Here is a 57,671-nt window from a genome sequence, read left to right as displayed (position 1 = left end):
TTAATTTCTTTTCTTGCATAAATAACGGCCGTTTCGCAATCGGGGCAGAGAACGGACGAAGCAACGCATTATCAGCATTTTCTCCAAAAATTTCCCGTTGTCGTTTTAATTCAGAAACGCTCTGCTTCGCTCGCAACATGGTCAGTAATTGATCGTTATACTCCCATGTCAAATGGTGATAAATTTTTTCTTTATATTCGCTTGACTGAGAAATTGGCTGCATTTTTTCAAGCGCTTTGATGATTTGGTCATTTTGCTGCTGTTTGATTTCATCCATTTGCCGCAATGTTTTCGCTTCTATCATTTCTATATTCCATTTAGAAGGATGATTTGTAATTTCTTCTAAACTAGTAAACACACCATCTCCGTGTAACTTTGAGCTATCCCGATGCCGAATTAAAGCAGGGCCGATCCAATCTAAGTAACAATTTGCCGAAGCGCGAACCGCATCAGGCAGCAGCCATTCAGTGTGCGTCAAGTAGTTTTTCCAATTTTCAATTTCCTTTGCTGCGTCTTTTACCGTACCAATTAAATATAACTTTTCTTTTGCCCGTGTTAACGCTACGTAAAGAACACGCATTTCTTCAGCAAGTAAATCAAAACGCAGCTTTCGTTTCATCGCCAACTGTGGAAGTGTCGGATAGCTAATCCGCAACTTTGCATCAACAAATCGCGTCGCAAAGCCTAGTTCTTTATCCAGCAAATAACTTCGATTAATATCCTTCATATTGAACCTTCGCGCCAGACCAGCAACAAATACAACAGGAAACTCAAGACCTTTACTGCTATGAATGGTCATCAGACGAACAACGTCCTCTTGCTCACCTAAAGCGCGTGCTGCACCTAAATCATCACCGCGGTTTTGCATTCGCTCGACAAAGCGTAAAAACCGGAATAAACCGCGGAAAGATGTCGCTTCATATTGTCGTGCCCGGTCGTATAATGCACGCAAATTGGCTTGCCGCTGCTTTCCACCCGGCATCCCGCCAACAAAATCATAAAAGTGTGTTTCACTGTATAGCTGCCAAATTAAATCTGCTAAAGAACTTTGTCGCGCTTTTGTCCGCCACTGTTGCAGCTGGTGATAAAACTTGCGCAATCGATGCTGCAGCTTTTGTTCTTGTGTATCTGTTGGCACCTCATTTAGAAAGGAAATGAGCGCTTCATAATATGTTCCTTTTCTATTGTGAATGCGAATCATCGCCAACTCATTTTCATCTAAGCCAACAATCGGTGAACGCAGCACAGCAGCGAGCGGAATATCTTGATATGGATTATCAATAATCTTTAAAAGCGACAACATAATCGATACTTCTGTTGCCTCAAAATATCCCGATGACAAATCTGCATAAACCGGTATGCCCTGCTGACGAAACTCCTCAATAATTTGCGGTGCCCATGGCATCGAACGCAATAAAATCACAATATCACGGTACATCACCCGGCGGTTGCGTTTCAACTTGCGGTCATAAACCTCAAACGGTTCAGAGATTAATTGTTTAATTTTCTGCGCCATTAACCGTGCCTCAAGCTGCACCGTTTCTAATTCATTGAAATCGAAAGTGGAATCATCCATTTCTTCTTGAGTTTCTTTCTCTGTATCAGCACGATTAATCATTAAAAATTCGACTGCAGTATTTTCGTTTTCTGGATAATCCTTAGCACCAAATTTTAATTCGGCGTCTTCGTCATAAACGATTTCTCCGACTGTTTCCCCCATGATTTGTTTAAAAATAAAGTTTGTTCCGTCAAGCACTTCCGTACGGCTACGGAAATTGCGCGATAAATCGATTTTTAATCCTGTTTTCCTGCCATCAGGCGTAAACCGTTTATATTTGCTTAAAAATAAAAATGGTTCAGCAAGTCGGAAACGGTAGATGGACTGTTTTACATCCCCTACCATGAACAAGTTTCCTGTCTGTTCATGCTCTTTTGTAACAAGCTGTAAAATCGATTCTTGTACCATATTCACATCTTGATACTCGTCAACAAGCACCTCGACAAATTGGGCGCGGTAATCAAGAGCAGCATCGGAAGGAATCAGCTTTTCCAACGTCGAATCAGGATGGCGCAAAATTTGTAAGCAATAATGCTCTAAATCTGAAAAATCGACTAATCCCTTTTCAAGCTTGGCTTGACGGAAACGTTCCGCAAACTCTTTTACCAGATGAACAATGACCTCAACAACCGGCTTCATTTCTTTCATGTGACGCAGCCAAGTTTGTGGCCGGAACGAAAATAATTCGTCTCGGATCCCCTCTAGCTTTTTCTTCGCTGCCTCCCGCAAAGAACTCGCTTTATCAAGTAATTCTTTTTTATATTCATCACCGCGGCACGTCTTTGCTCTTGAAAAAGAAAATGCATGCATTTGTTCATACAGCTCTTGCCATGAACGCTTTTTTGCCTCTATTAATCTTTCGACAATCTCTAAATCGTCGCGAAAGTTTTCAGCGCGTGGCAAAGGACCGCCAGGAAGATAGGCAATTTCTAATGCTTTTGTTAACAAATCTTTTACCGCATCGAGCTCCATGTCCAAATAACTGCTAAGATAAGTGATATAAGGCAATTGTTCAATCGTTGTATCTTCGCTGATGTCATACATGTTTACTAACTGATCAAGCCAAACCGCCGGATAAGGATGAGAGCGAGAAAACTCATAAAGTTCAAGGATTAACTGTTGTAAATCTTCATCGGTCCGATCCGTTGTGTAACGTTCAACAACATTTAAAAATGCTTCATTTCCCTCTTTTCCGTACTGTTCCTCAAACAATTCCTCCATTACTTCTTCTTTCAACAAAGCCGTCTCTGTTTCATCAGCAATGCGAAATACAGGATCGATATCAATTAAATAATAGTACTTTCGTATAACATCTAGACAAAAAGAGTGAATCGTTGAAATGGATGCGCGATTTAATAAGCTTAATTGCCGCCGCAAATGAAGTGAACTTGGATGCTTTTCAAGTGCCTTTTCAATCGCTTCACCGATACGCGTTTTCATCTCTGCTGCGGAAGCATTCGTAAATGTGACAACAAGCAAGCGATCTACATCTACAGGATCGTCTTTGGCAACGATTTTTTCAATAATGCGCTCGACTAATACGGCTGTTTTTCCCGAACCGGCAGCAGCAGCGACTAGAATATCCTGTCCATCGGCAACAATCGCCTTCCATTGTTCGTCAGTCCAATGGCTTCCTGTTGGTTTTGAACGAATCAAACTACTCACTCTCGTTACCTCCTTCCGCGATTTTTGCAATAATGTCGCTTTTGGATTGCGGAATTAGCAAGCGATACCCGTTCTCTTCAAGAACATCATCAAATTGACATACCGGCTTAAATTCACAAAATTGACATGGTGTTTTGTCGCTCAGTTTATAAGGAGATATATCAACAACACCGTTCACAATGTCAATGCCAATTGTCTTGAATAAATGTCGGACATGTAAGCGCAAACGGTGAAAATCCTCTTCACTGACAATCGATGATTTCGCATGAAACCCGCCTTTTTTTGTAATTTGTGCAGGAACGATTAACGACCACTTTCCTTCTTCTATCGTCTTGTCCATCAACCGCACCGCCTCTTCATCTTCTAATAAGAGACCGCGCATTTTAAATTGCTCAAAAAGTTTTTTCTCGACTTCGCTTTCATCTAACAACAGTTTGTCACTTTTAATAATGGGATTATGAATATGAAAATATAAAATTCCCGCCGGAGAGGCAGCGCTGCCAATCAATTGTTCAGCATACGTAATGACAATGTCTAGATATGTTAACATTTGTAAGGCAATTCCGTAATAAACTTCCGTTAAATTTAACGCTTTTGTACTTGATTTATAATCAATGACTCGCAAAAGCATCCCTTTGGAGCTTTCTGCTTTATCCACTCTATCAATTCTTCCGACTAGTTCCATTACTGTACCATCACCTAGTTGGAACTTAACGGGCGGTAGTTCTCCATTAGGACCGAATTCTAGCTCAAGGCCAACCGGGGCAAAGCCGCTCGCTTTCGCATGTTCGCTTAGAATGATGGTCGTGCGTGAAATAATATTTTGCAACTTCCTCTTCATGTAATGATAACGGTTGGAGCTTAATAAAATTTCTTGTTGAATTTTTGGCGCAAGCTGCTCAACTGCTTCAAAAGACAGCTGTTCACACTGCTGTTTCGATAACTTGGTCCATTCAAGTTTCGTATCATTGATTCGGTCAGAAATGTACTTTAAAGCGGAGTGAAACAACTGGCCGATATCAGGCGCTTCTAAACGGAACATTTTTCTTTCTTTGAGACGCAATCCATGCGCAGCAAAATGGGAAAACGGACAAGCTTTAAACTGCTCCATCCGCGATACGCTCGCTTGTATTTTCTTTCCATAAAGTTGTTTGCTTATATCTTTTTTTAATGGTTTCGCCACGTTTTGATAGAACAAACTTGATAAAATTTTTCTACCTATCTTTTTCCATTCTGCATCTTCCGCATAATAATTGTATACATCCCACCATAAATCATTTATTGGATAATTTCGCTTCCATGCTTGCAGCTGCGTAACAAGATAAGCGATTGTTGCCTTTGGATTCGTCACGAATGATAACTGCTCCTCTTCATCCGCTTCAATCGGTTCGCTGCCCCACTGTTTTTGCTGAACAGATGGGAATAAATCCGTTAAACGCTTGAGCAAAATCGAAGGAGCTAACGCTTTTCCTTCCTCATTCGCCAAAGGATACGTAATATATAACCGCTCGCTCGGGCTTGTTAACGCTAAATAAATGGCAAACGGTTCATTTAACAATTGTTCCCGACTTCCCGGTGCCACTTTTAAATGGAATTGTTGCAAAACTTCCCGTTCATTCGCTGTTAAAATTCCATCTTCTACCGGCTTAGCCGGGATCACCCCTTCATTCACCCCAACAACAAAGGCACACTTTATGCCGAATAAACGGGAACGGTCAAAATGAGCAATTAATACTTGGTCAATCGCTGGCGGAACATGGGAAAACTCAAGGCTTTCTAATCCGGTTTCGATAATTTTTATAAACTGTTTAAACGGTAAATATTCATCTCCTAAAATTTCTACATACTGATCTAACAAATCAATAATCGCATTCCATACTTGGTCATGCTGTCTTGCTTCTGTAAGCCTGCCTTTCGCTTCCGCCTCGCTGCGCAGTTGTTCTAATTTCTTTGGAATCTCTAACTCTTCTAAATATAAATAGATTGCCTCGCACATTGCTCGTCCATTTTCAGCTTTTTGCAGGCGTTTTTGCAGCTTAAAAAGCGGCTTCACAATCATTTCACGCCAGCTGTTCAGCTTCTCTTCATATTCTTTCTCTTCATTTGTTTGCGCAACCGAAATTCCATCTAACGCTTGGTAACGACGATACGTCCAACGCTCATTACTTGTCCATTTTATCCCTTGAATTCCATAAGCAAGGACATAATTTTCAAGCTGATCCATCTCCTCACGCAACCTCATGACATCCGCGTCAACCGGGAAAAGCAAATCGGTTTTAACGACACGAAATACCGCTTCGTAGCGCCAATTGGAAACAATGACTTCAAGGCTTGAACGAAGCAATTCTACAAGCGGGTGATGAAGCATTGGCTGTTTCTGATCCATAAAATAGGCGATACGGTAATCAGCAAAAACCGTTGCAAATAAATCACGATAATCATTTGTATTACGGACTAAAATAGCAATATCGCGATATCGGTATCCTTCATCGCGTACAAGGTGAATAATTTCTCGAGCAATCCCTTCCACTTCGGCACGGCGATTAGCTGCCTGGTAAATGCGGACCGCCTTTGTTTTTTCAACAAACGGAACAACAGGTCTGGAATCATAATGTTTTTCTAAGTGAATCAATGCTTTTTCTTTATGTCGGACATTATGTTCTAAGACCTCGATTCCTTCTATTGGCACATTATTGAGCAATGCCATTTCACGAATATCATGATATGTCTGTCCTGTTATTCTAAATAAATGCAGCTCGTCTGGAAGTGTTTCATTGTAAGGAGCATCGACTGTTAACGCTACCGTTATTTTCCTACAATGAAGCATTAACTGTTCAAGCACCATATATTCTTGCGGTGTAAAACTATGAAACCCATCAATGTAAATCTCCGCTTCAGCAAGATAACGTGAATGAGGGATTTTTTCGGCAAGCAAGCGCAGATAGTCTTCCGATTCAATATATTTGCTGATTAATTGCTTTTCTAGCTCGCTATAAATCAGCTGTAAATCGCTTAGTTTATCTGCCAACACTTTCGCTTTTGCATTCGTGTCGCGCAATTCTGCTTGTTTTTCGAGAAGCTGTTCCGGTGTTAAGCAATATCGTTTACATTCAACAATCATTTCTTCCAACTGTTCGAGAAACCCGATTTTATCAGCTGCTCGTCCAAATAATTTTAATTCATGCTTGCGATGTTCAATAATTTTGCGCAAAAGCATTCGCACACCAGCATCGCTGAGATGATAGCGGCTCATACCGCCTGTTTCTTGAAGAACCCGCCAAGCTAAACGGGTAAAACTAAATACTTGAGCGCGAATCATTCCGCCGATCCCCGGTGTATTAATGAGTGCATACTCTGATTGAAACGTCATTTGCTCAGGAACAAGATAGATAATTGGCTCGCCATTTGGTTTTTCTTCCAACTGTTTGCGAATCTCATTTAAACATGTTGTCGTCTTTCCGCTCCCTGACCTTCCTAAAATAAATCGAAGCGACATCGATATCACCTACATTCAAAACTTATGTACTATAAAAACATATCAAAAGCATCACTATTTCCAAAGTACAAATATTTCCCTTTATTATAGCACGTATGTTCGTAATTAAAAAGAAAAGCCTATTTACCCTTTATTGACAAAAAAGAACTGACCTTCAGGTAAAGTGTCAGTCCTCATCACACAATATGAATAAATAATACTGTTAGGGATTCAGTTAAAACTTTATGCCAAATTCATTCATCGGCCAGTAGCGTAAATTGACTTTACCGACTACTTGATCTATTTTGACAAATCCAAAGTGACGGCTATCCCAGCTGCTCAAACGATTATCGCCAAGGACAAAAATATGACCTTCGGGCACAGTTTTTTGTCCTGTTAACTCTTCTAAAGTAAAATCTCCTGTTAACTTTCCATCAATGAGTTTACTTTTATAAAGTTTTAAATATGGCTCTTTTACTGGCTTGTCGTTTATATACAAAACGTCATTTTTATATTCGATTGTATCCCCTGGCAGCCCGATTACCCGCTTTATATAGTCTTCGTTTTTATTCGCATGAAAAATAATGATATCAAAACGTTTTAGTTCTTCAATTTGATTGCTTAACTTATTCACAATCAACATATTGCCATCCTGAAACGTCGGCATCATCGACTCGCCTTCTACCACATAATTTGTCGCAAAGAAGAAACGAATCAAAAAGACGACAAGCAGTCCTATAAAGATGGATTTTCCCCATTCTAATCCTTCATTCTTTATTTTCTCATTCATATGACCGCCTCCGTCCAAATGTTTTTCCTTAGCTTCGCTCCTCTTGTTCAGCAAAAGAAAATCTCGCTTCAACCAGTTTGCCGACATACCATAAAAGAAATACAACGATGACAACAAAAACGGTACGGAGCGGCTGTTTTACAAGAGAAACGATATCATATCCGATAAAGCTAATCGTAAAAATCATCACCATTTTTCCGAAAATAACAGCTAATGCAAACTGCTGTATACTCACGCGTGATAAGCCTGCTACAACATTGACAGCTGCTGACGGGGTAAACGGAAAGCAATAGAATAAAAATAGCGGTCCAAAACCGTGACGTTCCACCCAGTTCATTAATTGCCGAACCTTCGGATGACGGCTTAAAAAGGCAAAAAACCGTTTCTGTCCCACCTTACGGGCAAGATAAAAAACAAGCAAGGAACCGATACATGCACCTGCCCAAGAAATGATAAATCCTTTCCATAATCCAAAAGCAGCTGCATTCGCCATAACAAATATAAACAGAGGCAAAATAGGTAAAAATGATTCAAGTAGCGGCAAAACAATCCCCGGTACAATCCCGAAGGAGCGATAATCTTCAAGTAATGTAAGCACATTTTTTAACGTAAACCACTCTTTTAATGTTTCAAAGTCCATCGATAATCCCCATTCATTATTAACGCTATTACTGACACACACACACTTATTATTTTACATGTTTAACCGGGGAATAGAAAATATACAATCTTTAATTGTTAACAATTTTCAACAGTTGCATTTAGCTTTACCTATCAGTGACGCTGCAGTTTCATGTTACTGCAATGTCCATCCTTTTGTTCGATCCATTCGATATAGATATTGCAGTTTTCTTTCCCGCGCTTCCATCCGTTCCGATAATTTAGTCCGAAGCTGCGCAGTACGATACAGCTGATTAACAAATGAATGGTACGAAACTTCAAGGCAAATACTTTTTTCATTATTAAAATAAACGCGTGTTTTTTCTCCTTGCATAGGCTCATACTTGAAAACATGAATGTGAGATAGCCAAACGCAGCGAGGATCATTCGGAGAAGTAGTTGGAAAAAAGTAGATTTCATTTAATGGTTCAATCGCAATTGGCGCTTTATGAGTCACTCCAATAATTTCTCGCGTTCCGTCTTTCCTCCCTTTGAGACTGGAACCATAATAATGGCAACTCTGTTTGATGATTTCAAGCGGCTTCATTTTAACAATATATTCCCCATCTTCCTCAATTACTTTGGAATAACGAAACCCGCTATGATGATACGGAATCACAGCAATCGTATAACGGCTGACGATAAATTCATCTAGAAGAAGAAATTCACTTAACTTCATTTCATCCTCTCCCTCTCTATAAATTTATCCGCCTTCATCATACCATTGTTTTACATAATTTTCTATATTTTTAAAAAATATAAAGATAACCCAAAAGTGTCTGACCTCACGCGAAATCCATCATATATAGTGTTCCCATCTAACGTTATGTACTATATTGTGGTTGTGGGGTCTGACACTTTACTTTAGGGTCAGCCTCATGAATTCATAAATGTTTGATTCAACTCTTCCTCAGCTAAATACTCATTCGCCTGCTCAATCGCAGTATGCTCAGCAATAGAGTCTCCAGCATAAGCTTCTTCTGACAAAAACGCCTGACGAAATTGAAAATCTGTACTTAATCTTACACCTGGATTTAATACGGAATCCATTGGTATTTCTTGTTTATCTTTTTCTATCATCGCCTAACACCTCCGTTTATTAGCATGTTCCTGTATGTTTAAAACATTCACATAACAAAAAAAATGTAACAAAAAGTTAGGAAAATACGGTGAGGAAAAGAATAATTATCAAAGGAAGGAGAGACGAAAAGGGGTTTGAAATTAAAGGAATTTAAAAACATTCATTATTCATCAATGGTAAATATGTTGACGAATATGATATGACTAAATGGATATAAAAATGGAGAAACCAAAAGGTTATACCACTAGAAAACACATATAAAATCAATCCGCAGCAATGAGAGGTATTCAATGAATTTTTTCGCTACCAAATAGGAAAGTATAAATGAAAAATAACAAAGAGAAGGGCCGCCTAACTCAGCGTGCCCTTTTTCAAATGAAATATATTTTCTATCTTATACATCCCCCAAATGCCCTTTGTTTATTGTGATGTTGTAAATTGTTCTTCTTCTGTTGAACCTTTTAACGCTGTTGTGGAAGCTTGACCGCCGGAAATAACTTGAGCTACTTCATCGAAGTAACCTGTACCGACTTCGCGTTGATGTCTTGTTGCTGTGTATCCATATTTTTCAGCAGCAAATTCAGCTTGTTGTAACTCAGAATATGCAGCCATGCCGCGCTCTTTATAGCCGCGAGCAAGTTCAAACATACTGTAGTTCAACGTATGGAATCCAGCTAATGTAACAAATTGGAACTTATAACCCATTTTGCTAAGCTCAACTTGGAAGTTGGCAATCGTTTTATCGTCTAATTTTTTCTTCCAGTTAAATGAAGGAGAACAGTTATAAGCAAGCAATTTTCCTGGGAATTTCTCGTGGATCGCTTCGGCAAAACGACGAGCTTCCTCTAAGTTTGGTTCGCTTGTTTCGCACCAAATTAAATCAGCATAAGGTGCGTATGCCAATCCACGCGCGATTGCTTGGTCAAGTCCCGCCCTCGTGCGGTAGAACCCTTCCGGAGTGCGCTCTCCCGTAATAAATTCACGGTCGCGCGGATCAATGTCACTCGTAATTAAATCAGCAGCGTTCGCGTCGGTGCGAGCAATCAATACCGTTGGCACACCCATAACATCTGCAGCCAGACGTGCTGCGATTAAATTGCGGACAGCCGTTTGTGTCGGCAACAACACTTTTCCGCCCAAGTGACCGCATTTTTTCTCAGAGGAGAGTTGATCTTCAAAGTGCACACCTGCTGCCCCTGCTTCAATCATTGCTTTCATTAACTCAAATACGTTCAATTGTCCGCCAAATCCTGCTTCCGCGTCAGCAACAATCGGCGCAAAATAGTCAATATCACCGCTTCCTTCCATATGCTGAATTTGGTCAGCACGCTGTAATGCCTGATTAATCCGTTTCACAACATGCGGCACGCTGTTAGCCGGATATAAGCTTTGGTCAGGATACATTTGACCGGCAAGGTTCGCGTCAGCAGCTACTTGCCATCCGCTTAAGTAAATCGCCTTCAAACCTGCTTTCACTTGTTGAACAGCTTGGTTGCCCGTTAACGCACCTAATGCATTGATATAATCTTCCGTATTTAATAACTTCCAAAGTTTCTCTGCACCACGTCGTGCTAACGTATACTCGATATCAATCGAACCGCGTAATTTAATAACCTCTTCCGCCGTATAAGGACGAGTAATCCCTTTCCAACGTTCATCCATTTGCCAACTTTCTTCTAACTTTTTAATTCTTTCATCATTACGTGTCATATTTTCTTCCCCCTATGTTTTGATAAAAATCCTTCATGCTATTCGTGCATCCAAATATTGTGTTATCCCATCCCCTACCATTTTAGTTTTGTTATAACACAATAACCATTATTTACGTTATTATTATATAACAGTATAACAAGAAAATGGAACAACTTTTTTTAAAAAAATCAAAAAAATAAGTAGAAGGTCACATTTCTTCTACTTACGATGCTGTTCATACATATTCAAAAATACAATTCGTTCCAAAATCGTTGGATGTCCATAGCGAAAAATTTTCACTAAATATGGTGGATTCACTTGACTTAATCCTGCCCTCGTTAACTCTTGAAATGATGAAATAGCCGCTTCTGTATTTTTCGTTAACTCAATTGCATATCGATCAGCCGCATGCTCTTCGTATCTTGAAACAGCATTAACAAGTGGGCTAACAGAAAAGCTTAATAGTGAAATAAGCAGGAAAAATAGCGGTAAAGAATTCAACTCTTTTATATCTTTTATATGTAGACACACTCCCCAACGTTTAATCATCCATTTCATCAGCTTATTTGTAACATATAGTCCTATCAATGTAAGCAATACATACCCCGCTACTCCCCAATAAATATGCTTCATTACGTAATGCCCCATCTCATGGGCCATAATAAATAAAATTTCATCTTCTTGTAATCGTTCCAGCGTTGTATCCCATAGTACAATGCGCGAATTCGGCCCAATTCCTGTCACATAAGCATTTAACGCATTCGTCTTTTCCGACATATTCACCTCAAAAACATGTTCCGCTGGAATGTTTGCCTGCTCTGCCAACGCCAAAATTTTTGCCTCCAATTCTTTATCACGCAGCGGATAAAAATCATTGTAAAGCGGGTCGATTACAACCGGCTGGATAAAGGTTAAAAAGATGATAAAGGGTATCGATAATAGCCACGCATAAAACCACCAACGTTTTTCAAACTTGCGGATGAGCCAATATAATACAGACACGATCATCATCATTAATACATAATTTACCCAAAAGTGGATTATCTCGTCTTTCAACCAATGAGAAACCGTCTGCGTGTTAATGCCGTATTCTTTTGACAAGAGATAGGAAATAAAATGAAGCGGAAGTGTAAACACTGTAACAAGCAATGATAACCAAAACAAATAAACCGCTGTTTGTAAAGCCGACCATTTTGTTGTTTCTTTTGCCCACCCCTGAAATTTTCTTGATAATCCTAGCGCTAAGATAGCTATATAGATAAGCCAGTCATAAGGAATGGCTAAAAAAAATAACAAATTTTTCATCTGCGAATACTGCTCGCTTAGCATTAATTCCCTTGGTGTGAGAAAGGTTGCTGGGTCAGCGCTTGTACCTTTAAACTCCTTTGGGATAGAAGTATCGGCAAAATAAAATAAATACCAGATCATAAACAATACATATATCAAATAAATTCCGATTGACCAGCTAATAGTTTTTCTCACGAAGCAAGTCCCCCTTTCGCTACTATTTAGTTTAGTAACTTTTTGGCAAATTAGAACAGAAAGTAAAATTCAAATAATATTCAGTATTTTGCACGTTTCTATCTATTTTTTTTCATGTATGATGATAAAAAAGGAGGTGGCTTTTGTTGAAAAAGTTATATATTACGTTCGTCAGCTTATTCGTTATTTGTATCGCGATAGGTATTTTTTACTTTACCGTCTACCGGCAAGGAAAAATGGAGTTCCCGAAAAAGGTAGTGATGGAAACCGCTTGGGGAGAACCATATCATTTTGAAAATATGAAGCCAAAAGTGCGCTTGCTAGAATTTATTTATACAAATTGCCCTGATATTTGTCCAAATACAACGTTTCAAATGCAAAAATTGCGCGAAAAACTTGAACAGCAAAATGTATTCGGAAACAAAGTCGAATTTATCACCATCACTGTAGACCCAAGGCGCGACACTCGTGAAAAACTCCAAGCATATGCGAAAACATTTGGAATAAAGGAGAACGACAAAGGCTGGCTTTTATTGCGAGGAAATGAAGAGGATACAAAAAAAGTTGCCGATTCTTTTAACTTTCAATACCGCGATCCAGGAAATGGGATGATTATTCATAGTACAATCACGTATTTGCTGGATAAAAACAATCGCGTAGTTGACACGTTTGGCATGGGTGAAAAGGGATTTAAACAAGATGATGTTTATGAAACCATTATGAAAGAAATTGAGTAAGGGGCTGGCCCAAGTAGTGTCTGACCTCATGCGAAATCCATCATATATAGTGTTCGCATTCTAACGTTTACACACATATATATGGTGGTTGTGGGACCCGACACTTTTTTGTGGTCAGCCTCTTTTACATAAAAAAGGAATATACACTTAAGGCAGTAATCGCAGTTAAGATGACGATAATGACATTGGCGCCAAGCCACGCGGCGATAAGCGCGCTCAAAAAACCGACGAAGCCAAACCAAATATCCTTATTAATAAGGAGAATTCCCGGAATAATCAATGCCCCTAGCGTTGCATACGGTACGTTTTTCAATACTCCTTGCAAAAATGGCGGCATTTTCCCCCCATTAAAAACAACAAACGGAAGCATACGCGGTATATATGTGACAATCCCCATGCCGACAATCATTAAAACCATCATTTTATCCACAGTCAGCTTCCCCACTTTCTTTATAGAACAATTCGACAATCACAGCCGCCAGCAACGTAGCGCCGACGATCGCCCATCCTTTCGAAAAATGAAAAACGAACAAAAACAACGAGTTTGCGATAGCAGCAAGCCCGGCGAGCCAGATTGTTTTTCTTTGTTTTTTCAAAGCCGGCACTAGCAATCCGACAAACATCGCGTAAAGTGCGACCGACATACTTTCCTGCAAACTTTGCGGCAAACTCGCTCCGACAAGATGACCGATACCCGAACTAATCACCCAGCTTCCGTAAGAAATGGCATTGAGCCCAAACATATAAGAAGTTGTAACTGTCCCTTCTTTTGTCGCAGCAACAGCAAACGTTTCATCCGTAATGCCAAACGCGTAAAGTGCCTTTTTCCATAGCGCATCCTGCTCTACCTTTTCATTTAGTGATGCGGACATTAAAAAATGGCGAATGTTTAAAATAAATGTGGTTAAAACAATTTCAAAAACTCCTGTACCGAGAGAAAGCAAGTTTAAGGAAATATACTGAGCTGCCCCCGCATAAACAATTAAACTCATTAATACCGTCTCAAATAAACTTAACCCCGTCGTTTTCGCCAGCAACCCAAATGTAAGCGCAATCGGCATGTAACCAATGGCAATACTTACACCCGCTTGCACACCTTGCCGAAATTGCGATGATTTGCTTACAGCAAGCATTGTTTCCATTTCTACTCCCCCTCGTTCTTTAAAATCACTTATTTTTATTTTCTTAAAAATTCATAAAATTTTCAAACAGAAAAAAATCCACATGCAACTGTATGTGGATTTTTTCCGAGCTTTTCTTATTTCTTAAATATAGTGTAAAAATAATCAGAAACTTACACTAATACAACCCTGTCGCTTGTAAATTGGCTGCCTCGAATGCGTTGGAATTCTTGTAATAGCTTTTCTACCGTTAATTTTTCTTTCTCTTTTCCGCTCGCTTCAAAAATAATTTGTCCCCCGTCCATCATAATCAGACGGTTGCCTAATTTTAAGGCTTGCTCCATATTATGCGTTACCATTAGTGTCGTCAATTTTGCTTTTTCAACGATGTTTTTTGTCAGTTCGGTAATCAACTCGGCACGCGCAGGGTCTAATGCAGCGGTATGTTCATCTAACAACAGCAAATCAGGATTCGTAAATGTTGCCATTAAAAGCGATAATGCCTGTCGTTCACCTCCTGACAGCAGACCAACTTTCGCATTTAGACGGTGTTCTAATCCAAGTTGCAATGTCTCTAACGTTTCTTTAAAAAATTCACGCCGCTTTTTCGTCACACCAAACTGCAACGTCCGTTTTCTCGTTCTTCCATAGGCAAGCGCCAAATTTTCTTCGATCGTCATATTCGGCGCCGTGCCGACAAGAGGATCTTGAAATACCCGTCCAATATAGCGGGCACGCTGATGCTCGCACATTTCTGTTACATCTTTGCCATTAATCAAAACAGACCCTGTATCAGGAAACAATCTCCCTGAAATAATATTCATTAAAGTCGACTTACCAGCCCCATTGCTGCCAATGATCGTCACAAAATCTCCAGGAGCTAACGTCAAATCGATTGAGTGTAAGGCAACCTTTTCATCTACTGTTCCTTCGTTAAATACTTTTGTAATCTGTTTGAGCTGTAGCAACGTGTTCACCTCTCCTTTGGCTTTTTAACTTTTTACGTCGTTTTTCATTTTGTGAAGCTATAAATTGTGGGAGAATAAGTGCTGCAATGACAATGAACGCAGTGATAAGTTTTACATCACCTGTTTCAAGAAATTGCACTCTTAATGCTAAGGTGACCACGATGCGGTAAACAATTGCTCCACCAATGACAGCTAACGTTGCTCTTGCAATAGAATTTGCTCCAAATAACGCTTCACCAATAATCACCGAAGCTAAGCCAATAATAATCATCCCGATTCCCATACCGACATCGCTAAAGCCGCCATATTGTGCGACCAATGCGCCGGAAAAAGCAACAAGCGCGTTTGATAAGCCCAAACCGAAAATCGTCAATACATCCGTATTGGCTGAGAAACTGGTAATCATTCTCTTATTATCGCCTGTAGCACGTAATGCTAAGCCGATTTCCGTTTTTAAGAATTGGTCAATCAAGATTTTTATAATAATAACTAGGAGCGCCATTAACACAACAATCGCCCATGTTTTGGGCACAAAGTCTACCAATTTCATAGATATCAGTGCATTTTCTATCATTTCATCAATGCCGATTTTTTGCCACCAATCCGTTAAGATGGTGATCACGCTCTCTTCTTGCAACAACGGCACATTCGATTTTCCCATAATTCGCAGATTAATAGAATAAAGCGCAATCATCATTAAAATGCCTGATAAAAGCGGATTAATTTTACCTTTCGTATGCAATAATCCAGTGATACACCCTGCGACAAAACCAGCAAGCAAAGCAACAAAAGAAGCGATAAACGGATTTGTACCGTTAATAATTAAAACAGCCGCAACCGCTGCTCCTGTAACAAAACTGCCATCAACTGTTAAATCAGGAAAATCTAAAATTCGAAAAGATAAATAAACGCCTAGAGCCATAATCGCGTAAATGAATCCTGCTTCAACCGAAGCAAAAATCGCTGTAAACATATTTCTCCCATCCTTTTGAAAAGTAATGGAGCTGCGCCATAAGTGTCTGATCTCGCCACCATATATCATGTTATGTCTTATATATGGTGGTGTAGGGTCTGACACTTTGCTTTTTGGGCCAGCCCCGAATTGTTATCATATTATTCGATGTACTCCGCCATCGTCTCCCACTCTTGATTGATTTCTATGCCCATTTCCTCGGCGGCTTTCTTATTTATTTGCAACTTGAGTTTTTGTGGATATTGAACAGGTAAATCAGAAGGCTTTTTCTTTTCTTCTAAAATTTCCGATGCCATTTCCCCAGCTTCATAACCGATATCGTAATAGTCGAATCCGTATGCGGCAAACCCGCCCCGTTTTACAGAATCAAGTTCCCCAACAAACAGTGGGATATCTTCATCACTTGCTACTTTAATCACCGACTCCAAGGCAGAAACAACAGTATTATCCGTGATAATATATATACAATCCACCTTACCGACCATTGATTCTGCTGCTTGTTTTACTTCTGCCGATGTTGATACGGATACAGGAACAATTTCTAAATCTGTTCCTTTCATCGCTTTTTTTACAATATCGATTTGAGCAACAGAGTTTTGCTCTCCTGAGTTATAAATCATTCCAACACGGTTTCCTTCAATATATTTATCAATAAACTCAACCGTTTTTGGGATGGCTTCTGGATGTGTATCTGTCGTACCGGTTACATTTCCTCCAGGTTCTTCCATCGATTTAACGAGCTGAGCACCAACAGGATCTGTCACAGACGTAAATACGATTGGAATATCTTTTGTCGCATTTAACGCTCCTAAAGCACTCGGAGTAGAGTTTGCAAAAATTAAATCAACTTGATCTGAAACAAAATTATTGGCAATCGTCTGGTTATTGTTCATATCCCCCTGAGCAATTTGCACATCATATGTAACAGACAACCCTTTATCTTTCAACGCTTTCTTAAATCCTTCAAAAGCAGCATCCAATGAAGGATGTTCGACAATTTGTGTAACTCCGATTTTATAAGTTTTTTCTTTCTTATCTGAGCCGGTCTCTTCCTTTTTGCTTGTTTCACTTGCTCCACATCCGCCTAGCAAAAGCAAGCTAGCCGTTAACATAAAAGCAAGTTTCCTAACTTTCTTCTTCATCTCCTCTTCCCCCTTAACAACTTTATCACTTTTATACTTCTTCGCTTTTATGTGTTAAATTATACAGAGACGCTATTTTTGTTTCAAGTATATTCTGAATATTTCACGAAATAAAAAGTAGCACCATAACAAAAGGCCTGACTCCTCAACTGCCATATAGATGGGCAATATAATGCGATAGCTTGAGGAAATCAGACCATTATAAAACCGTTTCTTATGCTTTTGTTGAAGTTAATTGTTCTTTTAATGCACGCCGCAAAATTTTCCCTGTCGTATTTTTGGGCAATTCCTCTAAAAACACAATTGAACTTGGCACTTTATACTTCGCTAAATGTTCACGGCAATAAGCAATTAAATCTTCTTCTGTTAAGTGGGCATTTTTCGAAACAACAAAACATTTTACCGCTTCACCAAAATTCGGATCAGGAACGCCGACAACCGCAACCTCGACGACATCAGGATGATTGTAAAGTACTTCTTCCACTTCACGTGGATACACATTATAGCCGCCAACAATAATCATGTCTTTTTTCCGGTCGACAATGTAAAAATATCCTTCCTCGTCCATTTTTGCCAAATCACCTGTATAAAGCCAGCCATCACGAATCGCAGCAGCTGTTTCCTCCGGCATTTTATAATATCCTTTCATGACATTTGGTCCGCGGACAATCAGCTCTCCCACTTCTCCAACCGGCACTTCTTCGCCAAATTCATTCACCACTTTATTCTCAACATTAATAATATTTGTCCCGATAGAACCTGGTTTACGCGGACGATCCAACGGGTTAAAGCATGTAACCGGGGAAGCCTCGGACAACCCATATCCCTCAGAAATGATAACCTTAAATTTTTTTTCAAAGTTTTTCAATAAAGCAACAGGCATGGAAGCCCCTCCAGAAATACAAAGCCGCAGTGTTTGCAAATCTTCTGGATTTCCTTCAGGGTATTGCAATAGGAAGTTGTACATCGTCGGTACGCCGGCAAATACTGTCGCTTTACATTCTTTGGCAACTTTAAAAATTTCTGCAGGGCTAAATTTGGGAACAATAATGACTGTTCCCCCGTTCATTAACGGAGCATTTAAAGCAACCGTTAAACAAAAGACATGGAACATCGGCAATGTCGCAATAACCCGGTCGTCATCACTAATTTTCAAATAATTGGCGCTGTCCTGTGCATTGCTGTAAAGGTTTTTATGCGTAAGCATCGCTCCTTTTGGTTTTCCCGTTGTTCCTGACGTATAAAGAATCACCGCTGTGTCATCATCCGCCAAATCCGGTCCTTGATATGTGACGGTTCCTTCAGCAATAACAGTTGCAAACGATTTCATTTTTCCCAGCAAAGCGATTCCTTGTTCTTTTCCTTGCGGTGTTTCACAAATAATCATGTGCTCGACTTGCGGCAGACGCTCTTCCATTTTCTCTAATAATGGAATAAGCAAATCAAGGGTAATGACTGTTTTCACATCTCCATTGTTTAAAATATAACTGATTTCATCTGCCGTATAAATTGGATTGATTGGTATTACCGTTGCTCCTGCGCGCAACGCCCCGTACAGTCCAATGACAAAATACGGGGAATTTCCTAATAATAATGCAACATGATCCCCTTTGTTCACTCCCATTTGGCTTAGACCGCTGGCAAATTTTGATATCGATGCATCTAACTCGGCATATGTACAAGACGTACCTTGAAAAATATATGCTTCTTTCGTTGGGTGTTTAGTTGCGATTTCCGTTAACCGTGATGATAAATTCACTTACACTCCCTCCCCTTGTGTAATGAATGAATAATCATTCATTTAAAAATTTAAAAAATTCTAACTATATTATATGTAAACAGCAAAAAATGGGCAAGAAAGAAATAAGAGACTGGCCCATAAGTGTCTGACCTCCTGCGCAACCCACAATATATAGTGTTATGTCCTATATATTATGGTTGTGGGGTCTGACACTTGCTTTTGGGTCAGCCTCTTCTAGTAAACTAAATCAATAAACTCTTCCTTTGTGATATTTCCAAAATACATTTGAACATTGATTCCCTTTAACGCTTCCTCAATTTCTTGCTTACTGTATCGTACACCAGTTAATAATTTTTCAATATCGCTCACATCACCGACTCCGAAAAAGTCTCCATATATCTTACAGTTCTCAATCATTCCTTTGTTGACTTCAAGACGGATATCGATTTGTCCTACCGGAAAACGATGAGTATGCTGTAAATTAAATTTTGGCGATTTCCCGTAATTCCAATCCCAGTTTTTATAACGCTCTTCAGAAATACGGTAAATCTCTTTCCAATCCGCTTCAGTCAGTTTATATGTCGGAATCTCTCCGTCCGTATTAAAAATATAACGAAGCAATATTTGCTTAAATTCATGAATCGTCATCGGTTCTGTTAAAAATTCGCTGATGTTCGCGACACGGCTGCGAATGGATTTAATTCCTTTCGATTCTATTTTGTCCTTTTTTACATTTAACGCAGAAACGACCGCATCAATCTCCGAATTAAAAAGAAGCGTGCCGTGGCTAAACATTCTTCCTTTAGTGGAAAATTGCGCATTGCCGGAAATTTTCCGGCCTTCTACTAAAATGTCGTTCCGTCCGCTCAACTCAGCGTTGACGCCAAGCTTACGCAACGCCTGAATCACAGGCTCTGTGAATTTTTTGAAGTTATGAAAACTTTCACCGTCATCTTTCGTAATAAAGCTAAAATTTAAGTTGCCTAAATCGTGATAGACCGCACCGCCTCCTGATAAGCGGCGCACAACATGAATACCGTTTTCTTCAACGTATTTCGTGTTTATTTCTTCAATCGTATTTTGGTTTTTCCCGATAATAATGGACGGTTCGTTAATATAAAACAATAAATACGTTTCATTTATATCGAGGTTTTTCAGCGCGTACTCTTCAATCGCCAAATTCACGCGCGGGTCAGTAATTCCTTCGTTATCAATAAAAAGCATAATATTCCCCCTCTATTTCTCCCATACAAGCCCCGATTTTGCTAAATGGACTGGTCCATTGAAAATCGCTTTTGCTTCTTTCACTAGATTGTCTAACTCTCCAAAATGAGGCAGATGTGTAAGTAGAAGTTCACCGACATTGGCATCGCGGGCAATGGTTGCTGCCTCTTCACTTGTCATATGCCCAGCCGGTGTTGCGTTTTGTCCTGCATAAAAATTGCTCTCACAAATGAGCAAGTCGGCATTTTGCGCAAATGGTACAAACTCCGGCAAATAGCTGGAATCAGCTGTATAAACAACAGTAGCATCTCCTGCAGTGATTCGCATCGCATAGCAAATGGCCGGATGTTGCGTTTTCATAAATTGAATCGCAAATGGCCCAATTTGCAATGTTTCTTCTGGGTTGTAAGCAATGTTTTTTGTAATATCTTTATGGGCAAGACGAGCAAAAGCGTCCCGATCCAATGAATGCCCGTAAATCGGCAATTCTTCTAACGAAGCACCAAGATTTTTTTTAATTAAGCGTGCATATTGTAATGGACCAATATCAGCAACATGGTCATGATGATAATGCGAAATAATGACTGCATCAAGCTCTTCAACTGATATGTAATTTTGTAATTGGGACAGCACACCGCTGCCGCAATCAACTAACAAATGAAATCCATCGTGCTGAAACAAATAACCTGATGTTGCCTCACACGCAGCAGGAAATCCTCCCCAAAAACCGACAACCGTTACTTTCATATCTATCCCTTCCCTCTTAAAAATTTTCCTCTTCAGCTTTTCACTATAAACGATTTCGTAAACATTTGCATTATTTTATAAACTTGTTACAAAACAGAGATTGACACAACCAAATCTGTTATAATACAATATAGCTAACAAATTATTTGGAGGCGATAAAAATGCTAGTTAAAAGTTCAGAATTTTTCAAAAACCTTCCACCGAAAAAATGCACAGAATGTGGAAAAGAGATAGAAGAACAACACGAATGCTATGGAAATACATGTCATAATTGCTTAAAAGTGACATACTAAAACAAAAAGCAGCCTTTAACGGCTGCTCTCTTATTTTAGTTTATACACACGTGCTTCATACGGTTTTAATAAAATCGTTTTAATCTCTTCATTTTCATCCACAGGATAATTGCTAATCAACAATTGTTTTTCAGCAAACGTAATGTGATTCGGTAAAGCAAAAGTTGGTGTTTCCGCACTAAAGTTTGTAATGACAAGCAATTGTTCATTCTCTAACTTTCTAATGTATGCGTAAATTTGCTCATCATCTTCCAAAATGAGCTCATACGAACCATAAATGATAATGTCATGCTCTTTACGTAAACGAATTAATTTTTTATAGTAGTGAAAAATCGAATGTTCATCTTTAAGAGCCTGCTCAACGTTAATTTCACGATAGTTTGGATTGACTTCAATCCATGGCGTTCCAGTCGTAAATCCCGCATGTTCTGTTGCATCCCATTGCATCGGCGTACGCGCATTATCACGTCCACGATAATGAATCGCTTTTAATATCTTTTCTGGATCATAGCCTTTTTCAACCACTAAATCTTTCCATAAATTATGAATTTCTACATCACGATATTGTTCAATTGTTGGAAAGGCGACATTCGTCATGCCAATTTCTTGTCCTTGATAAATATATGGCGTACCTTGCATCATATGAAGCCATGTTGCTAACATTTTCGCGCTTTCAAGGCGATAACGTTGATCATCGCCAAATCGCGAAACAGAACGAGGCTGGTCGTGATTTTCAAGGTAAAGAGAGTTCCATCCTTTTCCATGTAATTCCGTTTGCCATTTGCTCATAATTTTTTTCAAGTCTGTTAATTTCCACGGTTGAATATCCCATTTTCCGAGAGGGCTTTCAGGCTTCGTATCCACATCCATATGCTCAAAGTGAAACAACATACTCATAACACCATCTTGCTCATTGGTAAAACGAATGGCATCATCCGTATTGACAAACGGTGTTTCACCAACGGTCAAAATATCGTACTTACTTAATACCTTCTCTTTCATTTCCCGCAAGTAATCCATTAATTTCGGACCATTAACAAAATATTGGCCTCCCCATTGATAACGATCATTCGGATTTGTCACTGGTGCATCTGGCAGTCCCTCTACTTTTGATAACAAGTTGATGACATCCATTCGGAACCCATCAATTCCACGGTCGAGCCACCAAGTCATCATCTCAAAAACTTCTTTACGGACGTTCGGATTTTCCCAGTTTAAATCCGGCTGCTTTTTAGAGAAAAGATGTAAATAATATTCCCCTGTCGTTTCATCGTACTGCCAAGCAGAACCACTAAAAAATGATTGCCAGTTGTTCGGTTCTTTTCCATCCTTTCCAGGACGCCAAATATAATAATCGCGATACGGATTATCTTTTGATTTCCTTGATTCAATAAACCACGGATGCTCATCAGATGTATGATTCACGACTAAATCCATCACTAACTTCATACCTCGTTCATGCATTTCCGTTAATAACTCATCCCAATCTGCAAGCGTCCCGAATTCATCCATAATCGCTTGATAATCACTAATATCATACCCATTATCATCATTCGGTGATTTGTATACAGGTGATAACCATACGACATCGACACCAAGTTCTTTTAGATAATCTAATTTTTCAATAATGCCACGTAAATCACCAATTCCATCACCGTTTGAATCTTTAAAGCTGCGCGGATAAATTTGATATACAACCGCTTCTTTCCACCATTTTTTATTTTTTGAAATCGATTTCATAATCTATTCACCCTTTTATTTATTCTTTCACTGAACCGGATGTTAACCCTGAAACAATCCGACGTTGGAATAATAACACCATGATAACAAGCGGAATGGTCACAATGACAGTCGCGGCGGAAATTTCGCCCCATGGAATTGTATATTGTCCTTGAAACATGGCAATTCCGACTGGAACCGTTTTATATTTTTCTGCTGTATTAATCGTTAGCGAGAATAAAAACTCATTCCATGCCGCAATAAAGACGAGAATCGATGTCGTGAACACTCCTGGTACCGCAAGCGGTAAAATGATTTTAAAATACGTCTGCATCGGTGTTGCTCCGTCGATTTTTGCTGCCTCTTCTAAATCAAATGGAATTTTTCTGAAAAACGTGACCAATAGCCAAATCGATAACGGCAAAGCAAACGTTGTATAAGGAATAATCAAACCTAGATAACTATTCGTTAATCCAAATTTTTTCACAAACATATAAATCGGTGAAATCGTTGCAATTTGTGGAAACATCGATACTGCTAAAACAATCCCAAGAATCAGTGCCTTTCCTTTAAATTCAAGACGCGCAATCGCATATGCGGCAAATGCAGCAACGAATACCGTATAAATAGTCGTAATCGTCGCTACAACCGTGCTGTTCCATAAATAGCGTAAAAACGGGTAGTTCACAAACACGGAAACATATGACTTCAAGGTTGGATGGCTTGTGAACCAATTAAAAGCTTCTTCTCCGAACAATTCGCTTAACGGCTTTACCGAACTGAGTAAAATCCATAAAAACGGAAACATGACGAAAAATACGAAGAAAACTAAAAACACGTAAAATAGCGGGCCTGCTTTTTTCTGCATAATCTCACCCCTTCTTTATTTTTTCGCACTATCGGAGAGTAAATCTGCTCCTAAAATCTTAATATAAATCGTAGAAATGATCGCAACGCAAATAAAGACGATAACCGCTAACGCCGAACCTTCTCCGAAATTTGTTTGTGAGAACATCACTTTATACGCTAAAATCGAAATCGTCTCTGTTGAGTTTGCTGGACCTCCACCAGTCAAAACGAAAATTAAGTCAAAGACACGGAACGCATCAAGCGTGCGGAATAAGAGCGCCACTAAAATGCTTGATTTTAATAAAGGTAACGTAATTTTCATAAATTGCTGCCATTTCGTTGCTCCGTCAATTGACGCTGCTTCATATAAAGAGCTTGGAATGGTTTGCAATCCAGCCAGTAATAATAACGCCATATAAGGGGTTGTTTTCCACACATCTGCAAAAATGACCGCAAACATGGCCCCTCCTTCAGTTGTTAGTAGGTCGCCCATTTTGTCGACTAAACCAATATCTGCAAAATATTTTGCAACAATGCCATTTTGCCCATCATATAAAAATTTCCACATAAGTGCTGAAACTGCAGTTGGAATCGCCCATGGGATAAGAATGGTCGCACGAACAAGCCCCCGACCAAAAAACGCTTTATTAATTAAAATTGCAATCGCCAATCCTAATACAAGCTCAACAGCAACAGAAATAACGGTAAATACCGTTGTATTCCATAATGCCTTCCAGAGGCGCTCATCAGCGAAATTATCTTTATAGTGTTTAAGTCCGATAAAGTTCGGCTCAATAATCGTTCCTTTTAGCCCTTTAGCAAGCCCTGTTACTTTATCTGCTTGCTTTAATTCGCCTGCTTCTTTCATTTCATCCAATGTTTTAGCGGCATTATCAATCGTTTCGTTTAATTTTTGGGCCACTTCTTGATCTATCTCAACCATTTTTATTTCGTCACTTGGAGATTCAAAATTATTTAGCGTCTCATCTACTTGCTCATAACGTCTTTCCACTTCTTTATCAGAGCGAATTTCTTCATCCATACTTTGCAACTGCTTTTGTACGTTCGCTAACGCTTCCTTCGTATCTTCATTTGCAGTAGCTATCTCTTGTTTTAAAGCGCTGCTTAAAAATGGGTAGTTTTGTAAGTACCCTTCTAAGTCAAGGCTATAGTTTAAATGAACTGACGATTTCGCCGGGTTGTTTAACCGATAGTCAAATAAACTATAATAAAATGATTGAATTACCGGCCAAATCGCGACAGCTAAAATCAATAACAGTGCCGGAGCAACAAGCGCATAGCCTAATAGACGTTCCGAACGCTTTTCATTTCCCAAAGAACTCCCTTTTTTCACACGCCTTCCCCCTAGCATAAAGGATATTAGCCTTCAGCGCTTGTATAACAGCAAGCTGAAGGCTAACGGAACTACTCTTATTTTTGCATTGTTGCCTTAATTTCTTTTTCCATATTGGCAACAGCTTGCTCAACGGTTAATTCTCCTGCAATGGCCTTAGAGACATTGATTTGAATAATTTCTGATACTTCTGGATAGTTTGGAACGACAGGGCGTGGTACCGCTGCGTTTAATGCGTTCACAAAGCCTTCTTCAGCAAAGAATGGGTTTGCCTTTAAAATTTCTTCATCCTTGAACAATTCTGGAAGAGTTGGTGCTAAACCACCGTAAATGGCCGAAATTTTTTGTCCCTCTGGTCCTGTCATAAATTTTACAAATTCCCATGCTTCTTTTTTATGTTTAGAATATTTATTAATCGCGGTCATCCAACCACCTAACGTTGCCGCAGAACCTTTATCGCCAGCTGGTAGTGGTGCTACGCCAACTTTACCGGCAATTTTTGATTGTTCTTGATCGTTTGCTAAGGCATATTGATATGGCCAGTTACGAATAAAAGGGGATTGCCCTTCGATAAATGCTGTATGAGACTCAGGCTCCGTAAACGTTGTAATATTGCTTGGAACAACATCAGACTTCGCAATTTCCACTAATTTTTTCAATCCTTTAATCGTTTCTGGGCTGTTAACAACGACATTATTATTTTCATCGACAATTTTTCCGCCGTAAGAAGCGATAAACTCAACAGCATTACATACTAAGCCTTCATACTGCTTTGCCTGCATTAAATAACCAAATTGTGTGCCTCCTTTTCCTTTAAATTCTTTTGCCTTCGCTAGTAACTCATCCCATGTCTTTGGAACTTGATCTTTCGGAACAATGTCAGTGCGGTAAAATAACATCCCTGCATCGATAAATTTTGGCATTGCCCATTGTTTACCATCAAAATTTCCTGCTGCTAATGCACCTTGGTTATATTTGCTTAAATCAACACCATCTTGTTCAATAAAACGGTCTAATGGCAACGTATAACCAGCTTGAGCAAATTCAGCCGGCCATACAACATCAAGATCCATAACATCAATTTCTGATGACTGGGCGTTTAACATCGTCACATATGCGTCATGTTGTTGACCGGTATCTGCAGGCATTTCGCGGAACTCCACGTCAATATTTGGATGCTTTTTTTCAAACTCTTCGATAATCTTCTCTGTCGCTTTAGTAGAATCTTGTCCGCGAGCATAAACGATTTTTACAACTTCTTCTGACTTTCCTCCTGTTTTCTGATTGTCCTTTTTATCCTCGCCTGCATTTTCACCGTTTGAGCATGCTGTCAACCCGATTGTAAGCGCTAACATCACTGATGAAAATTTCATTGTCTTTTTCATCATTAACCCCCCTGTATATGGTAACGATTTCATTATTGGTCTGTAAGCTTGTTTGAAACAGTCGATTCTCTAATAATAAGACGTAATGGAAATTCATACACTTCGCGCTGTCGATATGTTCGAGAATGAATTTTTTCAATCATAATTTCAAGCGCCTTTTGGGCCATCTTTTCAACCGGTTGATATACGGTAGTAATCGTCGGTTCCATAAGCTCGGTAATCGTTTGATTGTCAAAGCCGACAACAGCGAGCTCCTCCGGAACTTTGCATCCATGTTTTTTCGCTTCGGAAATCATTCCGGCTGCTACTTCATCACTTCCAGTAAATACAGCCGTAGGCGATTCAGAAAGAGACATCATTTGATGAAACACCCGTCTGCCGTCTTCACTATGTAAAGCATCCCTAAACGCATATTGCTCATCAAATTCAATCCCGTATTCAGAAAGCGCTTTCCGAAACCCGATTTCACGATGACTCGCGACGTTGCTTCGCGTGCTGCCACAACAATAAGCGATTCGCCTATGCCCTTGTTCCAACAAATGCTTAGTGGCGATATAACCACCATACATTTGATTGAGCATCACAGACGGAACATTTGCGCGCTCATTAAATTCATTGCATAGTACAATTGGTCCGTAATCTAGGAAAGGTTCAAGCACTTCCCAGTCGTTTTGAATCGAAGCAAGAATAACACCATCAACCTGCTTGGTTTTTAAGAGATTCATATAGTTCAGTTCTTTTTCTGATGAATATCTCGTCTGACAAATGATAAGCTGGTAGCCATGTTCAGAGGCATACATTTCTATCGATTCCACTAATTTACTAAAAAATGGATTTATAATTCTTGGAATCAATAGTGCAATCATGTCTGTTTTTTGACTTCGTAGACTTCGCGCCAATGAGTTAGGAGCATACCCTAATTGGTTCATCGCTTCAATCACTAGTTTTCTCTTATCCTCTGAAACATATGGATGATTATTAATGACTCTTGATACAGTAGTCCGCGACAGTCCGGCTAATTTAGCTACATCTTCAATCGTTGACATCGTGCTTTTACCTCCTCTCTTGCAAAAATGTAACACCCCCTCAAGAAAATGAAATCGTTTTCATAAACGGATTATAATGTAATTTATACCAATATTCAACTATTAATCTTTAAAATTTCAAAAAATTTTTTTAATAAAAAAGCAGAAACAACCATTAGCAAACTAGATATTTAAAAACCGATCTATTTTCCCTTAACAACAAAAACTCCTAAGGACTACAATGCCTTAGGAGTTTCTGCCGCATCTTCCATCATTGAATGGAATTGTCGTTTATGTTTTATTGTAAAATATAAAATCGTGCCCGTAGCTAATATAATTGTAAAACCTAATAATATAAAAGCATTTTTCCACATAAATGCAAAGTCTCCGCTTGAAATCACTGCTTTAAACCCAAATACGGAATAAGTCATCGGTAGCCAAGCGTTAAAAGGCTGCAACACTTTTGGAATTAATTCAAGCGGGAATGTTCCAGCGCTCGTCGTTAATTGTAAAATTAAAATAACAATTCCAACAAAACGGCCAGGATCTCCTAATGTTGTGACAAGGAATTGAATTAACGCAATAAATGTAAGGCTTGTGATGATGCTAAACAAGATAAACATTGGCACGCTTTGCACATCAATGCCTAATCCAGCAAGCAACACTGTATCAGCTAATAACGCTTGGATGACCCCGGCAATCATCAAGACGCCAAATTTGCCAACAAACCAGCTAATACCTGAACTTGGGACGCCAGCAGGTTCCCGTAATGGAAAGACAATTGATAATAATAAGGCTCCGACAAATAAACCTAACGATAAGAAATATGGTGCAAAGCCAGTACCGTAGTTTGGCACTTCATTCATTTTTTTATTTTCTACTTCAACTGGTTTGGCAAACATGTTATATACATCTTTATTTGCTTTTACATTTCCAACTTCTTTTGCACCGTCTTTTAATTTCGTTGCAAGTTCATTGGAACCTTTGTCTAGTTTTCCCATTCCATCGGCAAGCTCACTCGAACCAGAAGCTAGTTTATTCACACCACCTTGTAATTGATTGGAACCGGAGGCTAGTTCATTTAAGCCTGACGATAATTGACCGCTACCGCTCGCAAGTTGTTCAACGCCGCTTTTTGCTTCGTTCATTTTTTCACCAAATGTGGTTAATCCTTGAACGAGTTTCGTTTGTCCAACAGCTAACGTATCAGCACCTGCGGCTAGTTGCTCTTGTCCGGCGATTAACCGTTTCATTCCATTGCTTAAAGCGAGCTGACCATTATATAATTGCGTCGCACCAGAAGCAAGTTGACTAGCACCGTTTTTTAATGCTGCTGCCCCTGTGGAGAGTTGTTCCATTCCTCCTGAGACTTTCTTGCTTCCTTCGGCTAACTGCTTCACATTATTTTTTAATGTTTCTAACATCGCTTTTTCTTGTGGATCAACGGTTTGTGAAATCATTGCATCGAGTTGTGTAACCATTTTCTCAAGTCCAGCGCTTACTTGTACAGCTCCTGCTTTTGTTTGTTCCGCACCTTGTCTCCATTGTTCCAACGAAACGGAAAGATTGCTTGCTCCTTCTTTTAATCGTGCCGCACCATTCGTAAGCTGCGGAAGTTTTTCATTTATTTCTTCCATTCCTGCAAGTGATTGTTGTAAGCCGCCAGCTAATTGCTTAGAACCTGTCTCCGCCTTTTTCGCTCCTTCCAGCAGTCGCGCTTGACCATCTTTCAGCTGCGCAAAACCATTGTTTAACTCATCCAGTCCATGATTTAAACGTTCAGAGCCTGAAGCAGCTGTTTGTAATCCGTCTTTAAACGCAATTGATTTTTCCGCTAATACTCTTAAGTTTTTGTAAATTTCTGTAGATCCATCTTTGGCGATGACAATTCCATCATGAAGTTTTCCGGCACCTTCGCCTGCATCATTTAATCCTTTTGCTACTTTTTTAATGTTATCAAACATCGTTTCCGCGTAAGTTGCCGTTAACGTATTGGAAACTTCTTCTTTAATTTTTTCTACGGCTGTACTGCCGATTTGTGCCGACAAAAAGTTAAAGCTTTCATTCGGCATATAAATTAACTCCATCTTTTTCGGATGCTCATCTTGTAACGTTGTCGCATTTTTCGAGAAGTTTTCCGGGATTTTTATCACCATATAATATTTTTGATTTTTTAATCCCTTCTCTCCCTCTTCTTCATCGACAAAGTGCCAAGAAAACTGTTTATTTTCTTTTAAGTTTTTCACTAGCTCATCGCCGATTTCTAGTTTTTCTCCATTGAAAACTGCGCCTTTATCATTATTTACAACAGCAACAGGCAATTCATCAAGATGGCCATATGGGTCCCAAAATGCCCATAAAAACATACCGCTGTATAGCACTGGAATAAATAATACAGCAATCACAGGAATTAAAATTTTCCGGTTTGTCACCATTGCTTTTAATTCCTCAAAAAATAGGGAAAACGCCCGCATATTACTCCCCCTTTCAGGATATTTGACCATTTTGTTCATTCAGTCAGTCGAAACAAAAAAGAAGAAGGACTATCTATTTTGACAATCCTTTTAAAAAATATAGTTCAAACAATTCAGCAATTTTCTCTTTCTCAAGCGGCTCGTGATTTTTCTCCCAGTCAAAAATAAGGGCGACATACAACTTCAACATAAGAAAAGCGGTAATTTCGGCATCACAAGGACGAATTTCTCCTTTTTCAATCGCTTCTTCAATTTTTTGCTTAATGTAAGCAATAATGGCGCTCTCTAATTTTTTCATTACTTCCTGAACAGCTGGTGTCCCCATTTCCCGCTCTTCTTGAAATAACTTAATCGTTAACTGATGCTGTTTGCGAAATTCCAAAATTCGGTACAACGCCCGATGCACGTTTTCAAAAAAGCTGAGCTGGGGGTCAATCACCTGTTCTGCCGCTTCTTTCATTTCTAAAATTAATGTCGAGACAATTTCATCGAACAATTCTTCTTTATTTTTAAAGAAAGTATAAATCGTTCCTTTTCCTACATTCGCTAACTTCGCGACTTGGTCCATTGTCGTTGCTTTATAGCCAAAAAGAGAAAACGACTTTGTCGCTGCATCAATAATTTGTTGTTTTCGATTAACAACCATTTCCCTCATCCCTCAAATTGACTAAATGAACATTTTGGTCATTTCGTAATTAAAGAGTAGCATACTTTTTGATAAAAATAAAGTTCAACTTCATCAGTGGGGATCGCTTCATCCCCCACTGATGTTAGTTGAACTTATCGCACTTCTAGCGTCCGTTATCTTCCACCTGTAGAGGTGGGAGTCTTACGGACGATTAGAACGGGATAAAGAGGTTAACTAACAATTAGCTAACCTCAATCACCTCTTTTGTGCCAGATTGTAAATAATGAAGTACTTTTTTCACAGCTTCTTCTCCTTGATCGATACAATCTGGTATCCCTAGCCCTTCATAAGAACTTCCTGCTAAAAACACCCCTGGAAGCTGCTCTGTCATCTTTTCTTTTATCTTTTCAAGCCGTTCCTTGTGTCCAACTACGTATTGCGGCATCGCTTGCTTCCATCTTGTCACAATCGAAAATTCTGGTGATGCGGTAATATTCATAATTTTATTTAAATCATCCATTACAACTTTCACAATCTCATCGTCTGCCTGTTCGACAATCGCCTCATCGCCAGCTCGTCCGACATAACAGCGAAGCAGCACTTTTCCTTTCGGAGCCGTATGCGGCCATTTTTTATGGGTCCATGTGCAGGCGGTAATCGTATAATCACTGTTGCGTGAGACCACAAAGCCTGTGCCGTCAATATCATGCTGAATCGCTGCTTCTGGAAACGCAAGCGCTACGGTAGCAACCGATGTAGCCGGCATATGGTTGAAAGGCGCAAAAAACTCATATTGTGAAAACATTGCCGGTACAGCTTGATGTGGCGTAGCAACAACAATCGCGTCCGCTCTCATAATTTCGCTGTTGCTTAATGTTAGCTCATAATCAAATTCTTTCTTTTCAATCTTCTCAACCCGAAGCCCTTTCAAAACGCTTCCAGGTTCCAATCGATTTTCAATTTCTTCTACGAGTGACTGCAATCCTGTTTTTAACGTTTGGAAAATCCCTTTTGGACTTGTATGTCCTTGCTTCGGTTTAGGAGTAGACTGTTTCATTCCTAAAATCAAGCTGCCGTGCTTTTGTTCAACATGGAAAAATTGCGGAAACGTAGCCATTAAGCTTAATTGATCAATATCACCTGCATAAATTCCTGATAAAAGCGGTTCGACAAGGTTTTCAACGACTTCATCGCCCAATCTTCTGCGGAAAAACTGGCCTAAAGAGATGTCTCCCTCCGTTTTCGTCGGTGGCAAAATAAAGTCAGCCGCTGCACGCAATTTTCCAATTGGTGAAAATAATCCAGTTGTCACAAACGGACCGATTTGCGTCGGGATTCCCATGACCGATCCGCCTGGCATCGGATAAAGTTTCCCTTTTACAAGGATATATGACTTTCCTGTTGCATTATGCACTAATTGATCGCTTAAACCAACCTCATTAACAAGTCTGGAAGCGCTCAATTTTCTTGCTAAAAACGAATCAGGGCCTCTCTCAATGACAAATCCATCTTTAACAACGGTTTGAATTTTTCCGCCTAACCGATGAGTGGCTTCCACTAACTTGCATTCAATCGCTAACCCGTTCTCTTTGATCTCTTTTTGTAAATAGTAAGCTGTCGTAATTCCCGTTATTCCACCGCCAATAATGACGACTGTTTTCTTTCCATTACTCACTTGTTCATCGCCTTCTTTAATCAATTTTCTTAACGTTTTAAATGTTTAAGAACAACGGTTGCTAAAGCATCAATAAATTGTGGATTCGCATTTGGCATTTCTGGTCTGTAATAGTTTGCGCCAATTTCATCTGTAACATTTTTACATTCAATATCATTGTCGTATAGCACTTCTAAATGGTCAGAAACAAATCCAACTGGAGCATAAACAAAAGATGTAAATCCTTTTTGCTCATGCAATTCTCTTGTTAAATCCTGTACATCGGGACCAAGCCACGGCTCTGGTGTATTTCCCGCGCTTTGCCAACCAATTGTATAATGCTTAATACCGGCTTTTTCGGCAATTAAATCCGCTGTTTCCTGTAACTGCTTTGGATATGGATCGCCAATAGCAAGGATTTTTTCCGGCAAGCTATGCGCTGATACGATTAAAACAGCTTTTTCCCGTTCCTCTTCGCTCATTTGCGCATATATCTTCTTAATCTTTTCGACCCAATAATCAATAAATTTTGGCTCCGCATACCAGCTCTCAATCGCATGGATTTCAGGACCGCCCAATTTCTCCGCTTCTGCCTTAGCACGGCCATTATATGATTTCACACTAAATGTCGAAAAGTGTGGAGCAAGAACAATGCTTACCGCTTCTTTAATACCATCTACATGCATTTGCTGCACAGCATCTTCAACGAACGGCTCAATATGCTTTAAACCTAAATACATTTTAAATTCAATTTCATCTTGAATTTCATTAAGACGTTTTTCTAAACTTTCTGCTTGTTCTAACGTGATTTTTGCAAGCGGGGAAATCCCGCCGATGGCATCATAACGTTCTTTCAATTCTTGAAGCATCTCCGGAGACGGTTTATGGCCGCGACGAATGTGTGTGTAATAACGCTCTAAATCTTCTTCTTTATAAGGGGTGCCATATGCCATTACAAGTAACCCCATTTTTTTCTTCGTCATTCTTTACACCTCATGTATTTGTAATTACCCTTATTATTTTGAACGAAAACCCCTTTTGTTCCCTTTTTTATGCTTTTTTAGCAGTATATTCATGAATAAAGGCGGTTAAACGTTTTAACGTTTCTGGCTGAATTTGTGGGAAAATGCCATGTCCTAAGTTAAATATATAACCTGGGTGCTCCATCCCCTGTTCCAAAATATCTTTCACTCTTTCCTCAATGACTTCCCATGGTGCAAGCAATACAGCTGGGTCAAGGTTGCCTTGCACGGCTTTTGTGATTCCCATTTCTCTTGCCTCTTTGATCGAAAGACGCCAATCTAACCCAACGACATCAAGCGGCAAATCATGCCATTCGTTCGCTAAATGGCTTGCACCGACACCAAACATAATTAATGGAACATTCTCTTCACGAAGCGCTGAGAAAATTCGTTCCATCGTTGGTTTAATGAAGTAACGATAGTCTTGTACATTTAGCGCTCCGACCCAAGAATCAAATATTTGAATCGCTTTGGCACCTGCATGGATTTGCGCTTTTACGTAGCGAATCGTCATATCCGCCAACTTGTCCATCAGAGCAAACCACGCTTTTGGCTCAGCATACATAAACGCTTTTGTTTTATTATAGTTTTTGGATGGACCGCCTTCGATCATATAGCTTGCCAGTGTAAATGGTGCGCCGGCAAAGCCGATAAGCGGAACATTTAGCTGTTCAGTTGTTAATAGCTTAATCGTTTCAAGCACGTAAGGAACGTCTTCTTCCGGGTTGATTTCACCTAACTTTTCTACATCAGCAAGTGAACGAATTGGATTCGAAATCACCGGACCAATTCCTGCTTTAATATCGACATCAACGCCAATTGCTGGAAGCGGTGACATAATGTCTTTATAAAGAATCGCTGCATCGACATTATATTGCTCAACAGGCAGCCGTGTCACATAAGCACACAACTCCGGTTGATGCGTAATTTCAAACAGAGAATATTTTTCCTTCAACGCCCGGTATTCTGGCTGAGAACGACCAGCCTGTCTCATATACCATACAGGGACATATTCTGTTTTTTCCCCACGACAGGCGCGTAAAAATGTATCGTTAAATGTAGAATTTTTCGTCATAATTCTCCACCTTTCCTACGGTCATGATTACCTAAAAAACTTGGCATTAAACCAAGCACTTAGCTTAAAACGTACGAATCTTCTCCCAATACAACTATACAAGTTTCCTTCACCAATGTATAGAGAATGACATAAAGTTTCAAAAAATCGACGATTATTGTCCGTAAATCTCTTGCTCAATAAAGTTAAGAAAAAATCATTAATAAACAACAAGAACTCCAAAAATTATAACATAGGATAAAGAATCATTCAGAAAGGTGTAGTGTTAATAATGGCATTTTGTCTAATCTGTTTTATACTAGAATTTAGGAAACAGTAAGGAGGCTATTGAGCGTGAAGATGTATATTACAACTGGTACAACGGACTATTTAACAAAATTAAAAAATGACCATCCTGCCGAAAAAATGTTATTGCTTGAAAATGAGGATTACACCATTTTACTTCATGAAACGATGGGGAAATCTGTATTTAACGAACCGCGCGAATACGAAGTACTTGATTCTGTAGGCGACTTGGGCGGCAAGTTTGCTGTATGTAACAACATCCCTGTCACTGATGAAGGTAGACCTATCTTTGAATATCGCTTTAATCAGCGAGCAAGATTAATCGAAAAAGAGCCTGGATTTGTAGCAATCCGTGTATTACGTCCTTTGTCTAACGATACCTACATTATTATGACGTTATGGGAGAGCGAGAAACACTTTAAAAATTGGCAGCAATCAAAAGCATATGAAAAAGCGCATCAAAAACGAGGTAAACAAGAGGAAATTGAGCAGCAGAAAACCATTTTTCCCCGCCCTTCCTATGTTACAACTTATATAATCCCTAAACAAAATTAATTGTCAATGCCGTTCCAAAAAGAGCGGCATTATTTTTTTTGTGACTATTTCCGTGGAAATCTTCCTTTATTCTACAATGCCCTATAAGTCTGATAAAAACTTGCCAATGCTTTCACATCTTACTTCTCCTTTCATATCCTGTATTACATCAGTTAGGCCATTATCACAGGCATTAACGGATGATATTAATGAGGAGGAAACGATATGGGAATCGAATTAACGGCATTACATTGGATTTACACCACCTTCATTTTGCTGATTATTAGCTTTATGATGATGCGAAGAGATACATCATTAATTTGTATTGCCGGAATCTTTTTATTAGCGTTTACAGCTACACATTCATTAAGCGCTTCCATTAGTGGCATCTTTAACAGCTTTATTTTTGCCATTACAGAGTTGCTGCCGACTATACTTGTCATCTCCATTATCGTTGCAATGAGTAAAGTGTTAACCGTTACCGGAATTAATGATGTCATGATTTCTCCTTTTACAAAACTAATTCGTACACCAGCATTAGCTTATTGGACGATTGGATTGCTTATGATGGTCATTTCTTGGTTTTTCTGGCCTTCACCAGCTGTCGCCTTAATGGGGGCGGTATTGCTGCCTGTTGCCCTTCGCGTCGGCTTACCGGCATTAGGCGTAGCAATGGCAATGAATTTATTCGGTCACGGCATTGCTTTATCTGGAGATTTTATCATTCAAGCCGCTCCCAAACTAACTGCTGATGCAGCAGGTTTACCTGTCTCCGAAGTTATTTCCGCTAGCCTTCCTCTCGTTTTTATCATGGGATTCGTTACCGTAACTGTTGCCTTCCTTTTTTTACGCAGAGATATAAAACGAGGAATTTTAACCATAGAAACGCATGAACAACTGATTGCAAACAAATTCACCGATTCCCATGAAAAGCAATCTCGTCTACTATCAAAACCAACAAAAAAATCGCTTGCTTTTATCATTCCATCGTTGTTTGCGGCTGATGTTGTTGCAATGTATTATTTAAATTTGCAAGGCGGAGATGCAACAGCATTAGTAGGAGGAACATCGATTTTTATTTTGATTATGATTGCTCTTCTTGCCCACAAACATAAAGGACTCGAAGAAACGACAAATTATTTAATTGAAGGTTTTCAATTCGGATTTAAAGTGTTTGGCCCCGTAATCCCAATCGCCGCTTTTTTCTACTTAGGCGATGCGGGATTTATGAAAATTATCGGCGAATATTTACCTAAACAGTCACATGGAATTGTCAATGATTTAGGCATAGCTCTTGCCCACCTTGTCCCGTTAAACAAAGAAATCGGAGCCGTTACATTAGCAGGAGTTGGTGCAATCACCGGTTTGGACGGCTCTGGATTTTCCGGCATTTCCCTTGCTGGCTCGATTGCTAAATTGTTCTCAACCACCATTGGAGCAGGTGCAGCCACATTAACAGCATTAGGGCAAATTTCTGCCATTTGGGTTGGGGGCGGGACTCTTGTTCCTTGGGCGCTTATCCCGGCAGCAGCGATTTGTGGGGTCGATCCATTTGAACTAGCGCGCCGCAATCTTCTTCCTGTGACGATAGGATTAATCGTAACAACGATTGTAGCAATGTTCCTTATATGAACCTCTCCCACCTATCCTCCGTTTAGAAGTGAAAGACTTCTCGGAAAAATGATCAACAAAACGAGGTGTACAGTCACATCTGTACACCTCGTTCTTTATTAAATAGAAGTTTTCTCCGGCTGCTTGCTTCTTCGTAAAGGAACACGCATAAAAACAAACATATATATCCAATCGCAAATCCACCAATGACATCTGATAAATAATGGACATCTAACACCACTCTGCTTATGCCGATAAGAAAAATAAATAAAACAAGAAAGTGGGCAAAACTTTACAAGCCACTGTTTCAAATCTTCTGTCGTAATTTGCTTAACTCCTTTAGGTGGAAGTCAATCCCCTCAATGAAGGAAATCTCATGATATAATAGGAATAAAATTGTTAGAAAAGTTTGAAAAGGAGAGGGAATCGATGCTGAAACAGCTGTATGAATTGTTAAATACCCATTATGACGAAATGGTCTCTATACGGAGATATTTACATCAACATCCGGAACTTTCTTTCCAAGAATATAAAACAGCAAAATATATAGCTGAATATTATAAGAAACTAGGCATGCCAGTAAAAGAAAAAGTTGGCGGTAATGGCATTGTCGCTAAAATTATCGGGGCTAAACAAGGCAAGACAGTTGCCTTAAGAGCTGACTTCGATGCTTTGCCAATTCAAGATGAAAAAGATGTTCCTTATAAATCGACTGTGCCTGGAGTCATGCATGCTTGTGGTCATGATGGACATACAGCGACATTGCTTGTTCTTGCCAAAGTGCTTCATCAATTAAAAGAAGAACTTGCCGGTACCATTGTGCTCATTCATCAGCACGCTGAAGAATATGCACCGGGTGGAGCCATTTCGATGATTAAAGATGGCTGCCTTGAGGGAGTCGATGCCATTTTTGGCACACATCTATGGGCGACAGAGCCGACCGGAAAAATTCAATACCGTATTGGCCCAATCATGGCTGCCGCTGATCGCTTTGAAATTACTATTCAAGGCTCAGGAGGACACGGCGCACAGCCACATAAAACAAAAGATGCAATTGTCGTTGCTTCACAACTTGTATTAAATTTACAACAAATCGTCAGCCGGAGAGTAAACCCGTTGCACCCTGCTGTTGTCTCCATTGGTTCCTTTGTCGCTGAAAACGCATTTAACGTCATTGCAGACACAGCCAAGCTTATCGGCACAGTCCGCACGTTTGATGAAACAGTGCGGGATGAAATCGAAGCAGAAATTGAGCGGATTACAAAAGGAACTTGTTTAGCTGCCAATTGTTCATATAAATACACATACACGCGCGGCTACCCGCCTGTGGTTAACCATGAAGCCGAAACCAAATTTTTAATCGAAATCGCCAAACAAGTCCCTGACGTGACATCTATCGAAGAAGCAGAACCACACATGGGCGGGGAAGATTTCGCTTATTATTTACAGCACGTAAAGGGAACTTTTTTCTTTACAGGTGCGAAAGCCGAACACGTAAAGAATCCATTCCCTCACCATCATCCCAAATTTGATTTCGATGAAAAAGCAATGTTGATTGCTGCTAAGACGCTTGGATCAGCAGCCATTACTTATTTAGCGAATCATGGTGATGTATGCCAGACACCATTGAGGAGATCAGACGTGTAATCAGCTATCCTTTCTCAACGATTGAAATATGCTCAACAGCAGCAAAAAATCAACAACGTTGTTTCACAGAGCTATTAAATAAAGTGAGACTTTATCAGTGGGAGTTTTCTTCATCTCCCACTGATGTTCGTTGAGCAAAGCGTACTTCTAGCGTCCATAAGACTCCTACCTGTAGAGGTTGAGAGATAACAGATGGTTAGATGGGGGGGCTGGATCATAAGTGTTTGACCTCACGCACCACTCACAATATATCGTGTTATGTTCTATATATTGATACTTGCTTTTTAGTGAGCCTCCCCTTTTGTGAATAAGCGCAATCGATAACAGTTCATCGCTGTTTCACTAAGATGCTCTAGTAAATGATAATTCGCAATCGCACCGACAAACGCGCCAATCCCCGGCACAAGCTGCATCATTTTTGCTAAATCAATATAATCGCGATATTCTTGTTGAAAAATGCGCCAATCGACATCAACTAGCTTTTCCTTCTCTTCGTCCCAATACTTAATCATGTGATAAATGCGTTGACGATGCTCATCACTCGAAAAGGCCAATTGAAAAACATGGAGGATAAATAACCGCTCTTCATATTTTTTTATATCAAAACCGTAAAGAGTCGCGATCTCAAACAAAAATTTCATCTTGATGGACAAAAGTAACGGGAAATCAGCTAAACCAAGAAAAATCCCTCCTGCTCCCGTTCCTGCCCCTTCAATGGCTGCCATCCTTTTATACGTTTTTACCTTATCGGCTACTAACTTTTCTTTTTCCGATAACGAAAGCGATGATACATCTTTTGCTGGCGTTAAAAAATCGGAGCCGACTAAAGCAGCTTGAACCACTTTTTTAATACTTTCCGTCATCACTTTGTGCACTTTTTCCGGGAGAAATTCGTTGACCTTTGTCTGCGCCCGTTTTGAAAGACGGCTTACAAAATTTGATTTTTGCATCATCTTTTTATTCCAATGGAAAAGCTGTTCACGTACGAGTTGTTCGTAATTCTCCATCTTATTCCATCCTTTTTAACAATGTAGTCTCACTTTATTATTTACGGATCAAAAAGATGGAAGTTTCCATTAGTTCCACTTTTTTTGTGCATAGAAAAACAAAAACATATAACTAAACAATAATCCGCTGACAAACGACAACACCGCCGAAAATAAGCTGCTTGTTAACCATACAAACAGCGCCAAAATGATCGTTTGAATGAAAAGTAAAACGAATAAAAAGCGCAGTAACGCTTGTTTGTTCTGTTCATTTCCTATCGGATATAGTTTTATCATCATTTTTGTTCGATGATGGCGTGATAACGTGTATAATTGAAATCCTGTTGCATAGATGAAAAACAATAACACTATATTTTTTCCATAACTAGACGGAACAATATAAATAAGCAAGCAGGCGATAATGATAAGGCGAATATAAAGTCCCAAATAGTCGCTCGCTCTAAAAAATGTCCGCATATATAAATACAAAAACGTGTTTTCCTGACGATACGAAACGAGCGGTAAAAATACATCAAGCCATTTGCGGCGTTTCACCTGTTCTTTTAGCTGTGGCACGTCGGTAAATAAATTCGCAAGACGGTAAAACGTCATCATGCGCTTTGCATCTTGATGAATGAGACGTTCCCATTTCAATCCTTTTTGCTTCGTCGCCCTTGCAAAATAGCCAAGCAATATAAGCATAATCGCCGATAAACTTGCCGTAAAACCAATAGGCGCTTTGGCAAGTAAAAAATACATAAACAAGAAATTGAGCACCAAACGCACGCCCCAGCTTAAACGATGCATGATTGGCTCAATAAAATAATTTCCTTTCCAAGTAATCCACATGTTCCAAACTTTCAGCAACAACAACACAATAAATAGAAACAAAAATGATACATGTGAAAACTTTGCATACAAAGGCGAAATAGCTGCAATGACAATGAGAAGCATATATATGTGCATCATTAGGCTAAAAAGAAAGGCACGTTGAAAATAAGGAGTCAATTGCTTTTCTGCTGGCAATAAAAAAACGAGATCAGCTTCTTTCAAAAGTGTTTGAACTGGACTGTGCGTTAAAAATGGCGCCAAAACCAATGAAACTACAAACGCAAATGGAAAATCATACGACAATCCATTCACCCATTGTTTATAAGCAACGGCACCTGCACCAATTCCAATCAACAAAATAAACAATAGGTGATCATTAAACATATAGCGCAAGTAGCGCTTAAGTTCGTTGAAATAAGCAATGACCCGCTGTTTCCATAACTGCTTGCCATCAATCATAGGTCTTCTTCCTTTGTCAGTTGGATATAAATTTGATCAAGCGTGGCTGACGGCAGCTGAAATTGCTGACGCAACTCTTCCAACGTACCTTTCGCTCTGATTTTTCCATTATGAAGAATAACAAATGAATCACAATATCGTTCAGCTGTTGCCAAAATATGAGTCGACATTAAAATCCCCGCTCCTCTTTCCTTCATCGCATTCATTAAATCAAGCAGCGATTGAATCCCAAGCGGATCAAGACCAACAAACGGCTCATCGATAATATAAAGGGGAGGTTCAATTAAAAAGGCGCACATAATCATGACTTTTTGTTTCATCCCTTTTGAAAAATGCGCAGGAAACCATTTTAACTTTTTCTCCATCCGGAATTCCTTTAACAACCGCTCTAATCGTTGCTCATACTCGTTTTTATTTAAGCCATATGCCATCGCTGTCAATTCTAAATGTTCCTGTAAAGTTAACTCATCGTAAAGGATCGGTGTTTCCGGTATGTACGTAAATTGGGAACGGTAAGCTGCCGGATCATCAGCGAACGTCTTTCCATTAATCGAAACCGTCCCCTTCCTCGGTTCCATAAGTCCGATAATATGTTTGATTGTTGTGCTTTTCCCAGCTCCGTTTAAGCCGATAAGACCGACTATTTCCTTTCGTTTTACAACAAATGAAACATCTTCAAGCACGTTTTTATTTGTATATCCTCCGTAAAGGTTTTGCACTTCAAGCAATGTCATATTTCCTTTATCCTCTCTCTCTAATCCCATTATTCACTTTTATTGTATCAAAGCAATAAGCTCCTTTCCAAAAATATCTACAAAAAAACGGAATAGTCTTTTCATATCCGGGCATCATAATGAACGAAGAGGGGATGAGAAAAAACAATGTTGGATGAAAAACTCATCAACATTGAAATGAGGTGTTTACGAAAGACCACTTACTGTAGTATCACACTCATTTCTCTTTACCTTACCTGAAATAGGGGATGGTCATCTTGAACAAAGTGAGTAAAACACTGCAAATTTAAGAACACACTTTTGAAATGAGGTGTCTACGGCACGCGAGAAACAATAGAAGTTCTCAACAGTTGCCTATAAAAACTCTTTCGTAAATGAGGTGTTCATCAAAGATCATCAATTGTAATTGTAGGGCTTAAAAATACCTACAATGATAAAGGGATGATCCATCTAAGCAGAAAGCAACTCATTTTCTATCCCTTTTATCAATGAGGTATTTGTAAAAACTCTTCCCCTTTTCACACGAACAGGGTGTACACAAATCTGCTGTACACTCTGTTCCTTTTTTTGTGTTACAATACGAATAAAATGATGGAAAGGATGGGATATAATGAGCGATTGCATTTTTTGCAAAATCATCGATGGGGACATTCCGTGTGCAAAAGTATATGAAGATGAACATGTTATCGCTTTTCTCGACATTAGCCAAGTGACAAAAGGTCATACATTAGTAATACCAAAGGTACATAAAAAAGATGTATTTGAACTTACACCTGAAATTGCTGGAAAATTGTTTTCTGTTGTTCCAAAAATTGCGAATGCTATCAATGAAAGCTTTTCACCAATTGGATTAAACATTTTAAACAACAATAAGGAACATGCTGGACAAACCGTTTTCCATTTCCATATGCATTTAATTCCCCGCTATGGAAAAGGTGACGGATTCGGAGCCGTTTGGAAGTCGCATCAAAGTGAATACTCATTTGAGGACTTACAGGAAATCGCTACAGCTATTCACTCTGCCATTCAATAATAAAAAATAAAAAAGAGGCTGACCTATAAAGTGTCTAACCTCACGCATAACTCACAATATATAGTATCCATTGTGATGTCCTATATATGATGGTTGCGGGGTCTGACACTTGCTTTTTGGTCAGCCTCTTTTTTAACAATCATGACTCAGCTAATGCTTTGAAATAGCCTCTTTATTTCTTTTCACCCGATTCAAAAACCTCTTTTAATTGATCATCATTTACTTTTACGTCCGCTTTCTTCACTAACTTTTCCACTTCAGATTGGACTTTCGCAGGGTCAAGCTTGCTCTTCTTAAGTTCAAACTCGATTTCTTCCTTCATTTGTTCAAATGATTTTTTCTTTTCTTTATCTGTTACTTTAATAATGTGATAACCATATTCCGATTTTACAGGCTTGCTGATTTCTCCTACTTTTAGCGCATATGCCGCGTCTTCAAATTCTTTCACCATTTCTCCAGATCCAAACCATCCTAAATCGCCGCCATTTTTCGCAGAGCCCGGATCTTTAGAATATTCTTTTGCAAGCTTTGCAAAGTCCTCTCCTTTATCAAGCTTTGCTTTAATCTCGTTTGCCGTTTTTTCATCGTCCACTAAAATATGGCTTGCTTTTATTTTTGGTTTGTATTCATCATAATACTTTTTCATTTCTTTCTCTGTTACTTTAACATCCTTCATCGCTGCTTTTTGCCGCAAAAGGTCAAGCTTCACCATATCTCTAATCGCTTGCTCACCGTTTTGTTGAACAGCGATTTCATATTGCGGACCGTACATTTTTTTCAGATTTTCCATTTCTTTTTCAATCTCTTTATCGGTTACTTTAAATTCTTTGCTTAATACTTTTTCATGCACAAGGTCACGAATGACATCTTTTCCGAAGCGTTCTTTCATCGCATTATAAAATTCTTCTTTTGTAATATCACCTGCTTTTGTTTCTACGATAACTTCTGAATCTCCGCTATTACAAGCCGATAAAGCGAGAAGAGAGGCGGCAGTAGATAAAGCGATAACCCACTTTTTCATTATTTTCACAACTCCTACACTCAAAATTTTTCACATGGGAAAAACCACCACAATAACTATATCATACTTTTTTAAGATAAAAAAATTTTTTCCTAGTCCTTCTACCTATTATGTAATTTGCCTATACGCAAATTCATTAACTTACATATGATAAAGTGTCTCGTTCATCAAATCAAATACGTAAATTTTCAAAAAAACTCCCCTTCAGCGAAAGGAGGTGCTATTAGATGGGTGCAGGTTATGCAGGTGGCTTTGCGTTAATCGTTGTATTGTTTATCTTATTAATCATCGTTGGTTGTGCATGCTTGTATTAATCAAGATAAACAAAAAGGGGCTGACCCATGAGTGTCTGACCTCGCGTACGTTTCACAATATATAAAATTCATTTATCCAATCTATGTACTATATTGTGTTGTGGGGTCTGACATTACTTTCGGTCAGCCTCTTTTTCTATGTAAATAATACCTCAATGTAAGAAGTAATAAGCAAAATCGTAATAAGTACATTAATCGTCCGAAACACTTTTGGCTGTTTTTCTTCAGGAATTTCCCTTTGAACACAAAGTGTATTTGTCAGTTTATTAATATAGAATAAAATGACTACTGCAAGAGGGATAAAATATAATGCCAAAATTGCTCCCCTCCTATCTTCCCAGACGGAAATATATGACTTATTTACTTTACAACGTTTTATAAAAGAAATCAATATCGTCTTCACGAGAATTCCCTATTGGTTGTTTACAACAATTTGGGTAAAATATACATGATAATGACAGATTGCCTATTAAAGGAGTACCGTTATGGATATACTTGAAGAACGAATTGCCAAATTAGAATATTATCAATCTTTACTATTAGAAATGATTGATGAAACGAAAAAACCGTTTTACCAACTTATTATAAAAGCGAACTTAACAAAAGAAGAAGTAGATGAAGTCATCCAACTTTGCCAACATTTAAGCGAAGAGTATAAAAAACAGAAAGCGGAAGGCCTTATTGTGTTCACCCCGCTCCTTACTCAATTTGCCGGAATGCTTCACCCTAAGCTTCCGCTTGAACAAACAATCGACGCTTTACTGCGCCAAAATATGTTTGTACCGCTTATGCAAGAATTTAAGAAAATGATTGCCAACTTGAATGAACAGCTATGAATTAGTCATTGTTTCCTCTTCGCTTTCTTTGCGCTCTATACGCTTAAACAATTTTCCGTTCTCTTCAACAAAATCGCTTTCAATATTTTCAAATGATTTTTCAAAAATCTGCATAAAATCATCGCCATATATATGACGAATAATGCACATCATTTCTAAAATTTCTGGAAATTTTCCATACAAATCACGTAAAGGTAAAGCCCCGTTAAATACTGCATTTTGCGTTGGGTCATAAGATTCCATTAATTTCAATAAAATCTCTTCTCCTTTTTCTGTCAGTTCAATATATGTGTTTCGTTTATCACTTTCTTTCTTAGAAAAAGATAGCAATCCCCGCTCTTCTAGTTTTTTTGAGAAGTTAAAAGCTGTGGAAACATGCATAACACCAAATTTAGCAATCTCTGAAATAGACGCCCCTTTTAAATGGTAAGCAATCCATAAAATATGATGCTCATTAATATTAAGGTCGAATGGTTTAATCCATTGTTGCCAATCTTTTTCAATTGATTTCCATAGCGCTTTGCTCAACTGAGCAATACGTTGACTGAATAACATCGCCTCTTTTATAGAATAGTGTCGCTCTGTACCTTTCATCTTTCCACCCACTCTTCCCTCACCATTATCTTATTTTTATTATCTATTATGCCAATAAAATAAAGATTAATAAAGAAAAAAATTTTAGAATTTTTAAATAGATAAATTAACATCGAAATTTGCTAATGGTTTTTACTAAATTATTATGTTCTACCAATTTATGAAAATTCCTTTTGTTTTATTAGAAAAATAGTCCTCTTGTCTTCATAGTTAACAACGAATTTACATACAGTAATAAAAAGGGGAGAGGTCGATGATTTATGCAATATCCATTTTCTATATGATAAGCGCTATTTTTGCTTACTTAGCTATCGCTACGGTTCTTTCGCTAAATAAGGCAAAAATGTATCCGCCAAAGCAAATATTGAAGAGAAAAATAGGTTTGTATATGATGGGAGCGCTTCTATGCTTTCTGATTGGATGGACTTTTCAGTATTTTTAAGAAAAAGAAAATAGCGAAAAACCCGACCATAAAGATCGGGTTTTTTTATTCTGCTACGGTTGAGAAGCCAAGTTGGCGCGTTTGAAAATGGATTGAACAATCGGATATATCATCACCATGGCAATGGTATTGACGACCACTGCTGGTAAAACAACCGCTATAAATAAGCTTGAAAAGGTTGCACCACCTGGAAGACCAACAAGCAATAAGGCCGCTGTTAAAAATACAGCACCAGATACAACCGTACCGACAGCGGTCAAAATGGCTGCTGCTATGATCGACTGACTGTATTTTTTCACAAGTAAGAATAACGCTGCGAACACAATCGCAGTAATCGGTTTATCAATCATGTTCGGAAGCAAGCCGCCTGGAAAACTAGTTGTCATGCCGGAAATGATTCCTGTTACGATCCCTAATAAACCAACTGTTTTTTTCGAAGGAAACAACAGAATGCCAAGGAACATCATCGTTAACATCATATCCGGCTTCATTCCAAAGAAAAATCCAGGAATGACCGCATGCAGAACAGATCCGATTCCAACTAACAATGCAAGTGAAACTAAAACTCTCGTATTCATTTCTCATCTCTCCTCATCTAATCTAGCTATTTGTTTCCCCAATAGTGCCCTCGATGCCTATTGCAAGAAACTTAGATTTATTATACCACTTTATAATATAATAGTTAAATATAGTTAGGAAGAAAAAATTTTTAGACAAACCTCTGTTGAAATTCTCTCATAAAATCTGCTAACGCTTCACATGCTTCAAGCGAAACGGCATTATAGATGGACGCGCGGCACCCGCCGACGGATCGATGGCCTGCTAACCCGACAAATCCTCGTTCTTTTGCTTCTGCTAAAAACTTTTTCGTCAGCTCATCGTTTGGCAATGTAAACGTTACATTCATAAAGGAACGGCTTCCCTTTTCTCCATGTGGTGAGTAAAATCCTTTGCTTTCGTCAATGCAGCGATATAAAATATCTGCCTTTTCTTTGTTACACTTTTCAATGATGCTGATCCCTCCTTGCTCATCAACCCATTCAAGCACAAGAGAAAGCATATAAATTGCGAATGTCGGCGGCGTATTGTATAATGAATTGCTTGAGCTGTAAGTATTGTAGTTCAGCATTGTTGGAAGATGATCAGGAATGTTTTCTAGCAAGTCTTTTCGAATAATGACGACGGTAACGCCGGATGGTCCTAAATTTTTTTGCGCTCCCGCATAAATCAATGCAAACTTTTTCACGTCAATTTCTCGGCTTAAAATATCGCTCGACATATCAGCAACTAAATCTACTGGTAAATCAGGAAAGTTATGCCATTGCGTACCAAAAATCGTATTGTTCGATGTGATATGTAAATAAGCGGCCCGCTCAGAAAGCTGAATCTGTTCCAATGCCGGAATGTGCGTATAGTTTGCTTCTTTACTTGATGCAGCAATATGCGTCTCACCCAATTTTTTTGCTTCTTTTAACGCTTTTTCAGACCACACTCCCGTCAGTACATAGTTGGCAACTTTCCCTTCATGAAGCAAATTCATCGGTACCATCGAAAATTGCAAGCTCGCTCCACCCTGTAAAAACAAAATGTCATGCGTCTCTGGAATGTTCATCAGTTTTCTTAACAATTCTTTTGCCTTGGTATGCACAACATCATATTCTTTACTGCGATGACTAAGTTCCATCACTGACATTCCAGTATTTTGAAAATTAACTAGCTCTGCTTGCGCCCTTTCTAACACAGCTAGCGGCAATGCGGATGGTCCCGCGTTAAAATTGTAGACACGCTTCACCATGAATCCCTCACTTTATTTCTTTAATGAATAACAGTTACTATTATCCTAACATGAAATCATAAAAAATAAAGTGAATTTTCAATAAATTATACAAAAAATAAAAGGGATGCCCCATCAGTGTCTGACCTCATGGACATGTCACAATATATCGTTCATTCCCCCAATGTTATGTCCTTGTGGTCTGACACTTTGATTTTAGGTCATCCTCTTTGCTTGCTGTCGTCGCGCTCTCTCTTCCCTAATCCGTTCCATATATACTTCTCCTTCTTTTTCAATAAAAGCTTCATCAATTTCCCGTTCTTTTTTTGCGGTGCGAACCGTCATATAGGCGCTCACAATAATTCCAATCAGGACTAAATAAATCCACCAAGGCATACTTAGCATCCATAATCCCCCTTTTTGTAAACTTGTCTTACTTCAACTATACGCGGTTCGATTTCATTGTATACATAAAAAAAGCTGTCTCATAAGGGCCAGACCCTTTGCTTGAGACAGCTTCTTTTCACTGATGAAACGTCGGTTTATAAAAAGAACGGTTATCAAGCGCAAAAATTTTCTCGGTAAATTCGCCTGGCTTAACTTTTTCAAGTGCACGGTCCAGCATGTTCATCTTCGCATCGAGGTTATCGATATAGTGAAGAATTTCCGCTTCCTTCACCATCGGCGGTTTCGGACTTCCCCATTCTGCCTTACCATGATGAGAAAGCACCATATGCTGCAATATAACCACTTCTTCACCGGTAATCCCTAAATGTTCTGCTGCTTTGCCAATTTCATTGACCATAATCGAGATATGTCCGAGCAAGTTTCCTGCTACTGTATACGTTGTCGAAATCGGCCCGGATAACTCAATCACTTTTCCAAGGTCATGCAAAATGACACCGGCATATAATAAATCTCTATCTAGTGACGGATAAAGATTGGCAATCGCTTTTGCTAAGTCGAGCATAGAAACAACATGATAGGCCAAACCTGAAATATATTCATGATGATTTTTCGTTGCCGCTGGATATTCGAGAAATTCATTTTGATATTTTTTTAATAGATGTCTTGTAATTCGTTGGATATTCGGGTTTTTCATTTCAAAAATATATTTTGTAATTTTATCTATCATATCTTCTTGCTTCATCGGTGCCACTTCAAGAAAGTCGGCAATCCGCACTGGATCGCTGCTGTTTGCCGGACGAATGTTACGGATTTTCAGCTGCGTTCGGCCGCGATAATTATTAATATCACCAAACACTTTGACGATGCTTTCCGGCACGTACACAACCTCATCTTCCGGAGACGCATCCCACAGCTTTGCTTCAATTTCTCCGGTTTTATCTTGCAAAATGAGCGTTAAGAACGGTTTGCCGTTGCTGGCAATACCTTTTGTCACCGTTTTGATAAGCAAATAAATATCGACCTGCTCGCCGACTTCATAATGAATAATTCCTTTTGTCAATCTATTCTCCTCCGTTTCGCATTCAACGTATATTTATTATATCACATCAGGTTATTTCTCCCATCACTACTCCGCTAAAAACAAAAGGCTTGACTTCCTAATTTTGAGAAAGTCAGCCCTCATCAATCACCGTTATTTTTTCGTTAGTTGTAGCGCTTTTTTAATGTCTTTGAACGACGTCGATTTTCCGTACATCAACACGCCGCCGCGATATACTTTTGCTCCAAAATAGGCGAAGAAACTGATTGTCGCTACTAATAAACCGATGCTTAAAGCGATTTCCCACATCGGGACATTTAACATCCCGACACGCAAAAACATAATCATTGGTGCAAAAAACGGAATAAACGATGTCACTGTGATGAAAGGAACTTCCGGATTATTCAAGCCAAACATCGCAATAAAAAAGGCAGCAATAACTAATAAGTTGACAGGAGTAATCATTTGCTGTACTTCTTCAATGCGGCTCACGAGTGAACCGAGCAAAGCGAATAAAGTCGCGTATAAAAAATAACCGAGCAAGAAAAAGACAATGGCATAAGCAATCGTTGCAACTGGAATTTGCTCAAACCCCAAAATAGCGGTCAACTCACCATTTTCTTTGATCGATGTATAGCCAATCACAAAAAGGATGCTAAACTGCGTTAAACTCAATAACGCGACGCCGAAAATTTTGCCAAACATTTGTTGTACGGGCGAAGCGCTTGAAATTAATATCTCCATGATGCGGGACGATTTTTCCGTCGCCACTTCCATCACAATCATGGTGCCGTACATAAAAACGAAAATATAAATCGCAAATAATAAAATATATACAAGTAAACGAGCCTGATTTAATTCTTCCTCCGTTTTTGCATTTTTCTCTAATGCCACTTTTTCAAACACAACAGGTTCATACAATTCCTTTACTTGCTCAGTACTTAATCCGATTTTCGCCGTCGCTAATGTTGTTTTGATCTGCTGTAATGCCTGTTCTAATTGTAAAGGCGTGTCACTATCCGCTACTGTCATTGCATAATAAGCTGCCTTTGGTAATTGTTTATCGTCATAGCCAAGAACAACGTACGCCTGCCACTCTCCGTTTTGCACTTTTTCTTTTGCCTTATCTTCCGCTCCTTTAAACATTCGTAAATCTATATCTTTTTCCCCGTCCGTTTTCAGCTGCTCCTCTAGCGGTTCATACAGCTCGCCCGTTTTATCAATAACAGCAACCGTTTTCGTTTCCTCATCACTAAAAAGTTCAATAATATGATTTAAGTTTGTCAATCCCAAAACAAGCAGAGCCGTAATAATCGTCGTAATCATAAATGATTTTGATTTTAATTTTGTAAAATATGTATGCGCTAAAACAATCCAAAACTTATTCATATGACGCACCTACTTTTTCAATAAAAATGTCATTTAAAGACGGTTCTTCAAGCGCAAATTTGCGAATAAATCCTTTTCCAGCAATATGAGACAAAATGTGCTGAGAGGTTTCTTCATTTTCAATTTGCAAGTGAACCCCTTCCGCTGTCGCCTTCGCTTTTACAACACCAGGAAATTCATGCAAATCATCAAGCGGAAAGTCCGCATGAATAACAACGTTTTTTTTGCCGAATGAACGTTTTATTTCTTTTAGTGCCCCATGTACAACTGGCTTGCCGCGATGCATAATACAGAGATGCTCGCAAAGCTCTTCTACATGCTCCATTCTGTGGCTTGAAAACACAATTGTTGTTCCTGCGTTTTTTAAGTCAACGACGGCTGCCTTTAATTGTTCTACATTCACCGGATCGAGTCCGCTGAAAGGTTCATCTAAGATGAGCAGCTTCGGTTTATGAATGACGGAAGCAATAAATTGAATTTTTTGCTGATTTCCTTTTGACAGTTCTTCTACTCGTTTGTTCGCATAATCTGGTACTTTAAATCGCTCCAACCAATACTCCATTTCTTTTATAATGGTTTGTTTGTCAAGTCCACGTAAACGGCCTAGATATATAAGTTGTTCTTTTACTTTCAATTTCGGATACAATCCTCGTTCTTCAGGCAAATAACCAATGAGGTGGCTACTTGCATAATTAATCGTCTCATCGTTCCACGTAATTTCTCCCTCTGTCAGGTCTAATAATCCTAATATCATGCGAAACGTCGTCGTTTTGCCGGCACCATTTGCTCCTAAAAAGCCGAACATTTCCCGCTCAGGAATTTCTAGCGTCAAATGATCGACTGCCGTAAAATCCCCAAACCGTTTTGTCACATTTTGCAATCGCAACCCCATACATAAAACCCCTCTCTATCACACAATTGTTAATAAAAACCAAAAATTCCAACATTATATTACACGTTTATTTTAACAAAAAGTTTCATTGTTTTTGGAGGAAAATTACAAAAATAAAAGAATAGTAGTCAGTGAAAATCAATCATCAAGGAGGGCAGCGCCTATGAACACATATACATTAACGGTATTTGAGAAAAACGGTGAAAAGCTGTTAGATGAAACATTCGAAGCAGCCAGCGAAGAGGAAGCAAAAAAAATCGGTGAACAGAAACTAAGAGAAAAGAACTATCATGAAAAAACACATCGCTGTACATCTTCAAACGGCAAATTAATTCTTTTCCATCGTTAATAAAGTTCAACGAACATCAGTGGGATTTTCTTCATCCCATACAGATGTTCGTTGAATTGATCGTCCGTAAGACTAGATGAGAGTCTTACAGACGATTAGAACAGGATAAAGAAAAAGGAGGCTGACCTAAAGGCAAAGTGTCAGCCCCCACAACACAATATAACATGAAATAGACTATATAATTGTAAAATTTGCACGAGTTCAGACACTTATCGGTCAGCCTCTTTCATTTATTTACAAGCAAAAATTTCTGCCATCATCTTTAACTTTTCTTCCGTATAATACACATAATTATCATTGTAAGCTTTCGGTTCTTTCGGATTGGCAAAGCGTGTGATTTTCCCCGTCTCTGGGTGAACAAACTTGCTCGATGCGCCGCAGCCAAGCCCAATGATGGACTGTTTCTCTTCCATAATCATAATGTTATAAATGCTTTCTTGCCCTGGAAGCGCGTAACCGACATTCTCCAGATTGCCAAGAATATTTTTTTGGCGATATAAATAATATGGAACGTAACCGTGACGCTTCGTCCACTCTTGCGCATTTTTCATCATCATGCTGATTTCATCTCGGTCAGCGACTTTATATTTTTCTTTGTTTTTCGTCATTTCTGAAGCGCGCTTAAATGACAACGTATGAACGGTCAATGATTCCGGCATTAATTTTTCTGTTTCCGCTAATGTGTAGTTAAATTCTTCTACTCCCTCTCCTGGAAGACCAATAATTAAATCCATGTTAATATTGTTCATGCCCATATTGCGCGCGAGATGAAACTTTTCAATCGTTTCTTCGACCGTATGATGACGGCCAATCGCTTTTAATGTTTCTTGAATGTATGATTGCGGATTGATACTGATTCGGTCAATGTTCCACTTTTTCAGAACTTCCAGTTTCTCCGGTGTAATCGTATCGGGACGCCCGGCTTCCACGGTAATTTCGCGAACACGCTCTACATTTGGAAATGACTCGTACATCTCCTCATAAAGCATGTCCATTTCTTCCGCAGTAATGCTTGTCGGTGTACCGCCGCCATAGTAAATTGTTGTGATATTAATGCCTCGCTCTTTTAAAAAGCGGCCGATCTCCCTCATTTCATAATGAAGCCCGCCTAAAAACGAATCGACAGATCCTTGCCGTCCGTTAATCGCATAGGCCGGGAACGTGCAATACGCGCATTTCGTCGGACAAAACGGAATGCCGATATAAATACTCACTTCATGTGACAAATTGTATAAATCAGGCACGATCGTCAGTTGCCGGTCAACAATTTGCTGCATCAGACGAATTTTTTCATCGGTGACTAAATAGTCTTCTCGCAATTGTTTATGCGCTTCTTCCTTAGAAAGTCCGGATTGTAGCTTTTGATGCAAAAGCTTCACAGGACGGACTCCCGTTAAAATGCCCCAATGCTGCAACAATCCTGTATATTCCTGAAGCAAGGTTAAATAAACATGTGAAACGGAATTTTTCACTTGTTTAAAACGTTCCTTTTCTTCTGTGTACAAACGCAAATCTTTTTCATAGTTCGCTTCAAACGTTTTTCCTGTTGCGGCTTCTTGAAGCGTTCCTCGAACATGCAATTGATCATTACCGTTTAATTCAAAAGTAACGATTACATCTGGAGTATCTATAGATAAAAGTGATACTTCATTTTCTTCAAAAAATAAATCCGTTATCACTTCAAGTGGTCGCTGAAACTTTTCCACATGATGCAACCCATTGATTTGAATTCGCAATCGAATCACCTTTCATCTTAAATTCCTTGTCAAACTTATATAAGTGTACAGAAGATAACGAAAGTTCGTCAAGAAAACAATGTCATCTTTCCAATGGTATTTAATGAAAAAAGAGCTGTCACATAAGGGTCTGACCTCACATTCACATATCAAGTACATCTGCCAAATAGAATGCACGGTATATTGTAATTGTGGGGGTCTGACCCTTTGCCAGCCTCTTTTCAACTATTTATTAATCTTGATTTGCCGCAAAAATTCAAGACGCTGTTGTTTGCGGAAATGTTCCTTGATCATGTAAGCGACACCTAATTGTTCATTCGAACGCGTCACCCAGTCAGCCACCTTTTTCACTTCGGCCGGCGCATTTCCCATCGCCACGCCTAGCCCTGCTGCTTCAATCGCAGAAATATCATCTAGACCATCGCCAATGACAACCATTTCCTTCAAAGAAATTCCTAAATAATCTCCTAATTTTTTTAAACCATTCAATTTCGAAACAACACTGGGCACAATCTCTATTTTCCAATCCGGCTGTATAATCAGGTCAATTCCGTAAAAAGCTTTGCGTAATACTTTTACTGCCTTGTCTCTTTCTTCTTCATCTGGAAAATACACTTCAATTTTCGGCACCGCTAAAGGTTCATCACGGAGCGTATCCCCAAGCGAATCAACAAATTGCGTCGGGTAAATGAACGGGTCTCCCGTTGATAATACCGTTTGTACAACAAGATTTTTTTGTATTTTTTTTCGGTTGCCAATGGAGTAACGTTCATGCATTAAACGAATATTACACTCAAAGTTCTCTAGCACTTGAACAATATTAAATGTCTTCTCTTCAGAAATCGTTTTTTCATATATTTTCTCATCGAGAGTTTTTGCAATGACCGCTCCTTGAAACGTAACGAGCATAGCATTCAACTTCAACGCTTTCGCTACTTTTCTTGCCGACAAAAAATTTCGGCCCGTTAATAGCGTGACATATACTCCCTTTTGTTTGACAAATTCAATCGCTTCTTTCGTTTCTTTTTGCAGGCGCCCGTTATTTTTTAAAATCGTCCCATCAATGTTAAGAGCAAGCAATTTATAAATCAAGGCTGTATCCCCCTTTTCCTGTTGTCACTTGCCTTGTCAATAATAGCTATGATAATAAGGACAAAAAAAGAACACCCATTTTCATGAGTGTTCAAATTCATTGGGGGGAATATGTGTTTTTATTCAAACCTCATTTCCTCGTTACAGGAATACTGTTTTTCACCTTTATACTACCACGAAAGCTTTGATTATATTTTCCTAATTTACAAATTAGTAAAAAATAACCATAATCATTTATCTATAATGTAGTTGGGTCGAGGGCATGTTGAAAAACGTTTTTATTTGTTAACCTTTTCTGTCTTTCTACCAAGAATTGCTGCGTTATTTGAGAGAAGATGGAAGAACAGATCTATAAGGGGATATTTGAGTTCAATTTAGGATTTCCATTCGATTTTATTCACTTGAAATAGGCGGAAAACTCTCGCAGTGAAAGTGAGAGTCGTTCAATGAATGTATCGTTCTATCTTGGTGTATTTTGTCGTAAGTTGTTTCCGCTTAAAAATATAAAATAAAAAAGAGGCTGACCCTCAAGCAAAGTATCAGACCCACCACACAATATATAAGACATACTATTAGGTAAATGAACGATCTATTGTGAAAAGCATGTGAGGTCAGATACTTATCGATCAGCCCCTTTTTCTATCGTGGCTATTCAAACTTGTTGTATAACTCTTCAAGAGGCTTCAACACAATTTTGTTCACTTCTGCAATGAGAAAGCTCATGCGCTGCTCTAACTCCATCAATTGCGCAATTTTGTCATGCTGCTGCACTAACGCTGCCATCTTTTGCGCTTGCTCAATCTCCTCTTGCAAAATCTCTTCACCTGTCATTTGTTTTTGATGAAGCCGCATTTGAATGTCGCGGAAGTTATTGAACATCCGGCTTGAGGTTTCATCGTGTTGAATGTCTTCATACATCTTTTTTAAACGCTGAAATTCTTCACTTTGACGAATCGCCTTTTCTAAGTTATAAGCAACTTCATAAATAGACATAAAAAAAATCCTCCTAATAAAAAATTCCTGCCGTTCTCCTATTGGATTATATGAACAGGAGAACGGCAGTATGTCAACTTTAACTAATAATTAACCCTACAATTCCCTGTATAATGCCAATAATCCCGCCTAGAAGTGCACCCAAATAAGTAATCATTTTAAATTCCCGTTTTGAAATGGATAAAATCATTTCCTCTAAACGCTCTACGGAAAACGTCTTGACTTGCGAGCGAACAATCTCTTCTAGCTGCAAACGCTGAATAATCGTATCGACCTTTTCAACAACCAATCCACTCAAAACGTCTACCGCTTTCGGAATCAACTCATGAATCATTGTTTTCTTATATGGGGCGATAACAGTCGAAAGCGGTTGATTTAAAAGTTGACCCATCTCCAATCGGTTGACAACGAAATTTTTTATAAAATCCATTGCTCTTTCTTTACCGATCAATGCCTCAACATCAGCGATTTTATATGCTTTTAGCTTATCCCATTCCTTTGCTAAAAGATTCGACAATAATTCTTTTGTTCCTTCATTATTTAAAAACTTGATAATTTCTGGTTGAATTTTATCCGCTAAACTGACATTGCCGAGAAGCATCTGCAGCATATTTCCTAACATGCCGCGCCCTGACAAAAAATCATCAATCATGCGATCAATGCGCTGCTTTCCTTCTTGACTGTTAAAATAATCAATCGCTTTATCGACAATATAATTGGCAAGCACCGGAAATGTTGCTTCTACTTTCGCAAGCAGTTCAGCAGGAAATGATTCATGAATCGTTTTGGAACGGATTTCCTTCATCCATTGTTCATATTTCGTTTCCACTAAGGAAGTCATTCTCCTTTGAATCGTTTCCTCAGGATGCTTTACTCCAATCAAAGCAGCGAGTTCGCCAATCGTCTTATGACTACTGAGCCATTTTTCTCCTGCTTCTTGTGCCCACTTCACAACACCTTGTATAAATGTTTGTTCTGTTAATTTTCTTCGTATTCCTTCTGGAGTTAACAAATGTTCAACAACCATTCGTCCCATTTGCTCAGCCAGTTCTTCCCTGCGTTTCGGGATTAGGCCGGGAGTAAACGGAAGACGCTTTCCGGCTATATAAATCGGATGATATGGACGGAACAACATTTGAATCGCTAATTCGTTGGTTACTCCCCCAATTACGGCCCCTACAATCATCATAAACACTATGTAAAAAACACTATCCATGTAGCTCCCCTTTCCTCATGTTGAGCTTAGAAAATCAAGTCACCTATCTTAGGCGATGATCATACGATAACATATCAAGCATTTGCCTAATTTTTGATTATATCGCTTGTTAACCGAAAGAGCAAATGAGGGAGAAAAATGAATTCGATATATGCCATTGCTGTTATAACAGAAATCTCAGAAACAAATGAAACGAATCATTTTGGCTCCATCCATGACTTCTGTATAGAGCTTGCTGAATATGCCGAACAAAAGGGTTTTCTGTTTTATGTAACTTCCCCCACTATTTATACAGGAAATGAACGGCTAGGATATATGTGGAAGAATAACAGCTGGGTTAAAACTCCCGTCCCTGAGGCTGGCTGTATTTATAATCGCATTCATTCACGTAAAACAGAACATTCTCCAAAATTTCAAGAGTTTCTACAACATCTGCAAAACAATCATATCCCTATATTCAATGAGCGATTTTTAAATAAATGGGAAGTTTACCATCGTTTATCAAGCTATGAATACTTGTGCCCCTTTCTTCCTGAAACACAAATGTTTACATCGAAGCAAACATTAGAACAATTTCTCACTAAATATGAAACGGTCTTTATTAAGCCGATTCACGGCAGCCAAGGCAAAAAAATTTTTCGCATACAGAAGAAGGAAGGTCACTTTTTGCTGGACTATTCGACCTTTTCAGCGGAAAAAGAGCAAATATATCCTTCCATTTCTGCGCTGTTTCTTGCTCTTAAAGAAAGAATTAAGCAGCCAGTCATTATCCAGCAGGGAGTACCATTGCAAACATATAAAAACCAGCCTGTTGATTTTCGTTTGTTATGTCATCGTATCAATGACAGTAATTGGAAAGTAACTTCCTCAGTTGCCCGAGTTGCTTCTGGAGAAAATTTTGTATCAAACGCGGCAAGAGGCG

53 protein-coding genes and 1 pseudogene (2 of these 54 running past the window's edge) are annotated in these 57,671 nt (G+C 39.0%); 11 read left to right on the top strand and 43 right to left on the bottom strand.

Annotation, left to right across the window (positions count from 1 at the left end; genetic code table 11):
* The 8 genes from addA to HNQ85_RS11360 form a co-directional block, all read right to left on the bottom strand.
* Window positions 1-3,223 carry the 5' portion of a helicase-exonuclease AddAB subunit AddA gene (gene addA, locus HNQ85_RS11395; RefSeq protein ID WP_181537843.1) on the bottom strand. 536 nt of this gene lie to the left of the window's left edge, so only the first 3,223 of its 3,759 coding nucleotides appear in the window; its start codon is at window positions 3,221-3,223; its stop codon lies off the left edge, out of view.
* Window positions 3,216-6,719 carry a helicase-exonuclease AddAB subunit AddB gene (gene addB / locus HNQ85_RS11390; RefSeq protein ID WP_181537842.1) on the bottom strand — a complete coding sequence of 1,168 codons (3,504 nt, stop codon included), beginning with the start codon at window positions 6,717-6,719 and terminating at the stop codon, window positions 3,216-3,218. The genes addA and addB overlap by 8 nt, the downstream gene beginning before the upstream one ends.
* 214 nt (window positions 6,720-6,933) lie before the next feature.
* Entirely contained in the window at window positions 6,934-7,488 is a 555-nt protein-coding gene (gene lepB, locus HNQ85_RS11385; protein WP_181537841.1) for a signal peptidase I, read from the bottom strand.
* A 28-nt stretch (window positions 7,489-7,516) separates the two neighbouring features.
* The gene (locus tag HNQ85_RS11380; protein WP_181537840.1) at window positions 7,517-8,128 is read right to left on the bottom strand and encodes a TVP38/TMEM64 family protein; all 612 of its coding nucleotides are present in this window, start codon (window positions 8,126-8,128) and stop codon (window positions 7,517-7,519) included.
* Between the two features lie 156 nt (window positions 8,129-8,284).
* Window positions 8,285-8,827 carry a competence protein ComK gene (locus HNQ85_RS11375; protein WP_181537839.1) on the bottom strand — a complete coding sequence of 181 codons (543 nt, stop codon included), beginning with the start codon at window positions 8,825-8,827 and terminating at the stop codon, window positions 8,285-8,287.
* A gap of 197 nt (window positions 8,828-9,024) precedes the next feature.
* Window positions 9,025-9,228 carry a hypothetical protein gene (locus HNQ85_RS11370; protein ID WP_181537838.1) on the bottom strand — a complete coding sequence of 68 codons (204 nt, stop codon included), beginning with the start codon at window positions 9,226-9,228 and terminating at the stop codon, window positions 9,025-9,027.
* A 421-nt stretch (window positions 9,229-9,649) separates the two neighbouring features.
* Window positions 9,650-10,939 (bottom strand): isocitrate lyase, encoded by a 1,290-nt coding sequence (gene aceA, locus HNQ85_RS11365; protein ID WP_181537837.1) that lies wholly within the window; start codon window positions 10,937-10,939, stop codon window positions 9,650-9,652.
* Window positions 10,940-11,140: 201 nt separating this feature from the next.
* Window positions 11,141-12,403, bottom strand: coding sequence for a M48 family metalloprotease (locus HNQ85_RS11360; RefSeq protein WP_181537836.1), 1,263 nt, complete (start codon window positions 12,401-12,403; stop codon window positions 11,141-11,143).
* A gap of 146 nt (window positions 12,404-12,549) precedes the next feature.
* On the opposite strand from HNQ85_RS11360, the gene HNQ85_RS11355 reads away from it, so the two are divergent.
* Window positions 12,550-13,140: an SCO family protein gene (locus tag HNQ85_RS11355; RefSeq protein WP_181537835.1), complete on the top strand. Its 591-nt coding sequence runs from the start codon at window positions 12,550-12,552 to the stop codon at window positions 13,138-13,140.
* Between the two features lie 124 nt (window positions 13,141-13,264).
* Here HNQ85_RS11355 and HNQ85_RS11350 read toward each other — a convergent pair whose 3' ends face one another.
* The 8 genes from HNQ85_RS11350 to HNQ85_RS11315 all read right to left on the bottom strand — a co-directional run bounded on the left by HNQ85_RS11350 (window position 13,265) and on the right by HNQ85_RS11315 (window position 21,056).
* A complete protein-coding gene (locus HNQ85_RS11350; RefSeq protein WP_181537834.1) occupies window positions 13,265-13,570 on the bottom strand; it encodes an AzlD domain-containing protein in 306 nt (101 codons plus the stop codon).
* Complete coding sequence (locus HNQ85_RS11345; protein ID WP_181537833.1) at window positions 13,563-14,282, bottom strand: AzlC family ABC transporter permease; 720 nt, start codon at window positions 14,280-14,282, stop codon at window positions 13,563-13,565. The genes HNQ85_RS11350 and HNQ85_RS11345 overlap by 8 nt, the downstream gene beginning before the upstream one ends.
* 152 nt (window positions 14,283-14,434) lie before the next feature.
* A complete protein-coding gene (locus HNQ85_RS11340) occupies window positions 14,435-15,229 on the bottom strand; it encodes an ABC transporter ATP-binding protein (RefSeq protein WP_181537832.1) in 795 nt (264 codons plus the stop codon).
* Window positions 15,195-16,202 carry an ABC transporter permease gene (locus HNQ85_RS11335; protein ID WP_181537831.1) on the bottom strand — a complete coding sequence of 336 codons (1,008 nt, stop codon included), beginning with the start codon at window positions 16,200-16,202 and terminating at the stop codon, window positions 15,195-15,197. The genes HNQ85_RS11340 and HNQ85_RS11335 overlap by 35 nt, the downstream gene beginning before the upstream one ends.
* Before the next feature lie 140 nt (window positions 16,203-16,342).
* The gene (locus HNQ85_RS11330) at window positions 16,343-17,344 is read right to left on the bottom strand and encodes an ABC transporter substrate-binding protein (RefSeq protein WP_181537830.1); all 1,002 of its coding nucleotides are present in this window, start codon (window positions 17,342-17,344) and stop codon (window positions 16,343-16,345) included.
* 214 nt (window positions 17,345-17,558) lie between these two features.
* On the bottom strand, window positions 17,559-19,103 hold the full coding sequence (locus HNQ85_RS11325; RefSeq protein WP_181537829.1) for a long-chain-fatty-acid--CoA ligase: 1,545 nt from the start codon (window positions 19,101-19,103) through the stop codon (window positions 17,559-17,561).
* Between the two features lie 216 nt (window positions 19,104-19,319).
* On the bottom strand, window positions 19,320-20,309 hold the full coding sequence (locus HNQ85_RS11320; protein ID WP_181537828.1) for a lipoate--protein ligase: 990 nt from the start codon (window positions 20,307-20,309) through the stop codon (window positions 19,320-19,322).
* 12 nt (window positions 20,310-20,321) lie between these two features.
* Window positions 20,322-21,056: an MBL fold metallo-hydrolase gene (locus HNQ85_RS11315; RefSeq protein WP_181537827.1), complete on the bottom strand. Its 735-nt coding sequence runs from the start codon at window positions 21,054-21,056 to the stop codon at window positions 20,322-20,324.
* Window positions 21,057-21,217: 161 nt separating this feature from the next.
* Here HNQ85_RS11315 and yhfH point away from each other — a divergent pair, with 161 nt between their 5' ends.
* Window positions 21,218-21,349 (top strand): protein YhfH, encoded by a 132-nt coding sequence (gene yhfH / locus HNQ85_RS11310; RefSeq protein ID WP_181537826.1) that lies wholly within the window; start codon window positions 21,218-21,220, stop codon window positions 21,347-21,349.
* A 30-nt stretch (window positions 21,350-21,379) separates the two neighbouring features.
* Here the strand turns inward: yhfH and HNQ85_RS11305 are convergent, their stop codons facing one another.
* The 10 genes from HNQ85_RS11305 to hemE form a co-directional block, all read right to left on the bottom strand.
* The gene (locus HNQ85_RS11305) at window positions 21,380-23,089 is read right to left on the bottom strand and encodes a glycoside hydrolase family 13 protein (protein WP_181537825.1); all 1,710 of its coding nucleotides are present in this window, start codon (window positions 23,087-23,089) and stop codon (window positions 21,380-21,382) included.
* A gap of 19 nt (window positions 23,090-23,108) precedes the next feature.
* Window positions 23,109-23,936, bottom strand: coding sequence for a carbohydrate ABC transporter permease (locus HNQ85_RS11300; RefSeq protein WP_181537824.1), 828 nt, complete (start codon window positions 23,934-23,936; stop codon window positions 23,109-23,111).
* Window positions 23,937-23,951: 15 nt separating this feature from the next.
* Window positions 23,952-25,289: an ABC transporter permease subunit gene (locus HNQ85_RS11295; protein ID WP_409994130.1), complete on the bottom strand. Its 1,338-nt coding sequence runs from the start codon at window positions 25,287-25,289 to the stop codon at window positions 23,952-23,954.
* 59 nt (window positions 25,290-25,348) lie between these two features.
* A complete protein-coding gene (locus tag HNQ85_RS11290) occupies window positions 25,349-26,656 on the bottom strand; it encodes an ABC transporter substrate-binding protein (RefSeq protein ID WP_181537823.1) in 1,308 nt (435 codons plus the stop codon).
* Window positions 26,657-26,688: 32 nt separating this feature from the next.
* Complete coding sequence (locus tag HNQ85_RS11285; protein ID WP_181537822.1) at window positions 26,689-27,702, bottom strand: LacI family DNA-binding transcriptional regulator; 1,014 nt, start codon at window positions 27,700-27,702, stop codon at window positions 26,689-26,691.
* Window positions 27,703-27,917: 215 nt separating this feature from the next.
* The gene (locus tag HNQ85_RS11280; RefSeq protein WP_181537821.1) at window positions 27,918-30,155 is read right to left on the bottom strand and encodes a YhgE/Pip domain-containing protein; all 2,238 of its coding nucleotides are present in this window, start codon (window positions 30,153-30,155) and stop codon (window positions 27,918-27,920) included.
* Window positions 30,156-30,228: 73 nt separating this feature from the next.
* Entirely contained in the window at window positions 30,229-30,801 is a 573-nt protein-coding gene (locus HNQ85_RS11275) for a TetR/AcrR family transcriptional regulator (protein ID WP_181537820.1), read from the bottom strand.
* A gap of 223 nt (window positions 30,802-31,024) precedes the next feature.
* The gene (gene hemY, locus HNQ85_RS11270; protein WP_181537819.1) at window positions 31,025-32,458 is read right to left on the bottom strand and encodes a protoporphyrinogen oxidase; all 1,434 of its coding nucleotides are present in this window, start codon (window positions 32,456-32,458) and stop codon (window positions 31,025-31,027) included.
* Between the two features lie 29 nt (window positions 32,459-32,487).
* Complete coding sequence (gene hemH / locus HNQ85_RS11265; protein ID WP_181537818.1) at window positions 32,488-33,420, bottom strand: ferrochelatase; 933 nt, start codon at window positions 33,418-33,420, stop codon at window positions 32,488-32,490.
* 67 nt (window positions 33,421-33,487) lie between these two features.
* Window positions 33,488-34,534 (bottom strand): uroporphyrinogen decarboxylase, encoded by a 1,047-nt coding sequence (hemE, locus tag HNQ85_RS11260; protein ID WP_181537817.1) that lies wholly within the window; start codon window positions 34,532-34,534, stop codon window positions 33,488-33,490.
* Window positions 34,535-34,873: 339 nt separating this feature from the next.
* Here hemE and HNQ85_RS11255 point away from each other — a divergent pair, with 339 nt between their 5' ends.
* On the top strand, window positions 34,874-35,374 hold the full coding sequence (locus HNQ85_RS11255; RefSeq protein WP_246326857.1) for an antibiotic biosynthesis monooxygenase family protein: 501 nt from the start codon (window positions 34,874-34,876) through the stop codon (window positions 35,372-35,374).
* Window positions 35,375-35,578: 204 nt separating this feature from the next.
* On the top strand, window positions 35,579-36,985 hold the full coding sequence (locus HNQ85_RS11250) for a hypothetical protein (RefSeq protein ID WP_181537815.1): 1,407 nt from the start codon (window positions 35,579-35,581) through the stop codon (window positions 36,983-36,985).
* A gap of 73 nt (window positions 36,986-37,058) precedes the next feature.
* On the opposite strand, the pseudogene HNQ85_RS18060 reads toward HNQ85_RS11250, so the two are convergent.
* Window positions 37,059-37,235, bottom strand: a pseudogene (locus HNQ85_RS18060) (phosphatase PAP2 family protein); the annotation flags it as partial.
* A gap of 158 nt (window positions 37,236-37,393) precedes the next feature.
* Here HNQ85_RS18060 and HNQ85_RS11240 point away from each other — a divergent pair.
* Entirely contained in the window at window positions 37,394-38,611 is a 1,218-nt protein-coding gene (locus HNQ85_RS11240; protein WP_181537813.1) for a M20 family metallopeptidase, read from the top strand.
* Between the two features lie 284 nt (window positions 38,612-38,895).
* Here HNQ85_RS11240 and HNQ85_RS11235 read toward each other — a convergent pair whose 3' ends face one another.
* From HNQ85_RS11235 to HNQ85_RS11225, 3 genes are all read right to left on the bottom strand, one after another.
* Entirely contained in the window at window positions 38,896-39,618 is a 723-nt protein-coding gene (locus tag HNQ85_RS11235) for an EcsC family protein (RefSeq protein ID WP_181537812.1), read from the bottom strand.
* Between the two features lie 69 nt (window positions 39,619-39,687).
* On the bottom strand, window positions 39,688-40,887 hold the full coding sequence (locus HNQ85_RS11230; protein WP_181537811.1) for an ABC transporter permease: 1,200 nt from the start codon (window positions 40,885-40,887) through the stop codon (window positions 39,688-39,690).
* Window positions 40,884-41,621 (bottom strand): ABC transporter ATP-binding protein, encoded by a 738-nt coding sequence (locus HNQ85_RS11225; protein ID WP_181537810.1) that lies wholly within the window; start codon window positions 41,619-41,621, stop codon window positions 40,884-40,886. The genes HNQ85_RS11230 and HNQ85_RS11225 overlap by 4 nt, the downstream gene beginning before the upstream one ends.
* A gap of 610 nt (window positions 41,622-42,231) precedes the next feature.
* Between HNQ85_RS11225 and HNQ85_RS11220 the strand changes: the two genes are divergently transcribed.
* On the top strand, window positions 42,232-42,654 hold the full coding sequence (locus HNQ85_RS11220; RefSeq protein ID WP_181537809.1) for an HIT family protein: 423 nt from the start codon (window positions 42,232-42,234) through the stop codon (window positions 42,652-42,654).
* A gap of 172 nt (window positions 42,655-42,826) precedes the next feature.
* Here the strand turns inward: HNQ85_RS11220 and HNQ85_RS11215 are convergent, their stop codons facing one another.
* Window positions 42,827-43,675 (bottom strand): peptidylprolyl isomerase, encoded by an 849-nt coding sequence (locus tag HNQ85_RS11215; protein ID WP_181537808.1) that lies wholly within the window; start codon window positions 43,673-43,675, stop codon window positions 42,827-42,829.
* Window positions 43,676-43,902: 227 nt separating this feature from the next.
* On the opposite strand from HNQ85_RS11215, the gene HNQ85_RS11210 reads away from it, so the two are divergent.
* On the top strand, window positions 43,903-43,989 hold the full coding sequence (locus HNQ85_RS11210; protein ID WP_181537970.1) for a YjcZ family sporulation protein: 87 nt from the start codon (window positions 43,903-43,905) through the stop codon (window positions 43,987-43,989).
* A gap of 136 nt (window positions 43,990-44,125) precedes the next feature.
* On the opposite strand, the gene HNQ85_RS11205 is transcribed toward HNQ85_RS11210, so the two are convergent.
* On the bottom strand, window positions 44,126-44,305 hold the full coding sequence (locus HNQ85_RS11205; RefSeq protein ID WP_181537807.1) for a hypothetical protein: 180 nt from the start codon (window positions 44,303-44,305) through the stop codon (window positions 44,126-44,128).
* Between the two features lie 169 nt (window positions 44,306-44,474).
* On the opposite strand from HNQ85_RS11205, the gene HNQ85_RS11200 reads away from it, so the two are divergent.
* Entirely contained in the window at window positions 44,475-44,825 is a 351-nt protein-coding gene (locus HNQ85_RS11200; protein ID WP_181537806.1) for a YhaI family protein, read from the top strand.
* Here HNQ85_RS11200 and HNQ85_RS11195 read toward each other — a convergent pair.
* On the bottom strand, window positions 44,820-45,419 hold the full coding sequence (locus HNQ85_RS11195) for an HTH-type transcriptional regulator Hpr (RefSeq protein ID WP_181537805.1): 600 nt from the start codon (window positions 45,417-45,419) through the stop codon (window positions 44,820-44,822). The genes HNQ85_RS11200 and HNQ85_RS11195 overlap by 6 nt on opposite strands.
* 253 nt (window positions 45,420-45,672) lie before the next feature.
* Between HNQ85_RS11195 and HNQ85_RS11190 the strand changes: the two genes are divergently transcribed.
* Window positions 45,673-45,861, top strand: coding sequence for a hypothetical protein (locus HNQ85_RS11190; protein WP_181537804.1), 189 nt, complete (start codon window positions 45,673-45,675; stop codon window positions 45,859-45,861).
* A gap of 53 nt (window positions 45,862-45,914) precedes the next feature.
* Here HNQ85_RS11190 and HNQ85_RS11185 read toward each other — a convergent pair whose 3' ends face one another.
* From HNQ85_RS11185 to HNQ85_RS11160, 6 genes are all read right to left on the bottom strand, one after another.
* Window positions 45,915-46,439, bottom strand: a complete 525-nt coding sequence (locus tag HNQ85_RS11185; RefSeq protein WP_181537803.1) for a tryptophan transporter — start codon at window positions 46,437-46,439, stop codon at window positions 45,915-45,917.
* 131 nt (window positions 46,440-46,570) lie between these two features.
* Entirely contained in the window at window positions 46,571-47,653 is a 1,083-nt protein-coding gene (serC, locus tag HNQ85_RS11180) for a 3-phosphoserine/phosphohydroxythreonine transaminase (protein WP_181537969.1), read from the bottom strand.
* A gap of 198 nt (window positions 47,654-47,851) precedes the next feature.
* The gene (locus HNQ85_RS11175; RefSeq protein WP_181537802.1) at window positions 47,852-48,040 is read right to left on the bottom strand and encodes a sporulation YhaL family protein; all 189 of its coding nucleotides are present in this window, start codon (window positions 48,038-48,040) and stop codon (window positions 47,852-47,854) included.
* Window positions 48,041-48,158: 118 nt separating this feature from the next.
* On the bottom strand, window positions 48,159-49,103 hold the full coding sequence (yhaM, locus tag HNQ85_RS11170) for a 3'-5' exoribonuclease YhaM (protein ID WP_181537801.1): 945 nt from the start codon (window positions 49,101-49,103) through the stop codon (window positions 48,159-48,161).
* Between the two features lie 132 nt (window positions 49,104-49,235).
* Window positions 49,236-50,471 (bottom strand): ABC transporter permease, encoded by a 1,236-nt coding sequence (locus tag HNQ85_RS11165; protein WP_181537800.1) that lies wholly within the window; start codon window positions 50,469-50,471, stop codon window positions 49,236-49,238.
* Window positions 50,464-51,363 carry an ABC transporter ATP-binding protein gene (locus HNQ85_RS11160; RefSeq protein WP_181537799.1) on the bottom strand — a complete coding sequence of 300 codons (900 nt, stop codon included), beginning with the start codon at window positions 51,361-51,363 and terminating at the stop codon, window positions 50,464-50,466. Before HNQ85_RS11160 ends, HNQ85_RS11165 begins: the two co-directional genes overlap by 8 nt.
* Before the next feature lie 163 nt (window positions 51,364-51,526).
* On the opposite strand from HNQ85_RS11160, the gene HNQ85_RS11155 reads away from it, so the two are divergent.
* The gene (locus tag HNQ85_RS11155; RefSeq protein ID WP_181537798.1) at window positions 51,527-51,712 is read left to right on the top strand and encodes a YhzD family protein; all 186 of its coding nucleotides are present in this window, start codon (window positions 51,527-51,529) and stop codon (window positions 51,710-51,712) included.
* 230 nt (window positions 51,713-51,942) lie between these two features.
* Here HNQ85_RS11155 and HNQ85_RS11150 read toward each other — a convergent pair whose 3' ends face one another.
* The 4 genes from HNQ85_RS11150 to HNQ85_RS11135 all read right to left on the bottom strand — a co-directional run bounded on the left by HNQ85_RS11150 (window position 51,943) and on the right by HNQ85_RS11135 (window position 56,749).
* On the bottom strand, window positions 51,943-53,457 hold the full coding sequence (locus HNQ85_RS11150) for a coproporphyrinogen III oxidase (RefSeq protein WP_343046507.1): 1,515 nt from the start codon (window positions 53,455-53,457) through the stop codon (window positions 51,943-51,945).
* A gap of 216 nt (window positions 53,458-53,673) precedes the next feature.
* Window positions 53,674-54,537 (bottom strand): Cof-type HAD-IIB family hydrolase, encoded by an 864-nt coding sequence (locus HNQ85_RS11145; protein WP_181537967.1) that lies wholly within the window; start codon window positions 54,535-54,537, stop codon window positions 53,674-53,676.
* Between the two features lie 651 nt (window positions 54,538-55,188).
* Window positions 55,189-55,533, bottom strand: coding sequence for a YlbF family regulator (locus tag HNQ85_RS11140; RefSeq protein ID WP_181537797.1), 345 nt, complete (start codon window positions 55,531-55,533; stop codon window positions 55,189-55,191).
* Window positions 55,534-55,612: 79 nt separating this feature from the next.
* Complete coding sequence (locus HNQ85_RS11135) at window positions 55,613-56,749, bottom strand: DUF445 domain-containing protein (RefSeq protein ID WP_181537796.1); 1,137 nt, start codon at window positions 56,747-56,749, stop codon at window positions 55,613-55,615.
* 138 nt (window positions 56,750-56,887) lie between these two features.
* Here HNQ85_RS11135 and HNQ85_RS11130 point away from each other — a divergent pair, with 138 nt between their 5' ends.
* On the top strand, window positions 56,888-57,671 hold the 5' portion of the coding sequence (locus HNQ85_RS11130; RefSeq protein WP_181537795.1) for a YheC/YheD family endospore coat-associated protein. It continues 317 nt past the right edge of the window; the window shows 784 of its 1,101 coding nt (coding positions 1-784); it begins with the start codon at window positions 56,888-56,890; its stop codon lies beyond the right edge, outside the window.

The organism is [Anoxybacillus] calidus (assembly GCF_013760845.1).
Classification (GTDB): Bacteria; Bacillota; Bacilli; order Bacillales; family Anoxybacillaceae; genus Paranoxybacillus; species Paranoxybacillus calidus.
This window is presented reverse-complemented; position numbering and strand designations above follow the sequence as displayed.

Bases quoted from the DNA above. Each gene is read 5' to 3' on its own strand.
- addB (WP_181537842.1), bottom strand. From the start codon at position 6,719: ATGTCGCTTCGATTTATTTTAGGAAGGTCAGGGAGCGGAAAGACGACA.
- lepB (WP_181537841.1), bottom strand. From the start codon at position 7,488: ATGAATGAGAAAATAAAGAATGAAGGATTAGAATGGGGAAAATCCATC.
- HNQ85_RS11380 (WP_181537840.1), bottom strand. From the start codon at position 8,128: ATGGACTTTGAAACATTAAAAGAGTGGTTTACGTTAAAAAATGTGCTT.
- HNQ85_RS11375 (WP_181537839.1), bottom strand. From the start codon at position 8,827: ATGAAGTTAAGTGAATTTCTTCTTCTAGATGAATTTATCGTCAGCCGT.
- HNQ85_RS11370 (WP_181537838.1), bottom strand. From the start codon at position 9,228: ATGATAGAAAAAGATAAACAAGAAATACCAATGGATTCCGTATTAAAT.
- aceA (WP_181537837.1), bottom strand. From the start codon at position 10,939: ATGACACGTAATGATGAAAGAATTAAAAAGTTAGAAGAAAGTTGGCAA.
- HNQ85_RS11345 (WP_181537833.1), bottom strand. From the start codon at position 14,282: ATGGAAACAATGCTTGCTGTAAGCAAATCATCGCAATTTCGGCAAGGT.
- HNQ85_RS11335 (WP_181537831.1), bottom strand. From the start codon at position 16,202: ATGTTTACAGCGATTTTTGCTTCGGTTGAAGCAGGATTCATTTACGCG.
- HNQ85_RS11330 (WP_181537830.1), bottom strand. From the start codon at position 17,344: ATGAAGAAGAAAGTTAGGAAACTTGCTTTTATGTTAACGGCTAGCTTG.
- HNQ85_RS11320 (WP_181537828.1), bottom strand. From the start codon at position 20,309: ATGCTTTTTATTGATAACGAAGGAATTACTGACCCGCGCGTGAATTTG.
- HNQ85_RS11315 (WP_181537827.1), bottom strand. From the start codon at position 21,056: ATGAAAGTAACGGTTGTCGGTTTTTGGGGAGGATTTCCTGCTGCGTGT.
- yhfH (WP_181537826.1), top strand. From the start codon at position 21,218: ATGCTAGTTAAAAGTTCAGAATTTTTCAAAAACCTTCCACCGAAAAAA.
- HNQ85_RS11305 (WP_181537825.1), bottom strand. From the start codon at position 23,089: ATGAAATCGATTTCAAAAAATAAAAAATGGTGGAAAGAAGCGGTTGTA.
- HNQ85_RS11300 (WP_181537824.1), bottom strand. From the start codon at position 23,936: ATGCAGAAAAAAGCAGGCCCGCTATTTTACGTGTTTTTAGTTTTCTTC.
- HNQ85_RS11295 (WP_409994130.1), bottom strand. From the start codon at position 25,289: ATGCTAGGGGGAAGGCGTGTGAAAAAAGGGAGTTCTTTGGGAAATGAA.
- HNQ85_RS11290 (WP_181537823.1), bottom strand. From the start codon at position 26,656: ATGAAAAAGACAATGAAATTTTCATCAGTGATGTTAGCGCTTACAATC.
- HNQ85_RS11285 (WP_181537822.1), bottom strand. From the start codon at position 27,702: ATGTCAACGATTGAAGATGTAGCTAAATTAGCCGGACTGTCGCGGACT.
- HNQ85_RS11280 (WP_181537821.1), bottom strand. From the start codon at position 30,155: ATGCGGGCGTTTTCCCTATTTTTTGAGGAATTAAAAGCAATGGTGACA.
- HNQ85_RS11275 (WP_181537820.1), bottom strand. From the start codon at position 30,801: ATGGTTGTTAATCGAAAACAACAAATTATTGATGCAGCGACAAAGTCG.
- hemH (WP_181537818.1), bottom strand. From the start codon at position 33,420: ATGACGAAGAAAAAAATGGGGTTACTTGTAATGGCATATGGCACCCCT.
- hemE (WP_181537817.1), bottom strand. From the start codon at position 34,534: ATGACGAAAAATTCTACATTTAACGATACATTTTTACGCGCCTGTCGT.
- HNQ85_RS11255 (WP_246326857.1), top strand. From the start codon at position 34,874: ATGTATATTACAACTGGTACAACGGACTATTTAACAAAATTAAAAAAT.
- HNQ85_RS11250 (WP_181537815.1), top strand. From the start codon at position 35,579: ATGGGAATCGAATTAACGGCATTACATTGGATTTACACCACCTTCATT.
- HNQ85_RS11240 (WP_181537813.1), top strand. From the start codon at position 37,394: ATGCTGAAACAGCTGTATGAATTGTTAAATACCCATTATGACGAAATG.
- HNQ85_RS11235 (WP_181537812.1), bottom strand. From the start codon at position 39,618: ATGGAGAATTACGAACAACTCGTACGTGAACAGCTTTTCCATTGGAAT.
- HNQ85_RS11230 (WP_181537811.1), bottom strand. From the start codon at position 40,887: ATGATTGATGGCAAGCAGTTATGGAAACAGCGGGTCATTGCTTATTTC.
- HNQ85_RS11225 (WP_181537810.1), bottom strand. From the start codon at position 41,621: ATGACATTGCTTGAAGTGCAAAACCTTTACGGAGGATATACAAATAAA.
- HNQ85_RS11220 (WP_181537809.1), top strand. From the start codon at position 42,232: ATGAGCGATTGCATTTTTTGCAAAATCATCGATGGGGACATTCCGTGT.
- HNQ85_RS11215 (WP_181537808.1), bottom strand. From the start codon at position 43,675: ATGAAAAAGTGGGTTATCGCTTTATCTACTGCCGCCTCTCTTCTCGCT.
- HNQ85_RS11210 (WP_181537970.1), top strand. From the start codon at position 43,903: ATGGGTGCAGGTTATGCAGGTGGCTTTGCGTTAATCGTTGTATTGTTT.
- HNQ85_RS11200 (WP_181537806.1), top strand. From the start codon at position 44,475: ATGGATATACTTGAAGAACGAATTGCCAAATTAGAATATTATCAATCT.
- HNQ85_RS11195 (WP_181537805.1), bottom strand. From the start codon at position 45,419: ATGAAAGGTACAGAGCGACACTATTCTATAAAAGAGGCGATGTTATTC.
- HNQ85_RS11190 (WP_181537804.1), top strand. From the start codon at position 45,673: ATGATTTATGCAATATCCATTTTCTATATGATAAGCGCTATTTTTGCT.
- HNQ85_RS11185 (WP_181537803.1), bottom strand. From the start codon at position 46,439: ATGAATACGAGAGTTTTAGTTTCACTTGCATTGTTAGTTGGAATCGGA.
- HNQ85_RS11175 (WP_181537802.1), bottom strand. From the start codon at position 48,040: ATGCTAAGTATGCCTTGGTGGATTTATTTAGTCCTGATTGGAATTATT.
- HNQ85_RS11165 (WP_181537800.1), bottom strand. From the start codon at position 50,471: ATGAATAAGTTTTGGATTGTTTTAGCGCATACATATTTTACAAAATTA.
- HNQ85_RS11160 (WP_181537799.1), bottom strand. From the start codon at position 51,363: ATGGGGTTGCGATTGCAAAATGTGACAAAACGGTTTGGGGATTTTACG.
- HNQ85_RS11155 (WP_181537798.1), top strand. From the start codon at position 51,527: ATGAACACATATACATTAACGGTATTTGAGAAAAACGGTGAAAAGCTG.
- HNQ85_RS11140 (WP_181537797.1), bottom strand. From the start codon at position 55,533: ATGTCTATTTATGAAGTTGCTTATAACTTAGAAAAGGCGATTCGTCAA.
- HNQ85_RS11135 (WP_181537796.1), bottom strand. From the start codon at position 56,749: ATGGATAGTGTTTTTTACATAGTGTTTATGATGATTGTAGGGGCCGTA.